The organism is Rossellomorea sp. SC111, assembly GCF_024733565.1.
Taxonomy (GTDB): Bacteria; Bacillota; Bacilli; order Bacillales; family Bacillaceae_B; genus Rossellomorea.
Genome location: NZ_JANIOC010000001.1, coordinates 337,475 through 379,195, shown reverse-complemented (window position 1 = coordinate 379,195; position 41,721 = coordinate 337,475). Strand labels below are relative to the sequence as shown.

Below are 41,721 nucleotides of genomic sequence, written 5' to 3'. Positions count from 1 at the left end.
GGATATTCCTTATTATTCGGGGAGATTTCCGTCATCGTCGGATTAGTGAGCGCCTTCTATTTGAATCTTGCTCCCGGTGGAACGATCGTCATGACGGCCATCTTGATTCTCCTCTTGACGATCCTCATCAAGAAATTGAGGTCGTCGAGTCATTCTTCTAAAGGTGAGGTGTAGAAAATGAATGTAACGGAAGCGATGGATCTGTTAAAAGAAAAAGGATATAAGCATACGGGGAAACGGCAGCAATTACTTGAACTGTTTTCAAGTTCGAATAAATATTTAACGGCAAGGGACGTGCTGGAGTATATGAAAGCCGATTACCCCGGTCTGAGCTTCGATACCATTTATCGTAATTTAAGCCTTTTCGTAGAACTGGGCATACTGGAAGAAACGGAGTTATCCAGTGAAAGGCATTTTCGGATTACGTGTGAAAGTCATCATCATCATCATTTCATTTGTATGGATTGTGGGAAAACGAAAGAAATCCATACATGTCCCATGGAAGCGTTGAAAGAAAATTTAGCTGAAACAGGCTATGATATATCAGGACATAAATTTGAAATCTACGGTAAATGTCCACAATGTCAATAGGGATCCTTCGGGGTCTCTTTTTCTTTCGAACATTTTAACGTGTTTAACCTTGCATAAAGGAGGGGAAAAATAGGTATATAGATAGAATATAGAGGAGATGTAGCTATGGAATCGGTCCCTTTCACACACTGCCCCACTAATAAAAAGAACTGCGTGAGTACGATTGACCTTACGTCTTACCACCGGATCGCACCTCTTCCCGTAAGCGGGGAAGTGGCAGATACGAAAGCAAGGATACTCGAGACGCTGAATCAATTTGATCATGTAGAAATCAAGGAAGAAGGGACGCATTATGTGCATGCGGTCTTCACATCCAAGTGGATGAAGTTCAAGGATGACCTGGAGCTATTTATTGATGAAAGTACCCATCTATTGCATTTCAAGTCGGGTTCACGCCTTGGGTATTATGATTTCAAAGTGAATCGGACGCGCGTCGAACGATTTAAATCCTTGTTTAAAAAGGTATAGAAAAATGCCTCTGAATGAGGCTTTTTTCTATGATTAACGCTGTTGCTGCAGCCAGTGCTGTACCCAGGAATCCGCTTCCTTCCAATCATTCACGCGAATGACTCCATCAGGGATCGGTTTTTGATTATAAGGTGTGTTAAATAATATAACCGGGATGGATAACTCTTCGGATATCGCCACTGCATTATCGAGTTTATCTTCGAAGAAAATGTCGACTTCATGTTTTTTAGCAGTGGATATTTTATCGTGAGATCCAATTAATTCGATATGATGATACATAAGGTCCTGTGCATCGAACCATTTCTTAGTAATTTCGATGAGGTCGGTTCTTCTTGCGCTGATAAAATAAAGTTCGTGCTTCTCTTTCCATTGGTCCAGGATCGTTTTTGCGCCGGGAGCAATGGGAGATTCCTTGTAGATGAGCGGTTCTGCTTCTTTAAACCATTTTCCAAAGGTTTGAGGTGATATATCCAAAACCTTTGTCAGTTCGTATTGGGTGATATCCTGTAAGGTTAAATTCAATTGAAAGTGATCATTTATGTGAGGCAGTAAAGATTCAGGAGACGTAACCGTCCCATCAATATCGATTCCAAAACGTTTCATTCTTTATCATACTCCCCTTTATAAAAACTCCTTCAAGTTTATCACATTCCTGTCCTTTAAATAAATGTTGTTTTCTAAAGAGGCATATCGTTTCATCGCTCTGTCAAATAATGTGTGCTGGATGGTGAGGGGAACCGCTTCGCTTTCCGCGGACGAACCGCCGAGCCTCCTCAGCTTCGCTTCCGGGTTCTCAGCACGCCCGTTTTTCCGCAGGAGTCTGCGCAGTTCCCCTCACCATCTTTATGAGTATTTGGTGACAGAGCTAAAAGGTGTCAACCAAGTGATTTATCTATATTGAGGCATTTGTTTATAATTTGTCGCTATTTAATTCTTTTAATGAGTACATGCTTCGAAAGTTGATTGGAGCGGAAGGTGCTCGACTCCTGCGGGAAACGCGTGAAAGTTGAGACCCCGCAGAAAGCGAGCACCTGGAGCGGAAATCAACTATTACATGTTTCTGGAAAGTACCAACAAACATTACTAAATGACCGATTACATCAACAAATACCGAATGCCAATGGTTTTGATATCAGCGATGAAAATTTGATCATAACAAAAATGACAAAGATTAGCATAGTAAAATAGCTGAACTGACACACAATAAGAAGGCTCCCAAACACAGAAAGTGAGGGATTGCTGTATGAGTGATGAACGACGCGAATTAAACAGCGTTGATCGAAATCTTCAAGATATCGACGTGTATTACGACAATCCGGAAACAGATGTGAATAGAGATGATTACCGTGAAGAAACAGCAGCAGAAATTGCTGCTCCAATGAATGTGAGCCGCGACTTTGAAGATGACGCCGCAGAAGATACGACAACATCAGGTCGTGTGTTGGGATACTCTGCACTTGCACTATCCATTCTTTCCTTATTTATTCTCCCGGTCATCATGGGGGCAGCGGGGATCGTCCTTGGGTTTGTGGCAAGGCGCAGGGGAGCAGAGATGCTTGGTGCCTGGGCAATCGGAATTGGGGCCGTATCGATAATCGTGGGATTATTTGTACTGCCGTTTTTTTAAACTAAATCGTTTTTCTTGAAATTGGGAGCGTTTCAGGAAACCAAAAAAAGAGGGCTGATCATTGATCAGTCCTCTTTTATTCACAGAGTTAGACTTGCTCCTGCTCTTTCTTTTCAGCTTCCTGCTTTGCGAAGTATTCTTCAGCAATCTTGTCAATTTCTTTCTTCAGTTCTTCCACCATTGTCTCTTCAGGTACTTTACGGACTGTTTTTCCTTTACGGAATAGGAGTCCTTCCCCCCGGGCACCGGCAATCCCGATGTCAGCCTCTCTGGCTTCACCAGGTCCATTCACGGCACATCCAAGGACAGCAACCTTGATCGGTGCTTTAATCGTTGAGATGTATTCTTCCACCTCATTGGCGATTGAAATCAAGTCGATTTCAATACGACCACAAGTCGGGCACGAAATCAGTGTAGCTGCATTTGCTGCCAAACCAAATGACTTCAGTAATTCTCTTGCCACTTTCACTTCTTCAACGGGATCCGCACTCAGGGAAATCCGGACCGTGTTACCGATCCCAAGACTTAGGATGGCTCCAAGGCCAGCTGCACTTTTAACGGTTCCTGCAAACAGAGTACCTGACTCTGTGATTCCGAGGTGAAGCGGGTAGTCGAATGCTTTCGCAGCTTTCGTGTAAGCCTCGATGGCTAAATTCACATCAGAAGCCTTCATGGAAACGATGATGTCATGGAAATCGAGGTCTTCAAGGATTTTAATATGGTGAAGGGCACTTTCCACCATTCCATCAGCTGTCGGGTATCCGTATTTCTCAAGGATTTTTCTTTCAAGGCTCCCTGCGTTCACTCCGATTCGAATCGGAATGCCTTTTTCTTTTGCTGCCTTGACTACTGCCTCGACTTTTTCACGGCGGCCGATATTCCCCGGGTTGATCCGGATTTTATCTGCTCCGCCTTCAATTGCTTTAAGGGCTAATTTATAGTCAAAATGTATATCGACAACAAGTGGGATATTGATTTGCTTCTTAATATCAGCAATGGCATCGGCTGCACGTTCATCCGGACATGCGACACGTACGACCTGGCAACCTGCTTCTTCCAGACGGTGAATTTCTTTAACCGTTGCTTCAACATCATGCGTTTTGGTAGTGGTCATACTTTGGATTACCACTTCGTTATTTCCGCCGATCGTTAAATTTCCTACTTTGACAGGACGTGTTTTTGTACGATGTATAATTTCACTCAAGTGTAATTCGCTCCTTTAGAAAGGTTCTCAAAGTTTCATTATAAGTAATACGAAGCTATTGTAACAGTGTTTTGTGTAAAATGACAAGAAATAGGTGTTTATTACATGGCAGGGTCATTGATAATTCGGTATTTTATAGGTTTTCCCTATTTGGATCTTGGCCGGGGGGACATCATTCAATTCTTCAAAGTCAGTGATCACCTGGTCGATGGAAACGGGAATGGACCCATCAAGAAGATCTTCCACCAGGCTCAATACGGTATCCCCCGGCTTCACTTCCATTTCCACGTAAGAAAGGGAGGAGGGATCTTCTCCTCTGTTAACAGGTTCTTCTGAAAGTTCCCTTTGATTCCCATTCACCAGGGGCTGTGAGGTGGCGACGGTTGCTTCTTTATACAGCAGACGTAAGGTTCCCTTATTTAAATCATAATAAACACTGTATAGAAGAATGATAATACCAAAGAAAATTGCCATTCTTTTCATCTATATTTCCTCCCGATTAGTTTGATGTCTGAATGGATCAATGAAGGAGTTGTTTGATATGAGAGAGAAGCTTCTCCCATTTGTGATCGGTTTACTGCCCATACTCATGGTACTGGGAAATTCCATGCTGATTCCCATTCTGCCTGACATTGAAGCAGATTTGCATTTAGGGAGCAGATGGTCCGGATACATTTTAAGTTCATTTACAATACCTGCAGCTGGGGTCATACCCTTTGCAGGGATATTGTCTGATCGCTATGGGCGTAAACGGTTAATCAGCGTTTCGTTATGGATCATGATTCTTGGAAGTATACTGTGTATCTTTAACGGAGGGCTCATTGGTCTCTTTATGCTCGGCAGAGGATTGCAAGGTGTTGGAGCAGCAGGGACGATGCCCCTCGCTATGGCATTGATCGGTGATCTTTATCAAGGGGAGGAGCGCTCAAGGATGCTTGGTTCATTGGAGGTTTTCAATGGTATCGGCAAAGTGGCAGCTCCACTTATTGGTGCCACCCTTGCCCAACTTGTTCTTTGGGATCAGTCTTTTTGGGTATTCCCAGTGATTTCTTTAGTGATCTTAGTTGGTCTGAGACATACAGTCGATTCCCAAAAAAGCGTTCCAAAATTGGATGTTAAAGCGTTCTCAGCCATTTTTTTGTCAAAGGGAAGGCTGCTGATCCCCCTCTATGTAATTGGGGGAATTGGCTTATTTTTATTATTCGGCATTCTCTTCTATCTTTCCTACCATATTGAAAATACTTTTCATATTGATGGGTTTTTCAAAGGGTTTTCGTTCATTTTCCCCCTTGGCGCGATGACGATCTGTTCGTATTGGTGCGGAAAAAGGTTGAAGACCGATGAGGATTTGGGTTGGACCTACTTGAAATGTGGGCTAATCACGATGAGCATCCCTTTAGGATTATTGATCTTTTTTTCTTCATTGGGATCACTGATGTTTTTTCTCACCATAAGCTTTGGGGGATTAGGGTTGATGCTTCCTGTCATCAATACCTTCATAACTGGAAGCGTATCTGAACAAGAGAGGGGGATGGTTGTCAGTCTTTATGGTGCTGTAAGATTCGGAGGTGTGGCTTTGGGTCCTGTTGCCTTTGGCGTGTGGAGGCAGGATCCAACACAAATGCATATCATCACATTTGGATTCACATTGGTGAATATCCTCCTATTTGCTTTTCTTTCTATACGGACAAAAGGGGAGGTACGTACTGAAAATTTAATAGAACCTTAAACAAAGTCCCCGTCAAGTGGACACGGGGACTTTGTTTAACGGCGTATTTTCCTTTGAGGGATTTCTTTCACTACTAAATATAAGAAGACGGTAATGACAAACCAGTCCAATATTGGAGCAGCGGGAATCCTGGTTTGTAATAATTCCATTAGGGTAAAAAATACGGTAGAAACCGTAGCAGAATAAGCAGTGATCCGAAAGCTTTGGCGGTATGGTAGATTTCGTTTCAGAACATTGGCAAAGGTAACACCGATGAGGGCGAAAATGGTTACTTTTAAGAATGTCATTCCGGAGGTGAACACATAAAGAATGCTTAATGCCACAGGGATCAATATCCATTTCAGATCTTTGAGTGAATTCAGGATGCCGAGTAACTCATCCTCTGTTACAGTGCTATCACCAAACAACGTATAAGATGAGGATTGAGCATGTCCCTGGCTAATGACCACGAAGTCATTCTTAAGGAAGGCAACTGTATCTTCATTCCTGTCAAGGTCACCTTCTTTCACTTGACCCGTCTCATCTAAGATGATCGTCATACCTTCTTTCTCAAGGATCACAGGCTCAGACTGGTCAGAAGATAAGGTGCCATTCTCGATCGAAAACGATGGCAGTTCTTTATCCACGGAAACTCTTAACGTATCAAGGGCACTTGTTGCGAACGATACAAATTGTACGGCCACAGGAATGATGGATATAAGAGCAAGCAAAAAAATGAAGCGGATCGTCTTACCAATTCCCTGGAAACGGAATTTTGCAATATCTTTTGGGGAATAGATACTTTTATACAATTGCTGAAATATATTCATTTCGTTTTTTTCTCCTTTCGTGCATACCCTATCTATTTTAAGCTTGTCTTCATGCTTCATCAAGTAAGGACTTAGAAAATAATTTAGAATTAATATCATTTGTAATGAAAATGTAATAAAAGTCGACTTTTATTAACCTATTGTAAATTCGGGGTAAAAAGTATTTACGTATGCTCCGTAATATATTAAAAATGATATGGGGTTTTTGTTGTTTAATGTCGAAAATATATGTAGGGGTTGAAAAAATGGAATTAAATTGGCAGGAAATGTTGTTTCAGTTCTTTGGAGGACTAGGTATTTTCCTCTTCGGGATAAAGTATATGGGGGATGGACTTCAGAAGTCAGCGGGTGAACGCCTCAAGGAAATCCTTGATAAGTTCACGACCAATCCGTTCATGGGAGTGCTGGCAGGTGTTTTTGTCACAGTCCTGATCCAGTCGAGTAGTGGTACGACGGTCATCGTTGTCGGACTGGTAAGTGCTGGTTTCATGACCCTCAGACAAGCAATCGGTGTCATCATGGGTGCGAACATCGGGACGACGGTGACGGCCTTCATCATTGGTGTTGACGTTGGGGAGTATGCCCTTCCGATTATTGCCGTAGGTACCATCTTATTATTCTTCTTTAAGAATAAAAAAGTCCATAATCTTGGACAGATGATCTTTGGCTTCGGTGCCTTATTCTATGGGCTTGAGCTGATGGGCGGAGGAATGAAACCTCTACGCTCACTGGAAGCATTCCATGATTTGACCGTCAGTATGAGTGATAACCCGATTCTTGGAGTGGTAGTCGGTACATTGTTCACCGTGGTCGTACAAAGTTCATCTGCAACGATCGGTATTCTTCAGGAGCTGTACAGTTCAAACCTGGTTGATTTACAAGCGGGCCTTCCGATATTATTCGGGGATAACATCGGTACAACCATCACAGCCGTATTGGCTGCACTGGGTGCATCAGTCGCTGCAAGGCGTGCTGCGGCGGTACATGTGCTCTTTAATTTAATCGGAACAACGATATTCTTGATCATATTGCCGTTCTTCTCTAAGTTTGTCATCTTTCTACAAACTACATTCAACCTGAATGAGCCTATGACCATTGCATTTGCTCATGGTACTTTTAATATAACGAATACCATTATTCAATTTCCGTTTATTGCCGTATTGGCGCTGATTGTAACGAAGTTGATACCGGGTCAGGACGCTATCGTTGATTATAATTCCAAACACCTGGATCCTGTATTCATCGAACAATCGCCATCCATCGCGTTGGGTCAGGCGAAAGAAGAAGTTCTCCGCATGGGGACGTTTGCCGTTAAGGGATTACAGGAAACAAATGAGTTCCTAAAGTCAAAGAGCTCGAAGAATTCAGAAGCAGCTTATCAAATAGAAGGTGCCATCAATAATCTTGATAAGAAAATCACGAATTATCTTGTCGACCTATCGTCTGCTTCCCTATCGGAATCTGAATCTGAGCGCCATTCAATCCTGATGGATACGGTTCGGGACATCGAACGCGTGGGTGATCATTTTGAAAACATTGTTGAGTTAGTTGAATACCAACAAGCCAACAAAGTGAAGATCACCGATGATGCCATGGCCGATCTTGAAGTCATGTTCAATCTGACAATTGAAACAGTGGAAAAAGCGATCAAATCTTTGGATTTGAACGACACTGAAATTGCAAGAGAAGTGGCTGAGAAGGAAGATCAGATCGATAAAATGGAACGTAAGCTCCGCAAGCAGCATATCCTGCGTCTGAACGAAGGAAAATGTTCGGGACAAGCAGGCATCGTGTACGTAGATATCATCAGTAATTTAGAACGTATTGGAGATCATGCCGTCAATATTGCAGAAGCAGTATTGGGTGTAGAATAAATTTCCTTCCTGACCTCTTTGGAATTTGTCAAAGGGGTCAGATTTTTTTATACTCAAAAGGGGGTGTTGAAACGTGGAAATCGTTTATTGGAGTATCATTATCATACTCATGATTTTATCTTTTGTCGGGCTTGTGTACCCGATCTTGCCAAGTGTCATCTTTTTGGTAGGCAGCTTTCTGTTGTACGGGGTGTTTTTCAGCTTTGAACCCTTCAGCTGGTTGTTCTGGACTGTGCAGATTCTGTTTGTTGCCCTCTTGTTCGGTGCCGATTATATGGCGAACCTGATCGGTGTCAAAAAGTTCGGAGGCTCGAAGGCAGGTATTTGGGGAAGCACGATCGGGCTGCTCATCGGTCCATTCGTCATTCCTGTCGCAGGAATATTGATCGGTCCCTTCCTCGGAGCAGTCATAGGAGAGTGGGTCGTCCATCGGTCCAACCTGAAGACTGCAGTTAAAGTGGGAATAGGATCCATGATAGGCTTTATTTCGAGCGTATTCACAAAAGGATCCATTCAAATTATTATGGCCATCTATTTCTTTTGGGTTATTTAATCCGCTATTTTCATACTTAAAGGATAAGCATATAAGAGATCAACCACCACTCACTAATTAGAAAAATTACAAAAAAATATTCAAATGACTAGTCATCAGAAAATAGGGTATTTTATTTCTTGTAAGAAAAAAGTCAGAGATTGAAGGCAAAATATTTGAACAGATATAGTAGTTTTGGTAATCTTATACTGAAACGGCCTGAATATAGATGTTCAGGTAACTATACATAGGGAGGAATTTATAATGGCTTACGAATTACCGCAATTACCTTACGCATATGATGCATTAGAACCTCATATCGACAAGGAAACAATGAACATTCATCACACAAAACACCATAACGCATACGTGACGAAAGTAAATGATGCACTTCAAGGACACGACGATTTATTAAGCAAATCCATTGAAGATCTTGTTTCTAACTTAGACGCTGTTCCTGAAGGTGCTCGTACTGCAGTTCGCAATAACGGTGGCGGTCACGCTAATCACTCTCTATTCTGGACGGTATTATCACCGAATGGTGGAGGCGCTCCATCTGGAGAATTGGCAGATGCCATCTCTTCCAAATTCGGAAGCTTCGATTCATTTAAAGAAGAATTCGCAAACGCTGCTGCAACTCGCTTTGGCTCAGGCTGGGCTTGGCTTGTAGTAAACAACGGTGAATTAGAAGTAACAAGTACACCAAACCAGGACAGTCCATTAATGGAAGGGAAAACACCTGTATTAGGTCTTGATGTTTGGGAACATGCTTACTACCTGAACTATCAAAACCGTCGTCCTGATTACATCAGTTCATTCTGGAACGTTGTAAACTGGGATGAAGTAGCGAAGCGTTATTCTGCTGCTAAGTAATTTTATTAATATGAGAAGAGAGGTTCTTTCTGGAACCTCTCTTTTTTTTGTATAAGTTTCTTCCCTTTTTCACAAGATAGGGGTACGTTAAAGGGGAGTTTTTCACATGAGCAGCTTTAAAAAGATATTAGGTGATATTGATTTAACGAAAGATCTGACTTTGCTCCTGTTGATCGGGGGGTTATACTCCTTGAGTATTGCCCTCTCAAACACATTTGTGAACATATACTTATGGAAACAGTCAGGTGAATTCATTGATTTGGGTGTCTATAATTTAACCGTTGTCATCTTTCAGCCCCTGACATTTATTTTAGCTGGAAGGTTGGCAAAGAAAGTGGACCGGGTGATTGTATTACGCTTCGGTGTTATTTTTTTGGCTCTCTTTTACATATCCGTATTGGCATTCGGAGAATCGGCAGAAGATTATCTTGTCGTGTTGGGAGCTTTACTCGGGATCGGGTATGGTTTCTATTGGTTAGCCTTCAATGTGCTGACTTTCGAAATCACCGAACCGGAAACAAGGGATTTCTTCAATGGCTTCCTTGGTACTCTGACTTCAGCAGGGGGAATGATCGGGCCGATCCTTGCCGGTTTCATCATTTCAAGATTTGCTTCCTTTAAGGGTTATACCATTGTATTTGGAATCTCTCTTTTGCTTTTTTCCATCGCGGTTATTATGAGCTTCTTTCTTAAGAGGAGGCCCGCATCCGGACGCTATCTATTCCTCAGGATCCTGGAGGAACGAAAGCACAATCACAATTGGCGCTTCATTACAAATGCCCACTTTTTCCAGGGACTGAGGGAAGGAACCTTCATTTTTATCATTTCAGTGTTTGTCTTCATCAGTACGGGAAGTGAATTTGCCATCGGTACCTTTGGCTTGATCAACTCTGGCATTGCCTTTGTAGGATATTATGTCGCTTCCCGGGTCATTAAGAAAAACCTGAGAAAACGTGCCATCCTAATCGGTGGGATCCTTCTTTACCTGGCCATATTCCTGATTGTGTTTGATGTCACGTATACGAAATTATTGCTTTATGCAGGGGTCATCGCGATTGCTTATCCCATCCTGCTGGTGCCTTATATTTCTATGACATATGATGTGATCGGTACAGGATGGAATGCAGCTGAAATGAGAATCGAGTACATTGTCGTTAGAGAAATCTTCTTGAATCTGGGAAGGATCGTCTCTGTTCTTGCATTCATCGTTGCCGTGACTTTCTTTAATCAGGAAGAGAGCATCCCGATCCTCTTATTGATACTTGGGGCAGGGCACACCTTGATTTATTTATTTGTACGGAAAGTCGTGTTGCCTTTATAAGGGACTTAATACAAAGAGAGGGAAAGATTTCCTCTCTTTACTTATGGCTAGATTATCCTTGTAATATTCTATAAAATAAGGGGAGAGGATAAAGATGATTCTGTTCCCTCCTTGTTATTCAACCAGGAACATAACAGAGCATAGAGAGATTTATACATAGAGGAAGGGTTGGAAGACTTGAAAAAAAATAAGAGAAAAAGAAAGACGCATGTTCCCGTCAGGATGAATCTGCTGTTTTTTGCCGTGTTCTTATTATTTTCCCTTCTTGTACTTAGACTTGGCCTTGTTCAGATCGTGAATGGGGAGAGCTATAAAAAAGAAGTGGAAAGAACGGAAGACGTCGTGGTCAATACAGGTGTACCTCGAGGGAAGATGTATGACCGGTACGGGAATGTGATCGTCGATAATATTCCGCTCAATGCCATCACGTATACCCGTGCAAATAATACGAAGATTGAAGAAATGATCGATGTCGCGTCCAAGCTTTCCAAGTTCATCGAAAAAGATACGGGGGACGTGACGGAACGGGACAAAAAGGATTATTGGATCATTAAGCATCCTGAAGCAGCCGATGCAAAAGTCTCGGACGGGGAAGTCAAAAAACTCCAAAGCAATGAAGAACTGTCTGAAGATGACGTGAATAAAAAAGTGTATCAAATGAGACTCGACCGGATTACCGAGAAAGAACTTGGTTCCCTGACTGAAAATGACCTGGAGATCATCGCCATTTACCGTGAGTTCTCCAGTGGTTATGCGCTGAATCCACAGATTGTGAAAAATGAAGGGGTCACGCCTCAGGAATTCGCAACAGTCAGTGAGCATCTGAGTGAACTCCCAGGTGTCAACACAACGACAGACTGGAAGCGTTCCTACGTATTTGATGATACGTTACGAACCATTTTAGGGAACGTGTCCTCTTCACGGGAAGGATTGCCAAAGAATTTGGTGGATTCCTATTTAGCCCAGGATTATAACCGGAATGATCGGGTTGGTAAGAGCTATGTGGAACTTGAATATGAAGACGTTCTTCAAGGACAAAAGGAACAAATCAAGAACGTAACCAAAGGCGGAAGTGTGCTGGAATCCGTCCTTGTTCAACAGGGTCAGCGAGGCAAGGATATCGTCCTTACCATCGATATGGAACTCCAGCGTGAAATCGAAAAAATCATCGAAGAAGAATTAAGCAAACAGATTGTCCATCGCAACGCATCACCTGACCTGGATCGTGCATATGTCGTCATGATCGATCCGAATACAGGTGAGATTCTGGCCATGGCGGGTAAACAATATGTCAAGAATCCTGAGACGGGCAAGTACGAAATGCGTGATGCCGCTCTAGGAACCTTCACTTCTTCTTATGAAGTAGGTTCAGTAGTAAAAGGTGCAACCGTATTAACCGGATATATGACCGGTAAACTGACGCCGGGTGAGGTTCTGATCGATGAGCCGTTACGAATCAAAGGGACTAATCCGAAAACCTCCTGGTTCAATAAATACCAGCAAATCCCTATGACCGATTTATACGCATTGGAGAAATCCTCCAACGCCTACATGTGGAAGGTTGCCTTGAAAATTGCGGGTGGCCGGTATGTACCGAATGAGCCAATCGTGAACAACCCGCAAGCGTTCGATGTGTTCAGAAACCACTACGCTCAATTTGGATTGGGTGTCCCGACAGGTATCGACCTGCCGGGCGAATCGGCCGGTCTTACAGGTACCAAGACAGATCCTGGTTTCTTACTGGATTTGGCGATTGGTCAGTTTGATACGTACACAACCATGCAGCTGGCACAATATGTTTCCACGATCGCGAACGACGGTTACCGTGTACAGCCTCACATTATGAAGGAAATAAGAGAACCGACCAATGAGAAGGAAAGCCTTGGTCCCATCCTTTTCGAGAAAGAGACGAATGTACTGAATCGCATCGATGCGACGCAGGAACAGATCGAACATGTCCAGAAAGGTTTCTATCGCGTTTACCATAACCCTGAAGGAACGGGTTATATATTTCATGACGCACCGTATAATGCTGCGGGTAAATCCGGTACAGCCGAGACATATATCGACGGGGAACTAAGCTATAACACCACGTTGATTGGCTATGCGCCATATGATAATCCAGAGGTGGCGTATGCGACTGTGGTTCCAGCATCTCATATCCAGGCAAGCGGAGTCGCCGATCCATACGTGAATAAGTACATCTCCAGACGGGTGATGGATAAGTACTTCGAATTAAAGAAGAAACGTGCGGAAGAAGTGAAAGATCCCACTTCAGTGAACAAAAAGGTGGAGAATGCTGAAGAGGCAGAAGAACAGATGCAAGAGGAAAGAGAAGAGAATAACTGATATAAAAGCTGATTTATGGGAAATTCGTTCCATAAATCAGCTTTTTTATTGTGTATTAATGAAATGCAGAGTGAGCGACTTTATAAAATCACAAAAAAAACACATTTTTTGATGTTTGTACATAATTCATCGATCATTACACAATACTAGTGATAATAAGGGTTTTAGGCTTTTATGAACCGCGGAATCATGAAGGAAAATGTCGAATTTACAAAACCTTTACAAACGATTAAAACACCATTAACACTCATCTATTAATCTAGTACTCGTAGGACAAAACAACCAATATCTTAGGGGGAATTAAAGAATGAAGAACTTCAAGAAATACGGTCTGCTTTTAATTATCGCAATGCTGGTTGCATTCGCAGCTGCTTGTGGAAACGGAAGCACAGATGAAAATGCTGGAGATGATAAAGAAGGTTCAGAAACAGCTTCAGGTTCAATCGTAGTTTCAGGTTCTTCTGCAATGCAACCACTTGTTGCAGCAGCAGCTGAAGAATTCATGGCAGAAAATCCGGATGCAGACATTCAAGTGAACGCTGGTGGATCTGGTACTGGATTATCCCAGGTTTCTGAAGGATCAGTTCAAATCGGTAACTCGGACGTATTCGCTGAAGAAAAAGAAGGAATCCCAGCGGACGAGTTAGTTGACCATAAAGTAGCGGTTGTAGGAATGACAGCTGCAGTTAATCCTAATGTTGGTATTGAAGACATTTCTAAAGAAGATCTTAAAAAAGTATTTACTGGTGAAATCAAAAACTGGAAAGAACTTGGTGGTAAAGATCAAAAGATCACTCTTGTAAACCGTCCTGATTCTTCTGGTACTCGTGCAACATTCGTAAAATTCGGTCTTGATGGAGAAACACCTGCCGAAGGAATCACTGAAGATTCATCAAACACTGTAAAGAAAATCATCAGTGAAACAGAAGGGGCAATCGGTTACCTTGCTTTCTCTTACTTCACGGATGACAGCGTAACTCCACTCGCAATTGATGGTGTTAAAGCAACTGATGAAAACGTACAAAAAGGTGACTTCCCAATTTGGGCTTATCAACACTCTTACACTAAAGGTGAAGCTGAAGGTTTAGCTAAAACATTCCTTGATTACATGATGAGTGAAGATGTACAAACTGGTTTACTGAAAGATCAAGGTTACATCGCTTCTACAAAGATGGAAGTAGAACGTGACGCTGAAGGTAAACAAACAAAGAAGTAATTCAAGAGGTAATTAAATAAATTGATAGGGTAGATGCGAAAGGGCATTTACCCTATTATCTCGTATTTAGGGGTGTTTATGGATATGGAAAACAAGCTACCTGCCTCAAAGAGGCTGATCAAAAGTAATAGATCTTGGATGAACGGTGAATTTAAGGGAAGATTTTTAGTGACGCTAAGTGCAGTCATCATGATTGTGGCAACACTATCAATCACAATTTTCTTAACATCAAAGGGGTTGCAGTCATTTATTAAAAATGGTGTAAGTCCAATTGAGTTCTTAACCAGTCCAGATTGGAGTCCCACAGGGGAGAACCCGTTGTATGGTGCTCTTCCGTTCATTTTCGGGTCCTTTGCGGTTACGATTCTTTCTGCATTAATTGCAGCACCGCTTGGTATCGGAGCGGCTATCTTTATGACGGATATCGCTCCATCATGGGGAAGAAAAATCATGCAGCCGATTGTAGAACTCCTTGTCGGAATTCCTTCCGTTGTTTATGGATTTATAGGGCTTACAGTATTAGTTCCATTCATTCGTAACCATACATCCGGTATCGGATTTTCATTATTGGCCGGAATGATTGTATTATCCGTGATGATTCTGCCCACCATCACAACTATTGCCACTGATGCTATGAGCTCTTTGCCAAAAAGCCTGCGTGATGGATCATATGCATTAGGGGCAACAAGATGGCAAACGATTAGAAAAGTGTTGATTCCTGCTGCTTTACCAACTTTATTAACAGCAGTGGTATTAGGTATGGCCAGAGCCTTTGGTGAGGCGTTAGCGGTTCAGATGGTAATAGGAAACACGAGAGATCTTCCTCAAAGTATAGTAGATGCGTCGGCAACGTTGACAACGATCATTACGTTAAATATGGGACATACCACTTATGGAAGCGTAGAGAACAACACGCTTTGGTCGATGGGCCTCATTCTATTAATCATGTCATTCATATTTATCTTATTAATCCGCTACTTATCATCGAGGAGGAAAGTCTAATGAATAGTAAGAGAGCAGACAAGATCGCCACAGGTGTTTTCATTGGAATAGCAACAGTCATAATCGCGCTTTTAGTGGCTCTATTTTCATATATTTTAGTGAAGGGTCTCCCTTATGTAACTTGGGATTTTCTGACCACTCCATCCAGTGCAGTCCGTGCGGGAGGAGGAATTCGTGATCAATTATTCAATTCATTCTATATCCTGATCATCACGATGATCATAACGGTTCCTCTAGGTGTCGGCGGTGGCATCTACATGGCTGAATACGCTAAGCCAGGTAAGATTACGAATACCATCCGTTCATGTATTGAAGTATTGGCCTCATTGCCATCTATCGTCATCGGAATGTTTGGACTATTGGTGTTCGTAAATACAACGGGTTGGGGATATACCATTATAGGTGGAGCCCTTGCTCTTACGGTATTTAATCTTCCTGTATTGGTTCGTGTTAGTGAAGATGCCATCAAAGGCGTCCCACGTGAGTTGAAAGAAGCGAGCCTTGCTCTTGGGATCACCAATTGGCATACAGTGAAAACCGTGCTCATCCCTGGTGCGTTCCCATCTATTTTGACAGGAGCCATCCTGGCATCGGGTCGTGTATTCGGTGAGGCAGCTGCCTTATTGTTCACAGCCGGCCTGTCGACTCCGAGATTGAACTATTTGGATTGGAATCCAGTTTCGCCTACATCACCTTTAAATCTTTTCAGACCGGCTGAAACCCTTGCCGTTCACATCTGGTCTGTCAATACCCAAGGATTGATTCCCGATGTAGACGAAAAAGCTGCCGGTGCATCAGCTGTTCTGATCCTATGTGTCTTGATTTTCAATCTGGGTGCACGATTCATCGGAAGCTACATTCATAATAAAATGACAGCGACAAAATAATAGAAGGTGTGATAGTACATGTCGGTTCAATTAGAAAATAGACAGGAGCGCTCTTCAGGAGTGGCTGAACGAATCAAAAAAGAGACCATCATTGATGTTCAGAATTTGGACTTCTATTACGGTGATAATCATGCGGTTAAAAATATTAACATGGAAATCGAAAAAAATGCAGTAACAGCTTTGATTGGACCTTCAGGTTGTGGAAAATCAACCTTTTTACGAACGATTAATCGGATGAATGATTTAGTGCCAATCGCCCGTGCAGAAGGGAAAATCATGTATGAAGATGTGAATCTTCTCGGTAAGAACATTGATGTCGTGGCCCTTCGAAAAGAAATCGGGATGGTTTTCCAAAAGCCGAATCCATTCAGTAAGTCCATTTATGAAAATATTGTTCATGCACTGAAATTTACAGGAATCAAAAAGAAAAGTGTGCTGAATGAACTTGTAGAAGAAAGCTTGACGAAAGCGGCACTTTGGGATGAAGTGAAAGACCGTCTTCATACTTCGGCATTATCACTATCCGGCGGGCAGCAGCAGCGTTTATGTATTGCACGGTCCATTGCCATGAAACCGACTGTCATGCTATTGGATGAACCGTCCTCAGCACTGGACCCGATTTCAAATGCGAAGATTGAAGAATTGATCACCGATTTGAAGAAGGAGTACACGATTGTAGTTGTGACTCATAACATGGGGCAGGCATCCCGTGTTTCTGACAAGACGGCATTCTTTTATAATGGAGATTTAGTGGAGTTTGACCAAACAGAGAAAATCTTCACAAATCCATCGAAAAAGAGAACGGAAGACTATATTTCAGGGCGTTTCAGTTGATCAATTAGTTGGAGGGGTTTCACGTGTCAGTAGCTACGACGAAAAAAACGGCATTTAACGTAAACGACTTAAATTTATGGTATGGAAATAACTATGCGTTAAAAAACATTACATTTCCTATTTATGATAAAGAGGTTACAGCAATCATTGGACCATCAGGATGTGGAAAATCCACATTCGTAAAAACATTGAACCTGATGAATCGTTCGGTTCCCGGGATTAAAATGTCCGGAGAAATCAATTATGACGGGACGAATATTCTTTCTGACAAGATCGATTTAGTTGAATTGAGAAGAAAAGTGGGGATGGTGTTCCAAAAGGGGAATCCTTTCCCGCAAAGCATATATAACAACATAACGTTCGGACCGAAAGTGCATGGTGTCAAAAAGAAGAAAGAGCTTGATGAGATCGTGGAATCCACATTAAAGAGTGTTGCGTTATGGGACGAAGTAAAGGATCGATTGGATGCTCCCGCGATGGGACTTTCAGGTGGACAGCAACAGCGTCTGTGCATTGCAAGGGCACTTGCGACAAAACCTGAAATCCTTCTGATGGACGAACCGACATCAGCTCTCGATCCCATTTCCACTGTCAAAATCGAAGAGCTGATCAGTGAGCTCAAGAAACAATATACGATTGTCATCGTCACCCATAATATGCAGCAGGCAGCAAGGGTTTCTGATAAAACAGCCTTTTTCCTATTAGGGGACTTGATTGAGCTTGACGAAACGGATAAAATATTTTCTAATCCTAGCGACAAAAGAACAGAAGACTATGTGTCTGGACGATTTGGATAAAGAGCACTTTGAGAAAAAAGGTTCTTCATCATTACTTAGCAAAGGGGAATAAGTATGGCGATAAGAAGAAATTTCGATAATAATTTAAAAGAGTTAAAAGACAAACTTTTCGATATGGCGGATCTTGCGAAAGCATCTTTAAAAGAGTCCGTGGTAGCCTTGAAGACACAAGACATTAAAAAAGCAGAAGAAATCATCCAAAAAGATCATATCATCAATCAATATGATAATGAAATCAATAATCTTGCCATCATTCTCATTGCGAAAGAATCTCCCGTCGCAACGGACTTACGGAAAATCATCTCAGCATTAAGGATCTGTTCTGAAATTGAACGAATCGGGGATATGGCTACAAATATAGCGAAGTCTACCCTGCATATCGGAAATCAAAAATTGATCAAGCCGATTGAAGAAATTCCGAGAATGCTCTCGATTGCTGAAGAAATGCTCGAAGAAGCGCTGACGGCTTTCTATACAGAGGATGCTTCCATGGCGAAAAAAGTGGCAGATCGTGATGATGAGGTAGACGAACTATACGGCCAACTGGTAAAAGAACTGATGACATATATCCCGAACTATCCAGATGAAATCAGTCAGATCACCCAACTGGCATTTACGTGCAGATACATTGAACGCGTGGCGGATCACGTCACGAATATTTGTGAAAATGTCATTTTCTTAGTGACCGGTGAGCGGTTTGATTTAAATAACTAAATGAAAAGCGTTCCTTCTGACGAAGGGGCGCTTTTTTGCATGTTTGGATTTCGGATTTGGATTGTAAAGATTATATTAAGATAACAGTAAAAGTATAGAAAAAATGGGTATTTTGGTACATATTCTTAATAGACACAAAGATATACATACAGGAGGATCCAATGTTGAAAATGTCATTTCCCTTTATGAAATATGTACCTGATAGCAGGAAAGGAAGAATTCTTTCCAAGATGTCCTACCAATACTCTATCAAGAATAAACTGGCTTACACGTTTCTGCTGAATGCCATGCTGTTCATTTCATGTGTAGGCTTGGCGTTGTTCAGTATGAATCATCTGTTGCAGGACATGCGGTTTATGAAAGATACAGGTGAACACTCTGTACAAATCACGGAATTGAGCAGGCTCGTAAATGCAAAGGATATAAGGATTGCCGATTACATTACCTTTTTACAAGAAGAAGATGTTAAAGAGTACAGAACACTGAGAACAGAACTGAATGGTAAGACCGATGAAATAATGAATGAACTGGGTAAAGAAGACCAGGAACTCATTCAAAAGTTCTACGAGAATAATAAAACGATCGATGAACTGTTTATTAAGGAAATCGCACCGGCAGTCGTCCGTTTGGATGAAGCCATTTATACGGATGCCAGGATGAAAATAAGTGGTCTGAGGGACAAAAACAATACACTATTAATGCAAGTAAGGGAACGGACTTTCGAAAAACAGGATACGGTCTTAAAAACAACAGAAAATAATATGAACACACTCTTTTTCTGGTTAATCGGTTTTGTGATCGTTTCAATGGCAATAAGCGTCTTTATTGTTAATCTTGTTTCAAATAAGATTAACAGAAGTATCGATAAAATCCTTACGGTTACAAAAGCTGTGGCCGATGGGGATCTAACCCTTTCGGTACCACCGACAGGGAGGAAAGATGAAATAGGTCAATTGAATTCTTCCATCAGACATATGGTGGATCGATTGAGAGAGCTTGTCGTAGCGATAAAAGACAGTTCCCATACCGTTCAAAGCAATAGTCAAAACATCAAACATCTTGCCGATTCAATCAGTGACTCCAGTCACCAGGTAGCCGATTCCATGTATAGGTTATCGGGCAGTTCTGAAAATCAAGTGGCGGCAGCCAAACAATTGAATAGTCAATACCAGACATTCAATGATCAGGTGATCCAAGTAGAAACGAATGGGCGTTCTCTGTCAGAGCTTTCCTCCTATATGCAGGGTATTACAGTAAAAGGATTCGCATCCATGAATTCCACGACAAATCAAATTGAAATGGTGTATGAGAAAATAAAGAAAACGTATGATCTCTTGGATAGACTGGAGGAGAGTGCAACAGATATCAGCAACCTGACAAAGATCATCAAAAAAATTGCCGATCAAACGAATCTTCTCTCACTTAATGCATCGATTGAGGCTGCCAGGGCCGGAGAAGCGGGCAAAGGGTTTTCGGTGGTTGCTAACGAAGTCAGGAAGCTGGCACAGGAGGTAGATTCCTCGTTGATTGAAATGAATCATAGTGTTTTAAATGTTCAACACATTTCAACGGAAGTATCCCATTCATTAAAAGACGGATACAAAGAGCTCAGTACAGGCAAGGAATATATTCGTACGACCGGTGAACATTTCAATGAAATGAAAAAACAGGTCACTGGTATGGATCGAAATATCACTGAGATTTCAGGGAGCCTGAAGATGTTAACAGAATATATGGACCATATTCAGGGAGCATTCCAAAGCGTTTCCGCCGTAGGGAAAGAGTTCAATGACGGAACCGTTACCATCAATTCTTCCGTTCAGGAACAAAATGGTTTAATTGAAACTTTATATGGGCAGTCAGATGACTTGATCCTAAAAGCAAATCAGCTTTCAGATCTGGTGAAAATATTTAGAATGTAAATGGGACGTAGACCAAAGTGATTTAGTCAAAAGGAAAATCCGAACGATCATTCGAATTTCTCTATGGAAAATCGAATGTGTTCGGATTTTTTTGTTTCCCGGTTATGAGTCCTGAATGATAGAGAGGACTTCTTGTTTAGACAGTGTGGATTGTTTGATGATCTGATCCACTTTTACTCCCTGCCTATAAAGAGAAAGGACCTGATTCTTAATGATTTCGTTAATTGGACTTTTGTGAAAAGTCATATCGCCATCCAACATGAGCTCTTCTTCCAAAACGCTAATTCGCTTCTTCAATTTATAATGCTCCTGCAGAACATTCATCGATAATTCTTCCATGTCTTTTTCTATATCACGATACCGGTCCCGTTGGAAAAACGAAATGACAAGTAACAGGATAGAGAAGCTTACTAATCCAATGAATAGGTAAGTCACTTTATCACCCCAAGCTGTATTCTTCTCCTTTATTTATAGCACAGATCATGTTCCAACTCTATATGATACATGGTTAAATTTGAAGGATAAACCATTATTTTGTCGAATGCCGTGACCGGATCAACAAAGAAAAATGTCGTTATGGAAATGTAATCGCTTTATTATCATTTCAGCATACTAAATCATAAAAAAAATGCATGTTTAATCCCATTGCCATCATGTGTAACAAGATACGACAAAATGCGTTCATTGTAGGTTTTTCAATACGGTGTTACGATAAATTTAAGAATAATTGTCATAATATTTAGATTGAATTCATATAATAAATGTTTCGTTTTAGGAGGAATGGTTTTGATCACAGAAATAATCAAGTTAAAGGAACAGGGTGTCTCCTTCAGGAAGATTGCCAAAGAACTGAATACAACCGTGGGTAAGGTTCAGTATCAATGGGTGAAGTACCAGAAAGCTTTGGAGATAAGCCCGGAACCGGCAGACGTTGAAATGATTAAACCGGAAACACCGAAGAAACGGGTAGGAAGAGCTGCTTTTGGCAGGAAGATGCCTATGCACAGATCAAAAAATCCGAGAGCCACCGAGTTATCGATTACATTTTCAACTTCTTCCAGGATCTATTGTTATTGGAACATTTCCCATGAATGGATCCGATATGTGAAAGCTCATTTTAAGATGAACTCCGACCCACAGCCTTTTGTTCTTCGATTATATGATATTACCTCTATTTCTTTTAATGGCCATAATCAACATCACCATTCGGATTCGTATGTACCATTCTCAGAAACCGATTGGTTTGTGAACGGATTAAAGGAAAACCGGAGCTACTGCGTGGAAATCGGTTTGCGGTTACCATCAGGTGATTTTGTTGCCTTCACTCGTTCCAATGTCATTCATACACCCAGAACCTCTCATCATCAGGAGGCGCACAGTATGAAAGAGTTGATGGAATACGAGCAGGGATTAATCAAAGAACCAAAGTGGGTGGAGCATGTGAGCACGTATTCGTATTATGTCATGAATGGGGAGGAAAAAGCATGAAGGCTCTTTCAGAAATCATCGTGTATCCAACATGTAATGAATGTTCATATTCTCATGAGTTTGAACGGGAAGATATGCTTACTGCATTACTTTTAGAGAATGGTGAATTGATCGATTTCCTTGATCGAAATGAAGGTGGTTCCATTCCAGTCGTGTTGAATCCTCTCCTTTTCTCACTATTTATGAATGAAGAGTTTAAAGAGAGGGCGAACGCTATCATTCAACGCAACCTCCTGCAAGCAGTCTCTCATGATAAACATAAGTGGCAGCTCATCTATTCACAGTGGTCAACCTATGACATGAATCTTGTACAAGCTTACAAATATCTCGCAGTGGAAGGAAAAGTAACCGTCATCCCTACGGCGGTAAGTCCTTTTCCATTAACCCATTACCGGACTCCACGAGCCATTGAATCCCAGATTCGGATGAGCACATTATTATACAAGCACTACCTTCAAATGATCCCTAAGTCGTTCTGGTTACCTCAAGCCGCGTATGTACCTGGGATTGATCTTTATCTCACTCAGCAAGGCATTGAGTATACATTCATTTCTTCCTTTTCATATGAACATAGTGAAAAGGAACAGAACAGAGGTGTAATCAGGACGCCGAGAGGCTTGAAGCTTATTCCTGTTTCGGAGGGCATCGACTCCCGGGAAGGAAGCGATCGACCACTTTCAATCGTATTCGTTAAAGACCTATCAGACTATGATGTATTAATGGAACTGGATAGAGGAGAAGCCCGTCATACAATGGAAGTCATGATGGAAGAACCTACCGCTCTTTCTAGGGTGGGCTTAGGGTATCTTGGAATGGAGAAGCAAATCCCGATCATGCCCGATTCAGCCATGCGGAATATTCGGGTGGTTCATCGCATGGAAGAACAGTTGGAGAATATGGTGACGTTATCAGCTGAAACAGAGTGGGCCTTTCAGATTATAAGGGAATGGGTATCAAGCATGGAAGGGTTTAAAGATGAAAATGGATTATCCACGGTTCATTTCGACCGGTTGATCCAACAAGTCATGGATGGACATAAGGATGGACATCTCCTTCTTCATCGCAAAAGTATGATCCCTTTTCCATCTGACGACATTCTTGAGAAGCTCTCCATTGGAATGAAGGGTGACGTAAAAGAGAAGCATGATTCAGTGCTGATCCTTTCCTGGGAGTATCCGCCGAATATCGTGGGTGGATTATCGAGACATGTGTATGATTTAGCCAACAATCTTGTGAAAAAAGGAAAGCATGTACATGTCCTTACGACCAAGGCAAATGATGCCCTTCCCCTTGAGATAATGGAAGGTGTCACGATTCACCGGGTGCATCCTTTGCATCCATATGAAGAAGATTTCTTTAAATGGGTATTCGATTTGAATCAGTCCTTCATTCAGTACGCCCATGACTTGATGCAAGATGAAAGAATCACACATATCCATGCCCATGATTGGATCGTATCGACATCAGCGATGAAGCTGAAAGACTATTATTCCCTTCCTCTCATTACAACGATCCATGCTACTGAACATGGAAGGAATCAAGGGATATATACCGATTTGCAACACAAGATCCATGGGGAAGAACAGCTGCTCATCGGCGCCTCTGATCATCTCATTGTTTGCAGTGAGCATATGAAAGATGAAATCAAGAGCTTATTCACGATAGAAGCACCAATCGCTGTCATACCAAACGGTGTGGAACTGGAGAAGCTGGACCAGTCTTTCCCATATGATTTTTCTCAGGCATCAACGCCTTACTTTTTTTCAATCGGAAGGATGGTTCATGAGAAAGGGTTTGATACCATCATCCGTGCAGCTTACCGGTTAAAGGAAAAGGGTTATAATATCTCGTTCGTCATAGCAGGGAAGGGCCCGATGCTCGAGCAATATCGAAAGACGGTTATCGATGAGCAGCTTTCTGATATCGTTTCATTCGTCGGATACATTTCGGATAGAGAACGAAATGACTATTTGAAGAATTGTCTAGCCGTCATCTTTCCAAGTTTATACGAACCGTTTGGGATCGTTGCCCTGGAGGCGATGGCCTTCCGGAAAGGGGTGGTCGCTTCTAATACCGGTGGACTCAAGTCCATTGTGAAACACGAACAAACCGGTTTATTATTTGAACCCAATCAGGAACATAGTCTTTATACTCAATTGGTTTCATTAATTGAAGATCCCCAGAAATCGGAACAGCTGGGTGAACTGGGCTTTAAAATGGCACAGTCCATGTTCAGCTGGGACCGGATTGCAGACCAGACCATTCATGTATATGACGATGTGCTTCTTCAATCAAAAGTGGAGGGTATAAAAAGATGAAGGCGGTTATATTGGCAGGTGGAGAAGGCAGGCGATTAAGACCCTATACGATGTCGGTTGCGAAGCCCATGGTCCCGATTCTGAATAAGCCAATACTTGAATATAGCATTAACCTTCTAAGTTCTTATGGAATAAGAGATATTTTGATTACGACTTGTTATAAAAGTGAGACCATTAAAGATTACTTCGGAAATGGGAAACGGTTCAATGTGAATATCACCTATCTTGAGGAACGTTCCCCACTCGGGACAGCGGGTGGCATCTTCCTTGCACGGCACAGGCTCCGAGAACCGTTCCTGGTTCTTAGCGGAGATGCGTTTACCAATATTCCCATCGATAAGGTCATTGAATTTCATTATGAGAAAAAAGCAGTCATGACTGTAGTGTCAAAGGAAGTGGAGAATCCAAAAGAATACGGGATCTGTCATACGGACGAAACCCGAAAATTAGTCGATTTTATCGAAAAGCCCGAAGAGTGGGCGGGAAATGAAGTCAACACAGGTGTATATATGCTTGATCCCCGGCTCTTGGACCGGTATGCCCACATTGGGGCGAAAGATTTCGGACAGGATTTTATTCCCCGGCTTCTGTTGAATAATGAAGAGGTATACGTGTTTAAGACCAGTGCCTATTGGAGAGATATCGGTAACCCGGAAGAATATAAGTGTGCAAGGGACGATCTAATGAGGGGACATTTCTCTCCTCCTTCTTTTAAGAAAGGCTTACACCATTCAAAGGGCTTAATGGAGCCTTTCATCACCCGGCTGCAGGTAGCCTGTCCAAATGGGAAGAAACCAATGGTGCTTGCAAAACTGCTCGAGACGCTACCATCTTCTTCCAGTCAGAAAGAAGTCGTATTTGACCATAGGGATGGAGGCCGGACGAAAATCATTAGTGATCCAAAGAGAGGGTTCATCATTTATTCCAATGCGGACAGAAGAAATCTGGCAAGGGAGTTTGCAAGGTATTATGGCAAGAAAATAAAAATCTGGCAAAAGGTGTAGAGGCTAATGAGGGAGAACACGAATCGAACGTTTCATATTCAAGGAATAGCCTGGAACAAGCAAAATGAGTATACACCCATCCACTCTGAAAAATGTTCTTTCCTTACGGATATTAAAGTAAGTGTGAAGGAAGAGGTTGAGGGGTGGGGTGAATCTTATTTATTCGAAATGGAGAATCTGTCAAAAGAAACCCGCCGGTTAAAAGTATTTTTTCTCATCGAGTGGCTTGCCTGCAAGGAAGATGGAGTAGGAGTCCTGTCCCTGTCGAAGGATACATTCTGGAATTACAGCCGAAGAAGGGTTGCCATCACCAATATTGTCTCCTGTGCAGAATCTGTAAAGAAAACCATCTATCCTCTTAATCTGAAGGGGCTCAAACTTTGGAAGAAATCCTTGAGCAAGGGCAGCTTATACTACTATCCCATAACAAATGGCCTCAATATGATGGTGTATATGCTGGATTTCTCTTTCAAGCCCTTCGAAGTGAAACAGGGGAAAATATATGCCATTGAAGGTGGGGTGGAAGAAGAGGTGGCAAATTTAAGTGATAGAATAAAAAACGGACTAGCATTTCCCGGGGAAAAGTGATATTATATAAAAGTCGTATGAATAGTAGAAGATGTATATGTTTGGAGGGAAATTATAATGCGTGTAAACATTACTTTGGCTTGCACAGAAACTGGTGAGCGTAACTATATTACTACTAAGAACAAGCGTAACAACCCAGACCGTTTAGAGCTAAAAAAATATTGCCCGAAATTAAAGCGTGTGACTCTTCACCGCGAAACGAAATAAGCAGCCGGATTTTATCCGCTGCTTTTTTTTATGCTTTATTTGGTTCTAATTTAGGTTGAGGAGTAGGTGGCGTAATGGCTGTCGCATTTCTGGGGGAAATCCATTAAAATAATTTCAGGATAGTAAGCATGGAGGGATCATATGTCTAAAAAGGAAAAGCGGAAATCTCAGCTGGAAGTATTAAAATCCATTGGTCATATTGCATTTCAACAAAAATGTTTCGATATAGAACAACGCCTCTTTGGGTCTCCTGAATGGAAGCGAAGCAGCACGGTCTCGATCACCGTTTCAAAGCCTCCGGAACTCGATACTTGGAATATCATTAAGAGGGGTTGGGAAGAAGGAAAGGCGATGGTCGTGCCAAAGTGTCTCCCGGAGACCCGCCAGATGATTTTTTATAAACTGGATGATTTTCATCAGTTGGAACAATCTTATTTTAATTTATATGAACCGGACCCTGCGAAGTCCGTTGCTGTACATAATGAATCCATTGAATTGATGATCGTACCAGGGTTATCTTATACAACCGCCGGTTACCGTCTTGGATTTGGTGGGGGATATTATGACCGGCTGCTTTCAGGCTTTTCAGGAACTGCAATGTCCCTTGCCTTAGAAGAGCAAATGGTCGAATCATTGCCCATTGAACCCTTCGATATGCAGGTGTCAACCATACTGACGGAAATGAGACGGATCGATTGTGAAGACTGAGTTATTCCCGCTTCTTCTCTTTATCCTTGGCATCGCGATAGGAGGATGGAGGACAAAGAATTTAAGTATATCAGGGGCTTGGATGGCGGTGTTGGTCGGCCTTTTCATCGGGATCGCATTTGGTTTCCGGGGCTTGTTTGTATTGGGGGCATTCTTCCTTTCGTCCAGTATATGGTCTCATCTGTTTAAGACGGACAAGATCGGGACCCTGGACCGGCTCGCTAAGACGTCCACACGAGATTGGCAGCAAGTATTGGCAAACGGAGGACCTGCAGCGCTATTCGCCCTGTTGTTCAGTTTGACGGGTGAAGACGTATGGACATTTGCTTTTGTTGCATCGGTTGCTGGGGCAAATTCGGATACCTGGGCTTCTGAAATTGGTCCTTTGAGTCAGAAACATCCGTTTTCCGTAAGGTCGTTCCGGAGAGTTCCAAAAGGTACATCGGGCGCCGTATCTCCCGTGGGTACACTAGCGGCGGTCCTGGGTGCATCCTTTATCGCACTGGCTGCCCTGATCTTGCTGGATGGTATGGATATCACGCTCTTTATAGTAATCACACTTTCCGGGTTTCTTGGAAATCTCCTGGATACATTGCTTGGTGCATATGTACAATTGGATTACAGGTGCCGAGTGTGCGGGATACAGACGGAATCCACTGTCCACTGCGGACAGCAAACCAAAAGAACGAAGGGCTACTGGATGAATAATGAACTTGTCAATGCACTTTCAAGCTTAATGTCAGGAGTGATCCTTCTTCTCCTCTATTGGTAGAAGGTAAAAAAAATACCAGGTTTAGATAAATTTATGGGATAAGCTAATCGGTTATGATCCAAACTATAAGCAGGAGGGATCATGATGAACGGATGGACAAAATGGTTAGTGCTCGGCGGTTTGGTTCTCTTTCTGGTTCCGAATCGATATCGTTTATTAAACTTGTTATTAGGGAATTTTCTACTTCGCAAATTTGCCGTAAGAGCGGCCATGGGTATACCTGGTATCCGCTCGAAGTTCATTCAAGGCGCATTCCGCCCTTGACCAAAAAAAGGCTGCAGGAGGGCCATACCCCATCCTGCAGCCTTTTTTGTTTACACATTAAAAACAGGTTCGGTATAGTAGGGGGAGGCACGATATTTTTTATATGATTTCGGTAGGTTAAAAGAGTTAAAAAGAAAGTAGTGAATGATGTGGATTTACGATATCATTATTTATTTTGGAAAGTAGCCCACTATTTAGTGGAATATAAACACTATCGGATCCTGAACCTTTCCCCCGACCAGGATGAAATATGGTTGGAGAATTCAGGCATGAAAGAAGGGAACATCGTCCGAATCGTTCGAAAGGACCTGGATTGGGGTAACTGGGTAAAAAGAGATTTGGAAGTGACCTCCATGAACGGAGAAAAAATCAGGAAAACCCTGAGAAAAAGACAGCTCCACATAAAGAATCTCTACATATCTACTTTTCCACCTGTCGATGGGGATCCAGGCCTATTCCTCGACCCGGTGAACCGTCATAAAACGACCATCCATCCTATTCTGCTTCACGGTGATGAAAGCGTGGAAAAGCTTAAAACCGATCCACTTTTCAATGATGGGGAATGGGAGCTTCACCCTGAAGTGTTGGAAGCCAATGTGAATTGGATCAAAAATATGACCATGACGTCTTCCTCCAAGCAAATTCAGAAAGAGAGACAGTTATTTGAAAGAGGGAAACCGTTTTTCACTTATCTCTTTATTGCCGTTCAAGTGATCATGTTCCTCATTCTTGAAATGAATGGAGGGAGTAAGGACCCGGGTACGCTCATTCAATTCGGTGCAAAATATAATCCACTTATGATAGAAGGGGAGTGGTGGCGCCTCGTCACACCGATCTTCCTGCATATAGGATTACTGCATCTCTTGATGAACACACTGGCCCTTTATTATCTCGGAATGGCAGTGGAGAAAATGTTCGGCCGCATCCGGTTCGTTCTCATTTACATGCTGTCGGGAGTCGCAGGCACGCTTGCTAGCTTCCTGTTTACCTCCAACCTTTCAGCAGGGGCAAGTGGGGCGATCTTTGGTTGTTTCGGTGCTCTCCTGTACTTTGGGGTATTACATCCAACTGTTTTCTTCCGCACCATGGGCACCAATATCATTGCGGTCATCTTATTGAATCTGGTCCTGGGATTCAGCCTTCCCGGCATTGACAACGCTGGCCATATCGGAGGTCTAATTGGAGGATTCCTTGCGGCGGGGATCGTCAGTCTGCCAAATGTCAACAGGCCGGTGCGTCAGCTCATGTTTCTTCTCGGAAGCATTTTTGTCGCTGGTACATTGGTGTGGTATGGAATCGGAGGGGACTCAACCTCCTGGAACGTCGATACGGCAAATGGGGTCGCCCAGGAAAAAATATCGAATCAGGAGTGGGAGGAAGCCGAGCACATCCTTACCCCTGTGGTGGAAGAAGGAGCTCCGAATGCACAAACCTATTTCTACCTTTCATATGCTGAAATTAAGCAGAATAAATTAGAACCGGCGAAGAAGCATTTGACGGCGGCAATAAAGGAAGATGATCGATTTCATGAAGCCCATTACAATCTTGCGTTGATTCTGATCGATACCGGGGAAAGGGAAGAAGCTCTCATCCATGCAAAAAAAGCCTATGAACTAAATAGGCAGGATGAAAATTATGAGAAACTTTATAAAGAGTTGCAAGGGAGCGATTAAGATATCAACTGTCTGAGTAAGGACGCGTCCCCGTATTGATCAACGAGCAGCACAAGGACTTCCTTTTTATCTTTTTTTACTAATAGTAGAGGAATGGCACTGTCGATGGATTCCACCACAGAGCCGTCCTCTTTTTTAATCCCTAAATAATAGTTTTTATATAGTCCTTCCCACAGATTACCGATCAGGCGGTCCCATTCCTGTCTGGTGTAGCCTTCCAAGGGACGGCCATCAAACCTCGGGAGGCTGGTCAGCGGGATGGGGGTGTATTCATCGACCGTGATGCCCATGGAGGAGATGGCCTTTTCCCATAAATAATCGAGTTGTTGGGATGTCACTTTGTCCAATATGTTTTTCCATTCTTTTTCCGTGTCGCTCCCCGGTTGCCTGAAGGCATTTAATGGGCTGAAATTGGAATCGATCACATACAGCGTATCTTCGGACATTTTCTGGGCACTGGTGAACTCTGTGTCTGATTCATGTATTTCAGAATAATGAAAAGTTACTGCTTGGAGAATACTGCTCTCTTTCCCCTTTATGGTCGATTCCTCTACAATCTGATCTGTATCTTGTTCCCATTCATTCATCAGCCCTTTCAATCTCCCGTTCATATATAGAAAACCGACATCCTGACGTAAATAAGCGGGAGTATCAAGCTTTGAAGATACCCTCCAATGCACCTCATAATGATCATTTTTCTTTTCAGGTTGGAGCATCAGAAGCGTAGTGGCCGATTCATAAGAGACGTTTTCATTAATGGGAAAGAAAATAATGCTCTCACGGGTCTGCGGCTTGTAAATAAATTGAATGCCAATAGCCACTACGCACATGAGCACCAGAAATGGCATTGCTTCTTTCAGCCTATCCTTCATTTTGTTCACTCCAGTGGTTTGTCCATTTTCTACATAGTATGAATCGATGGAATTGAATATGATAGGATGTATGATTTCTGGCTTCTTTGTCTAGGATGGTAAAGATGGAAATTCATGTAAAGGTATTGGGAGTGAAGGCTAATGTCGAATGAAAAGAAAAAGCCTGTCTCTACTCAGATTGAAGAAAACACCAATTATTTAAGGGATACCTTAGCAGTGGACAAGAGCTTTGATGTCATTCAATTGGATCTGGAGTATGCAGAAAGAAAAATGGCCATGTTTTTAGTGGATGGCTTCGTTAAAGATGATATTATGCATTATCTGATGAAGCTTTTATCTGGACTCAGTCCTGAACAATTGGAAGAGGATACTTTAGAAAAGCTTTTAAAGACTTATATTCCTTATATAGAGATTGAACAAGTAGATGACTTGAATCAGGTGATCGATTTAGTATTGGCAGGTCCGACAGCCCTCGTGGTGGATGGGATCGATAAAGTCATTATGATCGATGCAAGGACCTATCCGGTCAGGGGGCCACAGGAGCCGGACATCGAGAGGGTAGTAAGGGGTTCAAGAGACGGGTATGTAGAGACGATTGTATTCAATACCGCATTGACGAGAAGGAGGGTTCGCGATCCCTCTCTTCGCATGGAATATATGCAAATAGGGAGAAGATCCAAGACCGATATCGTGGTCAGTTATATAGAAGATATCGCCGATCCGAACCTGGTGCATAAAATCAAGGATGCGCTTTCAAAGATCGATACCGACGGACTTGCAATGGGTGAGAAGACGCTAGAGGAGTTCATTGCCGGGCGTCATTGGAATCCCTTTCCTTTGGTGAGGTACACAGAACGGCCAGATACAGCGGCAGCACATCTTTACGAGGGGCATGTTCTCATCATGGTAGATGGCTCTCCGAGTGTCATGATCACCCCGACGACTTTTTGGCATCATCTTCAGCATGCCGAGGAGTATAGAAATAAACCTTCTGTAGGAGCTTATCTTCGATTCGTAAGGTTCATTGCCGTATGGTCTTCAATCTTTTTACTGCCGCTATATTATTTATTTGCGATTCACCCCGAACTCCTGCCGGAAGCCATTCAGTTTGTGGGACCGAATGATGTAGGGGAAGTTCCGTTGTTCCTTCAATTTTTAATCATAGAAATCGGGATAGATATTTTAAGGATGGCAGCCATTCACACGCCGTCTTCTCTGGCAACCGCTCTGGGTCTTGTTGCTGCACTGATGATCGGGCAGGTAGCGGTGGAAGTCGGTCTATTAATTAATGAAGTAATCCTTTATCTGGCGATAGCCGCAATCGGTACCTTCTCTACACCGAGTTATGAAATGAGTCTGGCCAATCGTCTTGTAAGGATCTTCTTATTGGTATGTACGGCGTTATTTGGAGTGTATGGTTTTGTAGTCGGTGTATTCTTGTGGATCATCTTGCTGTCGAGAATGAATTCCTTTGATATTCCATATATGTGGCCATTCATACCATTCAACTTCAGGGCATTCAGGGACGTATTTCTGCGTTCTCCGATGCCGCTTAAAAACAGAAGGCCACGATTTTTGCACCCGAAAGACCCTGATCGTTAGGATCGATAGATAAGAGATTTTCTTACTGGAAATTCCATTAAGGTAATCTCTTTTTGTTTTGGGTTCGTGCTGATTTGTTTAGGATTGAGAAGAAAGCGGTTTTCACTTATACTTTATAGGGAAGAAGAGAAAGCAGGTGTATGCATGAAAACGATTTATGATATCCAACAACTACTCAAAAGTTATGGAACGATTATATATGTTGGGCATCGTCTTTCCGACCTGCAACTGATGGAAGGCGAATTAAAGGAACTCTATCAATCCCAATTGATCGATACACGGGATTTTCAGACCGCTTTATTTTTGTTGCGTCATGAAATAGAAATTGAAAAAGAAAAACAGGACAGGTGATAAAAATGGCAGAAAAATGGTTAGTTGGAGTCGATTTAGGTGGAACGACAACAAAGATTGCGTTCTTGAGTAAATACGGTGAGCTTTTACATAAATGGGAAATCCCCACTGATAAATCGGAAAACGGTAAAAATATCATAGTGAATATTGCGAAAGCGATAGATCAAAAGCTTGAAGAATTGGATCAGAGCAAGGATAAACTGGTTGGGATCGGTATGGGTGCACCTGGACCCGTCGATACGGCTAAAGGGATCATTTACGAAGCGGTCAATTTAGGCTGGGAGAATAATACGCCTTTAAAAGATTTGCTCGAAGTCGAGACAGGATTGCATGCAGTCATTGACAACGACGCAAACTGTGCGGCACTGGGTGAGATGTGGAAGGGTGCAGGAGACGGGGCGAAGGATATAGTATGTGTGACATTAGGAACGGGCGTCGGTGGCGGTGTGATTACAAACGGCGATATCGTTCACGGTGTGAAAGGGGCAGGCGGTGAAATCGGCCATATAACAGTCGTACCGGAAGGCGGATATCAATGTAATTGCGGTAAGACTGGATGTCTTGAGACCGTTGCCTCAGCGACCGGTGTCGTTCGCCTCGCCAACGAAAAACTCGATGCCACAGGGGAAGAATCAACGCTTCGGGCCATGAGGGATTCCCACGGCTCAATCAGCGCAAAGGATATCTTTGATGCGGCAAGGAACCAGGATGGACTTGCCCTGGCAGTCATTGATCAATTAGCTTTCTACCTCGGGTTATCACTAGCGAATCTCGGGAATGGACTGAACCCTGAAAAGATCGTGATTGGTGGTGGAGTCTCCAAAGCAGGCGACATATTATTAAAGCCGGTCGTTAAATTTTTTGAACAGTTTTCATTCCCGACTGTCCGTAGCTCAACACACTTAAGTATTGCCACGCTCGGAAATGATGCCGGTGTAATCGGCGCAGCCTGGCTGGTTAAGAACAAAATCTGATTTGACCTTAAAGTAACATTCGAAAGAGAACTTTCCTTTATGGAAGGTTCTCTTTTTGTACATGAATAGTAGTCTGAAACACCTAATGACAAATGAACCATTTTTAATTAATCCTATATTTTTGAAACTTTTAATAGTTTCATTCGTCTAATAGTATGGGTAAGAGAATAAGGCTTAAACCATTATACGCTCCCATTATGTATCTACGTTTAGCGTTTTGTAAATAAAGAATAAAGATGGGTGAAGGGATCACTCGGAAATCCCCTAATGTCTCTGTTAAAATCAAGAAAGTGTTACATACGCTCGAACCGTTTGTAGCAAGGAGGTTGAATAAATGAATATAAAGAAGGCACCAAAGGTACCGCTTATCATTATGGCGGCATTGTTCCTTTGGATCAAAACGTATATTGTCTACAAAACCAGTTTTGATATAAAGATAGAAAGCGCTCTCCAGGAACTGATTCTATTCATTAATCCACTAAGTTTCTTACTATTCATCTTCGGAGTTGGCTTACTTCTTAAAAAGGATAAGTCTCGCACCCGGTATATCATCACTGCAAGCTTCATCCTCTCGTTTATCCTGTACGGAAACGTAGTATTTTATCGATTCTTCGATGATTTTTTGACATTGCCTGTCCTCTTCCAAACAAGCAATTTCTCTGATTTAGGCTCAAGTGCAAGTGCAATCATGAGCTGGAAGGATCTTTTCTATTTCACCGATGTGATCGTATTGATTCTCATCATAAAGTTGAAACCATCCTGGTTTTCTTTACAGAACTACTCGAAAGCCAATCGACGCGCTTATTTCCTCGTTGCAACAGCACTGGTTTTCTTTAACCTGGGATTGGCAGAATCGGAAAGGCCTCAGCTTCTGACCAGGACATTTGACCGTGAAATGCTGGTCAAGAATATCGGAACATATAATTATCATATATACGATCTTTTCCTGCAATCAAAATCTTCTGCTCAGAGAGCCCTTGCGGATGGAAGTGAACTCGCAGATATCGACAATTACGTCAGAGCGGGTTACACCCGGCCCGATAAGGAAATGTTCGGGATAGCAAAAGACAAGAACTTAATCATTGTCTCCCTTGAATCACTGCAGAATTTTGTCATCAACAGTGAAGTAAATGGCCAGGAAATCACTCCTTTCCTTAATGATTTCATAGGGGAAAGTTACTATTTTGATCAATTCTACCATCAAACTCAACAAGGGAAGACGTCCGATTCAGAGTTCATCATGGACAATTCCCTTTATCCGTTGAACCGTGGAGCGGTTTTCTTTACCCATTCAGGGAATGAATTTGAGTCCATGACCGAAAAACTTGGGGAAAACGGGTATTATACGTCGGCTATGCACGCAAACAACAAAAGCTTCTGGAATCGTGACATCATGTATGATTCCCTGGGCTATGACCGTTATTATTCGTTACCGGATTATAATGTGACAGAAGAAAACTCTGTGAATTGGGGAATGAAAGATATCCCGTTCTTCGAGCAATCTGTGGAGCACATGAAACAAATGCCTCAACCGTTTAGTACGAAGATGATTACATTAACGAACCATTATCCTTTCACGCTTGATGAAGAAGATAAGTTGATCGACCCTTACACTTCCAATGATGGTACGGTGAATCGTTATTTCCAAACCGTCCGTTACATGGATGAAGCGGTGAAGAACTTCATTACCGACTTAAAGGAGTCCGGCTTGTATGACAATTCCGTCATCGTGATGTATGGTGACCATTATGGGATTTCTGAGAATCACAATAAAGCGATGAGTCAATATCTCGGTAAAGACATCACACCATTTGTAAGCACACAACTTCAACAGGTGCCACTGATCATCCACGTTCCTGGTGAGGAAGGAAAGACCATTTCCAAGGTTTCAGGACAAATCGATTTAAAGCCGACCATCAGTCATCTTCTCGGAATCGATACCAAAAAGGACATTCAATTTGGTTCTGATCTCTTCTCCGATAAACATGAAGACCTGGCCATCCTCCGTGACGGGCGTTTCATCTCGAAAGACTATGTATATGCAGGTGAAAAATGCTGGGATAAGAAAACGGAAGAAAAAACCGATATGAAGTATTGTGAACCATTTAAAGAGCGTGTTAATAATGAGCTGGAATATTCCGATAAGATCATTTATGGGGATTTGCTCCGCTTTTATGGGGAAACAGAATATCGTGATAACGATGAATGATAAAGTAAAAGCTTGCGAAAGGTTTCGCAAGCTTTTTTTGTCATGAATCTTTGAACCGTTCATACATGTAAGTAAGGACATATGAATGGGGAGGTTCCATCATGAAAGTAAAAGTACGCAGTGGCGATACCCTCTGGTACTACAGCCAACTGTTTTATATCCCGATTAAGTTACTCATCGATTCAAATCCCTCCGTTGATCCAGATAGATTGAAAATCGGTACAGAGATTCAACTTCCAGGATTCAGGAAAGAAAATCATTCGATTAAACAGGGTGATTCTTTTTGGTCCCTTTCCCAAAACCGGAATATCGGTGTCGACGCGTTACTTCTATTGAACGAAGGTGTCAATCCCAATGGATTACAAGTAGGATCGACTATCTTTCTTCCATCAAGGGTGATCTCACCCATCGTCAATGGGAAACAGGCATACGGTTCCCAAAGATTTGAGGGAGATGTCCAACTTTTAAAAGAGATCTATCCCTTTATAAAATTAAGATCTACAGGTGAAAGTGTAGATGGAAAAGATCTCATCGAAATAAGGATAGGAAACGGAAAGAAGAAAGTTCATATGAATGCTTCTTTCCATGCGAATGAATGGATCACCACATCTGTCCTCATGACGTTCATCAATGATTATTTACTTTCCTTGACCAACAGTCAGCTTATTAGGGGAATACAAACCCTGCCTATATATGGCGAGGTGACGTTGTCACTCGTTCCCATGGTGAATCCGGATGGTGTCGACCTTGTGCTGAACGGTCCCCCTGGCGACAAACGAACGGAAGTGATTGCTCTCAATCGGGGAAGTACCGACTTTACCGGTTGGAAAGCCAATATTAGAGGCGTGGACCTGAACAATCAGTTCCCGGCCAAGTGGGAAGTCGAGAAGGAAAGAAAGGAGGAGAAAGAACCTGCCCCAAGAGATTTCCCAGGATATAAGCCACTCTCAGAACCTGAAACCATCGCAATGGCTAAGCTTGCCCGGCAAGAAAACTTCGATCGACTTCTTGCCCTGCACACCCAAGGGAAAGAGTTTTACTGGGGTTATGATGGATTGGAGCCTCCAGAAGCAGCCAAACTTGCAAAGGATTTCACCAGAGTGAGCGGATATAGATCGGTCCGTTACATTGACAGTTACGCTGGGTACAAAGATTGGTTTGTGAAAGAATTCATGAGATCGGGATTCACCCTTGAATTAGGAAAAGGCATCAACCCCTTGCCACTATCACAATTCGATGAAATCTACCAGGACGTACTCGGTATATTACTCGTGACAATCTATCGGTGGTATGAATGAAGAATATACTCGAAAAATCTTTTGGTAAGTTCCATAAATATCTATTGTAGAAAATGAAAATCAGGAGTAAAATTAATCATCATCCTAATGAATATTAACCACCCGTGGTGACCCTAAAGATGTGTATATGAACATCTGGTCATCACTTTTTTTGAATTTTTGTAATGTTTTTTTAATATTACTGAAACATTTTTACGTTTGAAACGTACTAATTAATATGGAATACAGGAGAAGGGGGAAGAGGATGAAAAAGAAAAAAATAAGCGTGTTAATATTTTTCATGATGTGCATTCTGTGGTTATCGGCATGTCAGCCGGAAGAAACACAATCTTCCCCCTCTGAGAAAGACAAGGCACATAAGAAAGTAATGATGATGAACATCCTTCCTGCAGAAGGGTTTATAGAAAATGTCGGCTGGCTTTCAAGCTCGGAAATCCTTTCTATACGGGAAGCGAATGGTGTGACGTCCTTCTATATCTACAATGTGTACGACGGAAGCCATCAAAAGATTTATGATGTACAACCTTCCTATGTGAGCGCAAGCATATCTCCGGATAAGAAAAAAATACTCATTCATTCCTCTCCGGTATCCTATTCAGCACAGCTGACGATTATCGATAGATCAGGGGAAGTACAATTTCAGAAGGACGTTCCTTCCTACGACTTGACTTATTCCTGGAATCCATTCAATGATGATACTCTTGTAATGACAACTTTCAATGAAGATTGGAGTTTTCAGGTCTTTGAAATGAATATCGGGGACATGACCATGGATCCCCTTGATGTAGAGCAGCCGTTTGTTCAGTGGCAATCAGCTTCCTCCGTCCTTTATCAGGCTTGGAGCAAGGATGAAGTGAGCGTATCGGCTCCTCTGATAGCTCAGAATATCCTCGATGGTGAAAAGGAAATGATCGTGGAGGATAGTATTCATTTCAATCAATTCAACGATTCTCTGTTATCGGTCTTTTCACAAGAAGAAAAAGGGCCGTTTACGTATCAGTTCATTCATTCTAACGGAGAAATTCAGTCGGAATATACAGTTGACCTCTTAAGCCGTTACTCTGATTGGTTAATCCCTTATTATGATATGATAGAAGGGACGGGTCGATTGATTACCTTCGTTGCCAATGAACCTGGTTCCTTTGATACGTACTCGGGGACGTTCTCTCTAAAGGGGTGGGACACGAATTCCGGAGAGGAAGAGGTCCTGTTCGATGATCTTACTTTAGAACCTATACAGTGTTCGCCTGATGGAGAATCCTGTTTATATGGAAATCAACTTGAAAAAGTAATCAATTTGAAAAACTCAAGTATCGTTCAACTACTAAAAGAAGAAGGAGCAGATAGATAATGGCGATAGTCGATGTAACAGTTATACCAATCGGAACGGAATCTCCCAGTGTAAGTTCATATGTTGCGGATCTTCATAGAATCCTTCAGGGGTATGAAGAGGAAGGGAAGATCCGTTTTCAGCTTACTCCGATGAATACGATTATAGAAGGGGAACTTCCCGTTCTTTTCCAAGTGATACAAGACATTCATGAAGCCCCATTCCAACAAGGGATTCAGCGTGTGGCAACCAATATCAGAATTGATGACCGCAGGGATAAGCAAACGACCATGGAAGGAAAACTTTCTTCTGTTCAGCGTAAATTAGAAAAATAACGAGTATAAAAAGAGTGGGCATAGATGCCCACTCTTTTTATAGGAACCGCTCAAACTTCTTCGCTTTCCAAAAGGACTTCACTTTTGTCGGGATAAGTTTTTTCGATATGCTGTTCACCCCATGCACATAGCATATCCAAAGGCTCTTTTAACGACCATCCGTATTCTGTCAGTTCGTACTCCACCTTTGGAGGGACCTGGTTATAAATGATCCGGTTTATGACTCCATCTGCTTCAAGTTCCCTCAATTGCTGGGTCAACATCTTCTGTGTTATTCCAGGCATCAAACGTTTTAGTTCACTGGTTCTCCGCTTGCTTTTGATCAAATGACAGAGGATGACGACCTTCCACTTGCCACCGATCACTTCCAAGGAAGCTTCTACGGGTATATTATATTTTTTCATATCATTGCCTCCATATCTATGATCGAATATTATATAGAATCAGCTGCGAGGATAGGGAATATCCCATTTCGTTGAAGAAATATTTCACCATTATTATAACGTACACATCCAAAAGGTCCATAGGGTACTTTTGGGTGCCTATAGCGGGGGTGGGGAAAATTAAAAAGCCTTCCAAAACAAATTGGAAGGCTTTTTAATGTGAAACAATTTTTAATTAATGGCCACCTGGGTATCCAGAGTGAAGGACTGTCATAATTGTAAACCATCCAAAGACACCTAATGTCGCCAGTGAGAAAAGGATTCCCATTGCATTCTTGTTTTTGAACGTGCTTACTACTGCAAATAAAGCTAATAGTGTAATCAATGAAGTAATAATTACAAGACCCATTTATATGACCCCTTTCATTAAAATGCGTTTTACTGACTCTATTGTAACATTATGTACATAAATGCACCCATTAACATTTTATAGGTTTTTCTCCTGTTTGTCGAGGTCAAAAAGTTTGACACTTCCATGACGACCCATTTTTATGATGATGGAAGTTCTGATACAATAATAGTATCACAAATGGAGGTGGAAACCTTGCAATGGAAACAAATGCCCTTAGGCCCTCTGCAAACCAACTGTTATATCCTATGGAACGCCAACAATGATTGTCTGATCATTGATCCCGGTGGAGAAGGGGAGAAACTGATTCAATGGTTGGAAAACCAATCATTGTCTCCGTTAGCCATTCTTCTCACTCATGCTCATTTTGATCATATCGGAGCGGTTGATCAAATAAGGGCCCACTTCAGCATCCCTGTATATGTACACGAAAAAGAGGCTCAGTGGTTATTAGATCCTTCATTGAATGGATCACAGCTATTCATGATGGGCGAGCCCGTCAGAATGAAGCCGGCGGATTACATACTGACAAATGAAAAGAACTTGAAAATTGGTGACTTTCAACTTCAATTATTCGAAACACCTGGTCATTCACCCGGCAGTATTTCTTATTATGTACAAGAATGTGGAATCGTATTAGCAGGAGATACTTTATTCATGGGCAGTATCGGAAGATCTGATTTGCCGGGTGGAAATCAGAAAGAATTATTAGCAAGTATTCATGATAAGTTATTGACCCTTCCAGAAGAAACCACGGTCCTACCAGGTCACGGTCCTGAAACATCGGTTGAAGCTGAAATGGATTCGAATCCATTTTTAAACGGCTTTTAAATAAAAAAATCCCTTCAGCTAGCTGCTGAAGGGATTTTTTTTAGTGTCCTCCTGCACCAGGAGTCATCATAAAGGTCGTCCAATAAGTAAAACCTGCAAAGAACACTGTTAAGTAAGCACCGAATACATAAATATACATGCGTTCGGACAGTTTTAAATAGCTAAGCATAATGAAGAATCCGGTTTGGCCTAAAAAGATTAATGATGTCGTGGTCATATCACCAAGATAGAACATAACGGCAAAAATACCAGTCCAAAACCCAAGAACTCTAAACATACGATCCATATGTAACCCTCCTTTGCACCCTAAGTCCATCACTCAATATTATAAATGAATACTACCATAAAAGTAAATATGTGTTTGAAGTTAGTTTGTGACGAATACTTGTTAACTAAACATGAAACTTTCATTTACTTTATATCTTTCTTGTTTTTTTCCTCAATGAGAGAAGGTATAAACGTTTACTCTCTTTTCCGTAAAAAAATGTTCACAAATTTCCAAGTGATATTACTGTACAAAAGTTATACAATTAATATACAATATGTTTAACGAATAAGAAACAAGCAAGTTCAATTTGAAGGAGGTCAATAAAGTGAACAACCTGACATTTTTTACTTATCCAAGCTGTACCTCTTGCCGAAAAGCCAAAAAGTGGTTAACCGCACATTCCGTCGATTTTGCTGAGAGACACCTATTCAGAGAGACTCCTACACATAAAGAGCTGATGGAGCTACTATCTTTAACAACAGATGGTCTTGATGAGATACTTGCCACGAGAAGCCAAACCTTCAAAGACTTGGGGAAAGACGTGAACGATCTGCCGTTATCTGAAGTGATCAAACTAATCATCGATGAACCGAAACTTCTTCGCAGGCCCCTTTTGACAGACGGGAAAAAGCTGGTCGTCGGCTACAATCCAGAAGGACTCCAGAGTTTGGCGAACAAAAACAGATCATTGAAGAAAAGCAGCTAGATGGATGAATTGAAAAAGGCAGGCACTTGGATTTCAAGTGCCTGCCTTTTTCAATTGGTTATTAAGTTGTGAAGTGAGATGCCGGCTCTGCTTTTCTCTTATCCAGCTACAGGGCATAGAGGCTCGAGGTCATAAGCTAAGGCACCCAAAAAGGCAAAATGCGCCTTTCCGGGTGCCTCATCTTATGCTTGTCGGGCCTGACCAACCCGGCTCCGCTTTTCGAGTGTCCAGCTCCGCCGGGTAGTCCCTCGAGGTCATAAGCTAAATCGACCAAAAAGGCAAAGAGCGCCTTTCCGGTCGATTCATCTTATGCTTGTCGGGCCTGACCAACCCGGCTCCGCTTTTCGAGTGTCCAGCTCCGCCGGGTAGTCCCTCGAGGTCA

General features: G+C 42.1%; 44 protein-coding genes and 1 pseudogene. 36 read left to right on the top strand and 9 right to left on the bottom strand.

The annotated features are described in order from the left end of the window. The 3 genes and pseudogenes from NQ095_RS02045 to NQ095_RS02035 all read left to right on the top strand — a co-directional run. Positions 1-174, top strand: a pseudogene (locus NQ095_RS02045) (metal ABC transporter permease); the annotation flags it as partial. Between the two features lie 3 nt (positions 175-177). Beyond that, positions 178-591, top strand: coding sequence for a Fur family transcriptional regulator (locus tag NQ095_RS02040; RefSeq protein ID WP_258261831.1), 414 nt, complete (start codon positions 178-180; stop codon positions 589-591). A 105-nt stretch (positions 592-696) separates the two neighbouring features. Next, on the top strand, positions 697-1,059 hold the full coding sequence (locus NQ095_RS02035; RefSeq protein ID WP_258261830.1) for a DUF1499 domain-containing protein: 363 nt from the start codon (positions 697-699) through the stop codon (positions 1,057-1,059). Between the two features lie 33 nt (positions 1,060-1,092). Here the strand turns inward: NQ095_RS02035 and NQ095_RS02030 are convergent, their stop codons facing one another. Continuing rightward, positions 1,093-1,662, bottom strand: a complete 570-nt coding sequence (locus NQ095_RS02030; RefSeq protein WP_258261829.1) for a hypothetical protein — start codon at positions 1,660-1,662, stop codon at positions 1,093-1,095. 64 nt (positions 1,663-1,726) lie between these two features. Here NQ095_RS02030 and NQ095_RS02025 point away from each other — a divergent pair, with 64 nt between their 5' ends. Together NQ095_RS02025 and NQ095_RS02020 are read left to right on the top strand one after the other, a co-directional pair. Continuing rightward, positions 1,727-1,960, top strand: coding sequence for a hypothetical protein (locus NQ095_RS02025; protein WP_258261828.1), 234 nt, complete (start codon positions 1,727-1,729; stop codon positions 1,958-1,960). 342 nt (positions 1,961-2,302) lie between these two features. Further along, positions 2,303-2,686 (top strand): DUF4190 domain-containing protein, encoded by a 384-nt coding sequence (locus NQ095_RS02020; RefSeq protein ID WP_258261827.1) that lies wholly within the window; start codon positions 2,303-2,305, stop codon positions 2,684-2,686. A gap of 88 nt (positions 2,687-2,774) precedes the next feature. Here the strand turns inward: NQ095_RS02020 and ispG are convergent, their stop codons facing one another. Then, positions 2,775-3,881: a flavodoxin-dependent (E)-4-hydroxy-3-methylbut-2-enyl-diphosphate synthase gene (gene ispG / locus NQ095_RS02015; RefSeq protein WP_142245354.1), complete on the bottom strand. Its 1,107-nt coding sequence runs from the start codon at positions 3,879-3,881 to the stop codon at positions 2,775-2,777. A 123-nt stretch (positions 3,882-4,004) separates the two neighbouring features. Beyond that, a complete protein-coding gene (locus tag NQ095_RS02010) occupies positions 4,005-4,373 on the bottom strand; it encodes a hypothetical protein (RefSeq protein ID WP_258261826.1) in 369 nt (122 codons plus the stop codon). A 58-nt stretch (positions 4,374-4,431) separates the two neighbouring features. Between NQ095_RS02010 and NQ095_RS02005 the strand changes: the two genes are divergently transcribed. Beyond that, positions 4,432-5,619 carry an MFS transporter gene (locus tag NQ095_RS02005; RefSeq protein ID WP_375162792.1) on the top strand — a complete coding sequence of 396 codons (1,188 nt, stop codon included), beginning with the start codon at positions 4,432-4,434 and terminating at the stop codon, positions 5,617-5,619. 35 nt (positions 5,620-5,654) lie between these two features. Here the strand turns inward: NQ095_RS02005 and NQ095_RS02000 are convergent, their stop codons facing one another. Next, positions 5,655-6,428: a DUF1189 domain-containing protein gene (locus tag NQ095_RS02000; protein ID WP_258261824.1), complete on the bottom strand. Its 774-nt coding sequence runs from the start codon at positions 6,426-6,428 to the stop codon at positions 5,655-5,657. A 245-nt stretch (positions 6,429-6,673) separates the two neighbouring features. Between NQ095_RS02000 and NQ095_RS01995 the strand changes: the two genes are divergently transcribed. The 12 genes from NQ095_RS01995 (at position 6,674) to NQ095_RS01940 (ending at position 20,749) form a co-directional block, all read left to right on the top strand. Next, positions 6,674-8,302, top strand: a complete 1,629-nt coding sequence (locus NQ095_RS01995; protein ID WP_258261823.1) for a Na/Pi cotransporter family protein — start codon at positions 6,674-6,676, stop codon at positions 8,300-8,302. Between the two features lie 73 nt (positions 8,303-8,375). Further along, complete coding sequence (locus NQ095_RS01990) at positions 8,376-8,855, top strand: DUF456 domain-containing protein (protein WP_258261822.1); 480 nt, start codon at positions 8,376-8,378, stop codon at positions 8,853-8,855. A 243-nt stretch (positions 8,856-9,098) separates the two neighbouring features. Continuing rightward, complete coding sequence (locus NQ095_RS01985) at positions 9,099-9,707, top strand: superoxide dismutase (protein ID WP_034757581.1); 609 nt, start codon at positions 9,099-9,101, stop codon at positions 9,705-9,707. A gap of 106 nt (positions 9,708-9,813) precedes the next feature. Beyond that, positions 9,814-11,028, top strand: a complete 1,215-nt coding sequence (locus tag NQ095_RS01980; RefSeq protein WP_258261821.1) for an MFS transporter — start codon at positions 9,814-9,816, stop codon at positions 11,026-11,028. Between the two features lie 156 nt (positions 11,029-11,184). Next, positions 11,185-13,377: a peptidoglycan D,D-transpeptidase FtsI family protein gene (locus NQ095_RS01975; RefSeq protein ID WP_375162795.1), complete on the top strand. Its 2,193-nt coding sequence runs from the start codon at positions 11,185-11,187 to the stop codon at positions 13,375-13,377. Positions 13,378-13,684: 307 nt separating this feature from the next. Next, complete coding sequence (locus NQ095_RS01970) at positions 13,685-14,593, top strand: phosphate ABC transporter substrate-binding protein (protein ID WP_258261820.1); 909 nt, start codon at positions 13,685-13,687, stop codon at positions 14,591-14,593. Positions 14,594-14,677: 84 nt separating this feature from the next. Further along, positions 14,678-15,595, top strand: a complete 918-nt coding sequence (pstC, locus tag NQ095_RS01965; protein WP_082386404.1) for a phosphate ABC transporter permease subunit PstC — start codon at positions 14,678-14,680, stop codon at positions 15,593-15,595. Further along, positions 15,595-16,482 (top strand): phosphate ABC transporter permease PstA, encoded by an 888-nt coding sequence (pstA, locus tag NQ095_RS01960; RefSeq protein ID WP_258261819.1) that lies wholly within the window; start codon positions 15,595-15,597, stop codon positions 16,480-16,482. Before pstC ends, pstA begins: the two co-directional genes overlap by 1 nt. Positions 16,483-16,500: 18 nt before the next feature. After that, positions 16,501-17,316 (top strand): phosphate ABC transporter ATP-binding protein PstB, encoded by an 816-nt coding sequence (pstB, locus tag NQ095_RS01955; protein ID WP_258261818.1) that lies wholly within the window; start codon positions 16,501-16,503, stop codon positions 17,314-17,316. A 23-nt stretch (positions 17,317-17,339) separates the two neighbouring features. Then, positions 17,340-18,113 carry a phosphate ABC transporter ATP-binding protein PstB gene (gene pstB, locus NQ095_RS01950; protein ID WP_258261817.1) on the top strand — a complete coding sequence of 258 codons (774 nt, stop codon included), beginning with the start codon at positions 17,340-17,342 and terminating at the stop codon, positions 18,111-18,113. A 54-nt stretch (positions 18,114-18,167) separates the two neighbouring features. Then, entirely contained in the window at positions 18,168-18,827 is a 660-nt protein-coding gene (phoU, locus tag NQ095_RS01945; RefSeq protein WP_258261816.1) for a phosphate signaling complex protein PhoU, read from the top strand. A 161-nt stretch (positions 18,828-18,988) separates the two neighbouring features. Continuing rightward, on the top strand, positions 18,989-20,749 hold the full coding sequence (locus tag NQ095_RS01940; protein ID WP_258261815.1) for a methyl-accepting chemotaxis protein: 1,761 nt from the start codon (positions 18,989-18,991) through the stop codon (positions 20,747-20,749). A 102-nt stretch (positions 20,750-20,851) separates the two neighbouring features. Here the strand turns inward: NQ095_RS01940 and NQ095_RS01935 are convergent, their stop codons facing one another. Continuing rightward, positions 20,852-21,184: a hypothetical protein gene (locus NQ095_RS01935; RefSeq protein ID WP_258261814.1), complete on the bottom strand. Its 333-nt coding sequence runs from the start codon at positions 21,182-21,184 to the stop codon at positions 20,852-20,854. A 351-nt stretch (positions 21,185-21,535) separates the two neighbouring features. Between NQ095_RS01935 and NQ095_RS01930 the strand changes: the two genes are divergently transcribed. The 9 genes from NQ095_RS01930 to NQ095_RS01890 all read left to right on the top strand — a co-directional run bounded on the left by NQ095_RS01930 (position 21,536) and on the right by NQ095_RS01890 (position 29,771). Beyond that, positions 21,536-22,237, top strand: a complete 702-nt coding sequence (locus tag NQ095_RS01930; protein WP_258261813.1) for a DUF4912 domain-containing protein — start codon at positions 21,536-21,538, stop codon at positions 22,235-22,237. Next, positions 22,234-24,555 carry a glycosyltransferase gene (locus NQ095_RS01925; RefSeq protein WP_258261812.1) on the top strand — a complete coding sequence of 774 codons (2,322 nt, stop codon included), beginning with the start codon at positions 22,234-22,236 and terminating at the stop codon, positions 24,553-24,555. Before NQ095_RS01930 ends, NQ095_RS01925 begins: the two co-directional genes overlap by 4 nt. Next, complete coding sequence (locus NQ095_RS01920) at positions 24,552-25,559, top strand: nucleotidyltransferase family protein (protein WP_258261811.1); 1,008 nt, start codon at positions 24,552-24,554, stop codon at positions 25,557-25,559. The genes NQ095_RS01925 and NQ095_RS01920 overlap by 4 nt, the downstream gene beginning before the upstream one ends. Positions 25,560-25,565: 6 nt before the next feature. Then, positions 25,566-26,147 (top strand): hypothetical protein, encoded by a 582-nt coding sequence (locus NQ095_RS01915; RefSeq protein ID WP_258261810.1) that lies wholly within the window; start codon positions 25,566-25,568, stop codon positions 26,145-26,147. Positions 26,148-26,204: 57 nt separating this feature from the next. Next, complete coding sequence (gene rpmG / locus NQ095_RS01910; RefSeq protein ID WP_064091498.1) at positions 26,205-26,354, top strand: 50S ribosomal protein L33; 150 nt, start codon at positions 26,205-26,207, stop codon at positions 26,352-26,354. Positions 26,355-26,495: 141 nt separating this feature from the next. Further along, positions 26,496-27,062 carry a 5-formyltetrahydrofolate cyclo-ligase gene (locus NQ095_RS01905; RefSeq protein ID WP_258261809.1) on the top strand — a complete coding sequence of 189 codons (567 nt, stop codon included), beginning with the start codon at positions 26,496-26,498 and terminating at the stop codon, positions 27,060-27,062. Continuing rightward, the gene (locus NQ095_RS01900; RefSeq protein WP_258261808.1) at positions 27,052-27,834 is read left to right on the top strand and encodes a DUF92 domain-containing protein; all 783 of its coding nucleotides are present in this window, start codon (positions 27,052-27,054) and stop codon (positions 27,832-27,834) included. The genes NQ095_RS01905 and NQ095_RS01900 overlap by 11 nt, the downstream gene beginning before the upstream one ends. An 81-nt stretch (positions 27,835-27,915) precedes the next feature. Continuing rightward, a complete protein-coding gene (locus NQ095_RS01895) occupies positions 27,916-28,098 on the top strand; it encodes a hypothetical protein (RefSeq protein ID WP_309137596.1) in 183 nt (60 codons plus the stop codon). A gap of 149 nt (positions 28,099-28,247) precedes the next feature. Further along, entirely contained in the window at positions 28,248-29,771 is a 1,524-nt protein-coding gene (locus NQ095_RS01890; RefSeq protein WP_258261807.1) for a rhomboid family intramembrane serine protease, read from the top strand. Here the strand turns inward: NQ095_RS01890 and NQ095_RS01885 are convergent. Then, complete coding sequence (locus NQ095_RS01885; protein ID WP_258261806.1) at positions 29,768-30,643, bottom strand: hypothetical protein; 876 nt, start codon at positions 30,641-30,643, stop codon at positions 29,768-29,770. The two genes, NQ095_RS01890 and NQ095_RS01885, sit on opposite strands and share 4 nt — an antisense overlap. Positions 30,644-30,784: 141 nt before the next feature. Between NQ095_RS01885 and NQ095_RS01880 the strand changes: the two genes are divergently transcribed. The 7 genes from NQ095_RS01880 to NQ095_RS01850 all read left to right on the top strand — a co-directional run bounded on the left by NQ095_RS01880 (position 30,785) and on the right by NQ095_RS01850 (position 38,742). Then, a complete protein-coding gene (locus tag NQ095_RS01880) occupies positions 30,785-32,245 on the top strand; it encodes a spore germination protein (RefSeq protein WP_258261805.1) in 1,461 nt (486 codons plus the stop codon). Positions 32,246-32,389: 144 nt separating this feature from the next. Continuing rightward, positions 32,390-32,596, top strand: coding sequence for a YqgQ family protein (locus NQ095_RS01875; protein ID WP_060673432.1), 207 nt, complete (start codon positions 32,390-32,392; stop codon positions 32,594-32,596). 5 nt (positions 32,597-32,601) lie between these two features. Further along, positions 32,602-33,570: an ROK family glucokinase gene (locus NQ095_RS01870; protein WP_258261804.1), complete on the top strand. Its 969-nt coding sequence runs from the start codon at positions 32,602-32,604 to the stop codon at positions 33,568-33,570. A gap of 334 nt (positions 33,571-33,904) precedes the next feature. After that, positions 33,905-35,779 (top strand): LTA synthase family protein, encoded by a 1,875-nt coding sequence (locus tag NQ095_RS01865; RefSeq protein ID WP_258261803.1) that lies wholly within the window; start codon positions 33,905-33,907, stop codon positions 35,777-35,779. Between the two features lie 101 nt (positions 35,780-35,880). Continuing rightward, on the top strand, positions 35,881-37,077 hold the full coding sequence (locus NQ095_RS01860) for a M14 family metallopeptidase (RefSeq protein WP_258261802.1): 1,197 nt from the start codon (positions 35,881-35,883) through the stop codon (positions 37,075-37,077). 244 nt (positions 37,078-37,321) lie between these two features. Next, positions 37,322-38,428 carry a YqgU-like beta propeller domain-containing protein gene (locus tag NQ095_RS01855; protein WP_258261801.1) on the top strand — a complete coding sequence of 369 codons (1,107 nt, stop codon included), beginning with the start codon at positions 37,322-37,324 and terminating at the stop codon, positions 38,426-38,428. Further along, positions 38,428-38,742 carry an MTH1187 family thiamine-binding protein gene (locus NQ095_RS01850; RefSeq protein WP_258261800.1) on the top strand — a complete coding sequence of 105 codons (315 nt, stop codon included), beginning with the start codon at positions 38,428-38,430 and terminating at the stop codon, positions 38,740-38,742. Before NQ095_RS01855 ends, NQ095_RS01850 begins: the two co-directional genes overlap by 1 nt. Before the next feature lie 50 nt (positions 38,743-38,792). Here NQ095_RS01850 and NQ095_RS01845 read toward each other — a convergent pair whose 3' ends face one another. Then, positions 38,793-39,146, bottom strand: coding sequence for a winged helix-turn-helix transcriptional regulator (locus NQ095_RS01845; RefSeq protein WP_034757670.1), 354 nt, complete (start codon positions 39,144-39,146; stop codon positions 38,793-38,795). Between the two features lie 214 nt (positions 39,147-39,360). Beyond that, entirely contained in the window at positions 39,361-39,534 is a 174-nt protein-coding gene (locus tag NQ095_RS01840; RefSeq protein WP_082386296.1) for a DUF2759 domain-containing protein, read from the bottom strand. A 195-nt stretch (positions 39,535-39,729) separates the two neighbouring features. Here NQ095_RS01840 and NQ095_RS01835 point away from each other — a divergent pair, with 195 nt between their 5' ends. Then, positions 39,730-40,365, top strand: a complete 636-nt coding sequence (locus NQ095_RS01835) for an MBL fold metallo-hydrolase (RefSeq protein ID WP_258261799.1) — start codon at positions 39,730-39,732, stop codon at positions 40,363-40,365. A 40-nt stretch (positions 40,366-40,405) separates the two neighbouring features. Here the strand turns inward: NQ095_RS01835 and NQ095_RS01830 are convergent, their stop codons facing one another. Beyond that, on the bottom strand, positions 40,406-40,651 hold the full coding sequence (locus tag NQ095_RS01830) for a DUF2626 domain-containing protein (RefSeq protein ID WP_034757675.1): 246 nt from the start codon (positions 40,649-40,651) through the stop codon (positions 40,406-40,408). Positions 40,652-40,958: 307 nt separating this feature from the next. Here NQ095_RS01830 and NQ095_RS01825 point away from each other — a divergent pair, with 307 nt between their 5' ends. After that, positions 40,959-41,339, top strand: coding sequence for a Spx/MgsR family RNA polymerase-binding regulatory protein (locus NQ095_RS01825; protein WP_258261798.1), 381 nt, complete (start codon positions 40,959-40,961; stop codon positions 41,337-41,339). The last annotated feature ends 382 nt before the right edge of the window (positions 41,340-41,721 follow it).

What these genes read in the sequence shown, in the direction of transcription:
- NQ095_RS01850 (WP_258261800.1), top strand. Translation starts at nt 38,428, where the DNA reads ATGGCGATAGTCGATGTAACAGTTATACCAATCGGAACGGAATCTCCC.
- NQ095_RS01895 (WP_309137596.1), top strand. Translation starts at nt 27,916, where the DNA reads ATGATGAACGGATGGACAAAATGGTTAGTGCTCGGCGGTTTGGTTCTC.
- NQ095_RS01970 (WP_258261820.1), top strand. Translation starts at nt 13,685, where the DNA reads ATGAAGAACTTCAAGAAATACGGTCTGCTTTTAATTATCGCAATGCTG.
- NQ095_RS01905 (WP_258261809.1), top strand. Translation starts at nt 26,496, where the DNA reads ATGTCTAAAAAGGAAAAGCGGAAATCTCAGCTGGAAGTATTAAAATCC.
- NQ095_RS02035 (WP_258261830.1), top strand. Translation starts at nt 697, where the DNA reads ATGGAATCGGTCCCTTTCACACACTGCCCCACTAATAAAAAGAACTGC.
- NQ095_RS01830 (WP_034757675.1), bottom strand. Translation starts at nt 40,651, where the DNA reads ATGGATCGTATGTTTAGAGTTCTTGGGTTTTGGACTGGTATTTTTGCC.
- NQ095_RS01875 (WP_060673432.1), top strand. Translation starts at nt 32,390, where the DNA reads ATGAAAACGATTTATGATATCCAACAACTACTCAAAAGTTATGGAACG.
- NQ095_RS01920 (WP_258261811.1), top strand. Translation starts at nt 24,552, where the DNA reads ATGAAGGCGGTTATATTGGCAGGTGGAGAAGGCAGGCGATTAAGACCC.
- NQ095_RS01870 (WP_258261804.1), top strand. Translation starts at nt 32,602, where the DNA reads ATGGCAGAAAAATGGTTAGTTGGAGTCGATTTAGGTGGAACGACAACA.
- NQ095_RS01855 (WP_258261801.1), top strand. Translation starts at nt 37,322, where the DNA reads ATGAAAAAGAAAAAAATAAGCGTGTTAATATTTTTCATGATGTGCATT.
- NQ095_RS01845 (WP_034757670.1), bottom strand. Translation starts at nt 39,146, where the DNA reads ATGAAAAAATATAATATACCCGTAGAAGCTTCCTTGGAAGTGATCGGT.
- NQ095_RS01840 (WP_082386296.1), bottom strand. Translation starts at nt 39,534, where the DNA reads ATGGGTCTTGTAATTATTACTTCATTGATTACACTATTAGCTTTATTT.
- NQ095_RS02020 (WP_258261827.1), top strand. Translation starts at nt 2,303, where the DNA reads ATGAGTGATGAACGACGCGAATTAAACAGCGTTGATCGAAATCTTCAA.
- NQ095_RS01980 (WP_258261821.1), top strand. Translation starts at nt 9,814, where the DNA reads ATGAGCAGCTTTAAAAAGATATTAGGTGATATTGATTTAACGAAAGAT.
- NQ095_RS02030 (WP_258261829.1), bottom strand. Translation starts at nt 1,662, where the DNA reads ATGAAACGTTTTGGAATCGATATTGATGGGACGGTTACGTCTCCTGAA.
- pstA (WP_258261819.1), top strand. Translation starts at nt 15,595, where the DNA reads ATGAATAGTAAGAGAGCAGACAAGATCGCCACAGGTGTTTTCATTGGA.
- phoU (WP_258261816.1), top strand. Translation starts at nt 18,168, where the DNA reads ATGGCGATAAGAAGAAATTTCGATAATAATTTAAAAGAGTTAAAAGAC.
- NQ095_RS02040 (WP_258261831.1), top strand. Translation starts at nt 178, where the DNA reads ATGAATGTAACGGAAGCGATGGATCTGTTAAAAGAAAAAGGATATAAG.
- NQ095_RS01940 (WP_258261815.1), top strand. Translation starts at nt 18,989, where the DNA reads ATGTTGAAAATGTCATTTCCCTTTATGAAATATGTACCTGATAGCAGG.
- NQ095_RS01925 (WP_258261812.1), top strand. Translation starts at nt 22,234, where the DNA reads ATGAAGGCTCTTTCAGAAATCATCGTGTATCCAACATGTAATGAATGT.
- NQ095_RS02005 (WP_375162792.1), top strand. Translation starts at nt 4,432, where the DNA reads ATGAGAGAGAAGCTTCTCCCATTTGTGATCGGTTTACTGCCCATACTC.
- pstB (WP_258261818.1), top strand. Translation starts at nt 16,501, where the DNA reads ATGTCGGTTCAATTAGAAAATAGACAGGAGCGCTCTTCAGGAGTGGCT.
- NQ095_RS02025 (WP_258261828.1), top strand. Translation starts at nt 1,727, where the DNA reads ATGTTGTTTTCTAAAGAGGCATATCGTTTCATCGCTCTGTCAAATAAT.
- rpmG (WP_064091498.1), top strand. Translation starts at nt 26,205, where the DNA reads ATGCGTGTAAACATTACTTTGGCTTGCACAGAAACTGGTGAGCGTAAC.
- NQ095_RS01995 (WP_258261823.1), top strand. Translation starts at nt 6,674, where the DNA reads ATGGAATTAAATTGGCAGGAAATGTTGTTTCAGTTCTTTGGAGGACTA.
- NQ095_RS01860 (WP_258261802.1), top strand. Translation starts at nt 35,881, where the DNA reads ATGAAAGTAAAAGTACGCAGTGGCGATACCCTCTGGTACTACAGCCAA.
- NQ095_RS01915 (WP_258261810.1), top strand. Translation starts at nt 25,566, where the DNA reads ATGAGGGAGAACACGAATCGAACGTTTCATATTCAAGGAATAGCCTGG.
- NQ095_RS02000 (WP_258261824.1), bottom strand. Translation starts at nt 6,428, where the DNA reads ATGAATATATTTCAGCAATTGTATAAAAGTATCTATTCCCCAAAAGAT.
- NQ095_RS01885 (WP_258261806.1), bottom strand. Translation starts at nt 30,643, where the DNA reads ATGAAGGATAGGCTGAAAGAAGCAATGCCATTTCTGGTGCTCATGTGC.
- NQ095_RS01985 (WP_034757581.1), top strand. Translation starts at nt 9,099, where the DNA reads ATGGCTTACGAATTACCGCAATTACCTTACGCATATGATGCATTAGAA.
- NQ095_RS02010 (WP_258261826.1), bottom strand. Translation starts at nt 4,373, where the DNA reads ATGAAAAGAATGGCAATTTTCTTTGGTATTATCATTCTTCTATACAGT.
- NQ095_RS01880 (WP_258261805.1), top strand. Translation starts at nt 30,785, where the DNA reads ATGTCGAATGAAAAGAAAAAGCCTGTCTCTACTCAGATTGAAGAAAAC.
- pstC (WP_082386404.1), top strand. Translation starts at nt 14,678, where the DNA reads ATGGAAAACAAGCTACCTGCCTCAAAGAGGCTGATCAAAAGTAATAGA.
- NQ095_RS01865 (WP_258261803.1), top strand. Translation starts at nt 33,905, where the DNA reads ATGAATATAAAGAAGGCACCAAAGGTACCGCTTATCATTATGGCGGCA.